43 protein-coding genes and 1 tRNA gene (2 of these 44 running past the window's edge) are annotated in these 57,671 nt (G+C 32.9%); 22 read left to right on the top strand and 22 right to left on the bottom strand.

What is annotated here, in order from left to right; all coding sequences use genetic code 11:
- The 5 genes from ACODSB_RS01200 to ACODSB_RS01180 form a co-directional block, all read right to left on the bottom strand.
- Positions 1 to 1,903, bottom strand: partial view of a glycoside hydrolase family 97 protein gene (locus ACODSB_RS01200; protein WP_488935701.1) — the 5' portion only. Its footprint begins 212 nt before the window's first position; 1,903 of the gene's 2,115 nt are visible here — the first part of the coding sequence; its start codon is at positions 1,901 to 1,903; the stop codon falls past the left edge of the window.
- 28 nt (positions 1,904 to 1,931) lie between these two features.
- On the bottom strand, positions 1,932 to 4,235 hold the full coding sequence (locus tag ACODSB_RS01195; RefSeq protein ID WP_488935700.1) for a glycoside hydrolase family 65 protein: 2,304 nt from the start codon (positions 4,233 to 4,235) through the stop codon (positions 1,932 to 1,934).
- Between the two features lie 43 nt (positions 4,236 to 4,278).
- A complete protein-coding gene (gene pgmB, locus ACODSB_RS01190) occupies positions 4,279 to 4,938 on the bottom strand; it encodes a beta-phosphoglucomutase (protein WP_053469993.1) in 660 nt (219 codons plus the stop codon).
- Positions 4,931 to 6,451: an MFS transporter gene (locus tag ACODSB_RS01185; RefSeq protein ID WP_488935699.1), complete on the bottom strand. Its 1,521-nt coding sequence runs from the start codon at positions 6,449 to 6,451 to the stop codon at positions 4,931 to 4,933. The genes pgmB and ACODSB_RS01185 overlap by 8 nt, the downstream gene beginning before the upstream one ends.
- A 177-nt stretch (positions 6,452 to 6,628) precedes the next feature.
- The gene (locus tag ACODSB_RS01180) at positions 6,629 to 7,660 is read right to left on the bottom strand and encodes a LacI family DNA-binding transcriptional regulator (protein ID WP_053469995.1); all 1,032 of its coding nucleotides are present in this window, start codon (positions 7,658 to 7,660) and stop codon (positions 6,629 to 6,631) included.
- Between the two features lie 235 nt (positions 7,661 to 7,895).
- Here ACODSB_RS01180 and ACODSB_RS01175 point away from each other — a divergent pair, with 235 nt between their 5' ends.
- The 4 genes from ACODSB_RS01175 (at position 7,896) to ACODSB_RS01160 (ending at position 16,296) form a co-directional block, all read left to right on the top strand.
- Positions 7,896 to 10,874: a SusC/RagA family TonB-linked outer membrane protein gene (locus tag ACODSB_RS01175; RefSeq protein WP_488935698.1), complete on the top strand. Its 2,979-nt coding sequence runs from the start codon at positions 7,896 to 7,898 to the stop codon at positions 10,872 to 10,874.
- A 34-nt stretch (positions 10,875 to 10,908) separates the two neighbouring features.
- Positions 10,909 to 12,516 carry a RagB/SusD family nutrient uptake outer membrane protein gene (locus tag ACODSB_RS01170; protein WP_488935697.1) on the top strand — a complete coding sequence of 536 codons (1,608 nt, stop codon included), beginning with the start codon at positions 10,909 to 10,911 and terminating at the stop codon, positions 12,514 to 12,516.
- 24 nt (positions 12,517 to 12,540) lie between these two features.
- The gene (locus tag ACODSB_RS01165; RefSeq protein ID WP_488935696.1) at positions 12,541 to 13,356 is read left to right on the top strand and encodes a SusE domain-containing protein; all 816 of its coding nucleotides are present in this window, start codon (positions 12,541 to 12,543) and stop codon (positions 13,354 to 13,356) included.
- Between the two features lie 72 nt (positions 13,357 to 13,428).
- A complete protein-coding gene (locus ACODSB_RS01160) occupies positions 13,429 to 16,296 on the top strand; it encodes an alpha-amylase family glycosyl hydrolase (protein ID WP_488935695.1) in 2,868 nt (955 codons plus the stop codon).
- A gap of 116 nt (positions 16,297 to 16,412) precedes the next feature.
- On the opposite strand, the gene ACODSB_RS01155 is transcribed toward ACODSB_RS01160, so the two are convergent.
- Positions 16,413 to 16,640: a DUF6814 family protein gene (locus tag ACODSB_RS01155; RefSeq protein WP_053470000.1), complete on the bottom strand. Its 228-nt coding sequence runs from the start codon at positions 16,638 to 16,640 to the stop codon at positions 16,413 to 16,415.
- Positions 16,641 to 16,652: 12 nt separating this feature from the next.
- Positions 16,653 to 18,149 (bottom strand): MFS transporter, encoded by a 1,497-nt coding sequence (locus tag ACODSB_RS01150; RefSeq protein ID WP_488935694.1) that lies wholly within the window; start codon positions 18,147 to 18,149, stop codon positions 16,653 to 16,655.
- A gap of 184 nt (positions 18,150 to 18,333) precedes the next feature.
- On the opposite strand from ACODSB_RS01150, the gene ACODSB_RS01145 reads away from it, so the two are divergent.
- Complete coding sequence (locus ACODSB_RS01145) at positions 18,334 to 18,900, top strand: hypothetical protein (protein WP_053470002.1); 567 nt, start codon at positions 18,334 to 18,336, stop codon at positions 18,898 to 18,900.
- A gap of 57 nt (positions 18,901 to 18,957) precedes the next feature.
- Here ACODSB_RS01145 and ACODSB_RS01140 read toward each other — a convergent pair.
- Positions 18,958 to 19,033, bottom strand: a tRNA-Phe gene (locus ACODSB_RS01140).
- Positions 19,034 to 19,137: 104 nt separating this feature from the next.
- Between ACODSB_RS01140 and ACODSB_RS01135 the strand changes: the two genes are divergently transcribed.
- From ACODSB_RS01135 to ACODSB_RS01105, 7 genes are all read left to right on the top strand, one after another.
- The gene (locus ACODSB_RS01135; protein WP_488935693.1) at positions 19,138 to 19,872 is read left to right on the top strand and encodes a type III pantothenate kinase; all 735 of its coding nucleotides are present in this window, start codon (positions 19,138 to 19,140) and stop codon (positions 19,870 to 19,872) included.
- Entirely contained in the window at positions 19,865 to 21,091 is a 1,227-nt protein-coding gene (bamG, locus tag ACODSB_RS01130; protein WP_053470003.1) for a BamG family beta-barrel-assembly machinery protein, read from the top strand. The genes ACODSB_RS01135 and bamG overlap by 8 nt, the downstream gene beginning before the upstream one ends.
- Positions 21,092 to 21,143: 52 nt before the next feature.
- Positions 21,144 to 21,704 (top strand): LPS export ABC transporter periplasmic protein LptC, encoded by a 561-nt coding sequence (gene lptC / locus ACODSB_RS01125; protein ID WP_180857281.1) that lies wholly within the window; start codon positions 21,144 to 21,146, stop codon positions 21,702 to 21,704.
- Positions 21,705 to 21,707: 3 nt separating this feature from the next.
- A complete protein-coding gene (locus ACODSB_RS01120; protein WP_488935692.1) occupies positions 21,708 to 21,902 on the top strand; it encodes a hypothetical protein in 195 nt (64 codons plus the stop codon).
- Between the two features lie 2 nt (positions 21,903 to 21,904).
- The gene (locus tag ACODSB_RS01115; protein ID WP_256636758.1) at positions 21,905 to 23,164 is read left to right on the top strand and encodes a hemolysin family protein; all 1,260 of its coding nucleotides are present in this window, start codon (positions 21,905 to 21,907) and stop codon (positions 23,162 to 23,164) included.
- A gap of 108 nt (positions 23,165 to 23,272) precedes the next feature.
- Entirely contained in the window at positions 23,273 to 25,381 is a 2,109-nt protein-coding gene (locus ACODSB_RS01110; protein WP_488935691.1) for a peptidylprolyl isomerase, read from the top strand.
- A gap of 290 nt (positions 25,382 to 25,671) precedes the next feature.
- Positions 25,672 to 26,106 carry a hypothetical protein gene (locus tag ACODSB_RS01105; RefSeq protein ID WP_053470008.1) on the top strand — a complete coding sequence of 145 codons (435 nt, stop codon included), beginning with the start codon at positions 25,672 to 25,674 and terminating at the stop codon, positions 26,104 to 26,106.
- Positions 26,107 to 26,127: 21 nt separating this feature from the next.
- Here ACODSB_RS01105 and ACODSB_RS01100 read toward each other — a convergent pair whose 3' ends face one another.
- On the bottom strand, positions 26,128 to 27,042 hold the full coding sequence (locus tag ACODSB_RS01100) for a GYDIA family GHMP kinase (protein WP_488935690.1): 915 nt from the start codon (positions 27,040 to 27,042) through the stop codon (positions 26,128 to 26,130).
- A gap of 101 nt (positions 27,043 to 27,143) precedes the next feature.
- A complete protein-coding gene (locus tag ACODSB_RS01095) occupies positions 27,144 to 28,457 on the bottom strand; it encodes a hydroxymethylglutaryl-CoA reductase, degradative (RefSeq protein ID WP_488935689.1) in 1,314 nt (437 codons plus the stop codon).
- Positions 28,458 to 28,637: 180 nt separating this feature from the next.
- On the opposite strand from ACODSB_RS01095, the gene ACODSB_RS01090 reads away from it, so the two are divergent.
- The 6 genes from ACODSB_RS01090 (at position 28,638) to ACODSB_RS01065 (ending at position 35,922) form a co-directional block, all read left to right on the top strand.
- A complete protein-coding gene (locus ACODSB_RS01090; RefSeq protein ID WP_488935688.1) occupies positions 28,638 to 30,809 on the top strand; it encodes a S9 family peptidase in 2,172 nt (723 codons plus the stop codon).
- 35 nt (positions 30,810 to 30,844) lie between these two features.
- Positions 30,845 to 32,521, top strand: a complete 1,677-nt coding sequence (locus ACODSB_RS01085) for a peptide MFS transporter (protein ID WP_180857286.1) — start codon at positions 30,845 to 30,847, stop codon at positions 32,519 to 32,521.
- Between the two features lies 1 nt (position 32,522).
- A complete protein-coding gene (locus ACODSB_RS01080) occupies positions 32,523 to 34,007 on the top strand; it encodes a peptide MFS transporter (RefSeq protein ID WP_488935687.1) in 1,485 nt (494 codons plus the stop codon).
- A 51-nt stretch (positions 34,008 to 34,058) separates the two neighbouring features.
- On the top strand, positions 34,059 to 34,526 hold the full coding sequence (locus tag ACODSB_RS01075) for a thioredoxin family protein (protein ID WP_053470014.1): 468 nt from the start codon (positions 34,059 to 34,061) through the stop codon (positions 34,524 to 34,526).
- Positions 34,527 to 34,753: 227 nt separating this feature from the next.
- Complete coding sequence (locus ACODSB_RS01070; RefSeq protein ID WP_053470015.1) at positions 34,754 to 35,206, top strand: thioredoxin domain-containing protein; 453 nt, start codon at positions 34,754 to 34,756, stop codon at positions 35,204 to 35,206.
- Between the two features lie 266 nt (positions 35,207 to 35,472).
- The gene (locus tag ACODSB_RS01065; protein ID WP_488935686.1) at positions 35,473 to 35,922 is read left to right on the top strand and encodes a thioredoxin family protein; all 450 of its coding nucleotides are present in this window, start codon (positions 35,473 to 35,475) and stop codon (positions 35,920 to 35,922) included.
- A 6-nt stretch (positions 35,923 to 35,928) separates the two neighbouring features.
- Here the strand turns inward: ACODSB_RS01065 and ACODSB_RS01060 are convergent, their stop codons facing one another.
- The 5 genes from ACODSB_RS01060 to surE are packed head-to-tail and all read right to left on the bottom strand — an operon-like array spanning position 35,929 to position 40,703.
- Positions 35,929 to 37,965: a ComEC/Rec2 family competence protein gene (locus ACODSB_RS01060; RefSeq protein WP_488935685.1), complete on the bottom strand. Its 2,037-nt coding sequence runs from the start codon at positions 37,963 to 37,965 to the stop codon at positions 35,929 to 35,931.
- A 45-nt stretch (positions 37,966 to 38,010) separates the two neighbouring features.
- Positions 38,011 to 38,496 (bottom strand): C40 family peptidase, encoded by a 486-nt coding sequence (locus ACODSB_RS01055; protein ID WP_488935684.1) that lies wholly within the window; start codon positions 38,494 to 38,496, stop codon positions 38,011 to 38,013.
- 11 nt (positions 38,497 to 38,507) lie between these two features.
- Positions 38,508 to 39,623 (bottom strand): lipid-A-disaccharide synthase, encoded by a 1,116-nt coding sequence (gene lpxB, locus ACODSB_RS01050; RefSeq protein WP_053470019.1) that lies wholly within the window; start codon positions 39,621 to 39,623, stop codon positions 38,508 to 38,510.
- Between the two features lie 35 nt (positions 39,624 to 39,658).
- Positions 39,659 to 39,931, bottom strand: coding sequence for a hypothetical protein (locus ACODSB_RS01045; protein ID WP_056207642.1), 273 nt, complete (start codon positions 39,929 to 39,931; stop codon positions 39,659 to 39,661).
- Positions 39,924 to 40,703 (bottom strand): 5'/3'-nucleotidase SurE, encoded by a 780-nt coding sequence (surE, locus tag ACODSB_RS01040; protein ID WP_488935683.1) that lies wholly within the window; start codon positions 40,701 to 40,703, stop codon positions 39,924 to 39,926. The genes ACODSB_RS01045 and surE overlap by 8 nt, the downstream gene beginning before the upstream one ends.
- A 212-nt stretch (positions 40,704 to 40,915) precedes the next feature.
- On the opposite strand from surE, the gene ACODSB_RS01035 reads away from it, so the two are divergent.
- Positions 40,916 to 43,099, top strand: a complete 2,184-nt coding sequence (locus ACODSB_RS01035; protein WP_053470022.1) for a carboxy terminal-processing peptidase — start codon at positions 40,916 to 40,918, stop codon at positions 43,097 to 43,099.
- Positions 43,100 to 43,187: 88 nt separating this feature from the next.
- Positions 43,188 to 43,973, top strand: a complete 786-nt coding sequence (locus tag ACODSB_RS01030; RefSeq protein ID WP_488935682.1) for a DNA/RNA non-specific endonuclease — start codon at positions 43,188 to 43,190, stop codon at positions 43,971 to 43,973.
- On the opposite strand, the gene rpe is transcribed toward ACODSB_RS01030, so the two are convergent.
- Complete coding sequence (rpe, locus tag ACODSB_RS01025; RefSeq protein ID WP_488935681.1) at positions 43,950 to 44,612, bottom strand: ribulose-phosphate 3-epimerase; 663 nt, start codon at positions 44,610 to 44,612, stop codon at positions 43,950 to 43,952. The genes ACODSB_RS01030 and rpe overlap by 24 nt on opposite strands.
- A gap of 250 nt (positions 44,613 to 44,862) precedes the next feature.
- On the opposite strand from rpe, the gene ACODSB_RS01020 reads away from it, so the two are divergent.
- Positions 44,863 to 46,785: a transglutaminase-like domain-containing protein gene (locus ACODSB_RS01020; protein WP_488935680.1), complete on the top strand. Its 1,923-nt coding sequence runs from the start codon at positions 44,863 to 44,865 to the stop codon at positions 46,783 to 46,785.
- A 6-nt stretch (positions 46,786 to 46,791) separates the two neighbouring features.
- Positions 46,792 to 48,945, top strand: a complete 2,154-nt coding sequence (locus tag ACODSB_RS01015) for a DUF3858 domain-containing protein (protein WP_488935679.1) — start codon at positions 46,792 to 46,794, stop codon at positions 48,943 to 48,945.
- A gap of 192 nt (positions 48,946 to 49,137) precedes the next feature.
- Here ACODSB_RS01015 and ACODSB_RS01010 read toward each other — a convergent pair whose 3' ends face one another.
- The 6 genes from ACODSB_RS01010 to ACODSB_RS00985 form a co-directional block, all read right to left on the bottom strand.
- Positions 49,138 to 50,001, bottom strand: a complete 864-nt coding sequence (locus tag ACODSB_RS01010; RefSeq protein WP_007804760.1) for a sigma-70 family RNA polymerase sigma factor — start codon at positions 49,999 to 50,001, stop codon at positions 49,138 to 49,140.
- 170 nt (positions 50,002 to 50,171) lie between these two features.
- Positions 50,172 to 51,872: an MPN domain-containing protein gene (locus tag ACODSB_RS01005; RefSeq protein WP_488935678.1), complete on the bottom strand. Its 1,701-nt coding sequence runs from the start codon at positions 51,870 to 51,872 to the stop codon at positions 50,172 to 50,174.
- Between the two features lie 14 nt (positions 51,873 to 51,886).
- Positions 51,887 to 53,059, bottom strand: a complete 1,173-nt coding sequence (locus tag ACODSB_RS01000) for a DUF4249 domain-containing protein (RefSeq protein ID WP_488935677.1) — start codon at positions 53,057 to 53,059, stop codon at positions 51,887 to 51,889.
- A gap of 73 nt (positions 53,060 to 53,132) precedes the next feature.
- Positions 53,133 to 54,311, bottom strand: coding sequence for a DUF4249 domain-containing protein (locus tag ACODSB_RS00995; RefSeq protein ID WP_488935676.1), 1,179 nt, complete (start codon positions 54,309 to 54,311; stop codon positions 53,133 to 53,135).
- A gap of 2 nt (positions 54,312 to 54,313) precedes the next feature.
- Complete coding sequence (locus ACODSB_RS00990; RefSeq protein ID WP_488935675.1) at positions 54,314 to 57,100, bottom strand: TonB-dependent receptor; 2,787 nt, start codon at positions 57,098 to 57,100, stop codon at positions 54,314 to 54,316.
- A gap of 4 nt (positions 57,101 to 57,104) precedes the next feature.
- On the bottom strand, positions 57,105 to 57,671 hold the 3' portion of the coding sequence (locus tag ACODSB_RS00985) for a hypothetical protein (protein ID WP_488935674.1). Its footprint extends 87 nt past the window's final position; 567 of the gene's 654 nt are visible here — the last part of the coding sequence; its start codon lies off the right edge, out of view; its stop codon occupies positions 57,105 to 57,107.

Below are 57,671 nucleotides of genomic sequence, written 5' to 3'. Positions count from 1 at the left end.
CTCCGTTTACGTTTCCAATAAACCAGTTGTTTGTTCCTTTTGCTTTACGTGCAACAGTAATAAAATCTCCCGGCTCAGCTTCAATATATTTACTTTCTGACCAATCTACAGCCACATCTTTAATGAACTGGAATGCATCTGGAAAACGGTTGTAGTTTTCCGGTGTATCTGCCGCCATTTGTAACGGACTGTACATAGTTACGTATAAAGCTAATTGGTTCGCCAATGTACTATTTACATGCGATTTATTATCAGGATTCATTTTGCTGATATCCATTTCGAAGATTCCCGGAGTGTAATCCATTGGGCCTCCAATTAAACGTGTAAATGGTAAAACCGTTACGTGATTTGGTTTAGAACCTCCAAAAGCTTGGTATTCTGTTCCTCTTGCTGCTTCGTTTCCAATTAAGTTAGGATATGTTCTGCAAATTCCTGTTGGACGAACTGCTTCGTGAGCGTTCACCATAATTTTATAATCTGCAGCTTTTTCAATTGCATATTGATAATGGTTTACAATCCATTGATCGTAGTGATTTTCACCGCGAGGTAAAATATCTCCAACATATCCGCTTTTTACAGCATCATATCCGTTGTCTTTCATGAATTGATATGCTTTGTCCATATGACGCTCGTAGTTACGAACTGAACCTGAAGTTTCATGGTGCATGATAATTTTGATTCCTTTAGATTTTGCGTATTCGTGCAAACCTTTTACATCAAAATCAGGATAAGGCGTTACGAAATCAAAAACATAATCTTTTGAATGTCCAAACCAGTCTTCCCAGCCTTCGTTCCAACCTTCAACTAAAACAGCATCGAAACCATTTGCAGCAGCAAAATCAATGTATTTTTTTACGTTAGCATTGTTTGCACCGTGCGTTCCGCTTGGTTTTGCTTTTGAGAAATCAGAAACTCCCAATTGTACTGTTGGAAAATCGTTTGTATATGACCAAGAGCTTTTTCCTGTAATCATTTCCCACCAAACACCAACGTATTTTACTGGTTTAATCCAAGAAGTATCATCAATTTTTGATGGGTCGTTTAAGTTTAAAGTCATTTTTGAAGCTAAGATTTCTGTCGCATTATCGCTTACCATAATCGTTCTCCAAGGAGAATGACTTGGTGCCTGCATATAACCTTTATCTCCTTTTGCATCTGGCGTTAACCAAGATTCGAAAACTAAGTTTTTATCATCTAAATTCAAGTGCATACAAGAATAGTTGATCAAAGCCGCTTCGTGTAAGTTGATATAGATTCCGTCGTTTGTTTTTAACATCAAAGAAGTCTGAACTCCTGTTGGTGAAAAAGATTTTTGAGAAACGTTTGCTGTATATGCTTTTTCAGATAAACCTCTAATTTCAGATAATTTCGATTTTGTATAATCATATTCCTGAGTATCATAATCTCCCGGAATCCAGAAAGCAGTATGATCTCCAGTCATGGCAAATTGTGATCTTTCTTCTTTAATTACGAAATAAGTAAGATTCTTTTGTGCCGGAAATTCATATCTAAATCCTAAACCGTCATCAAATAAACGGAAACGAATTACGATTTGTCTGTCTGTTCCTTTTTGGTTTAAAGTTACAGCCAATTCATTATAATGATTTCTGATGTTATCTACTTCTCCCCAAACCGGTTTCCAGGTCTCATCAAAAGTTGAAGTTTTGGTATCAACAACTGTAAAGTCATTTAGTAAAGATTTTTTGTCATCTTTAAGTTCTAGACCTAATTTACTGGTTTTTACAACTTCTTTGTTTTTGTATTTTAAATTGTACGTTGGAGTTCCGTCGTTTTGAAGAGAAAATTCCATTACGAACTTGCCTTCGGGTGATTTTAATTGCTGCGCTTTTGCAACGGTGCTAAACGCAAACAAAATTAAACTTGCGAAAAATAAGTTTTTCATGTTTTTTAGTTTTTAAGTGTATTGTAATTTAATTTATTTGTACAAATTTACTTGCAATCACAGGATTTCCGTTAACTACAATTGTTAAATCTTGATCGCCGTCTACAGTAAATGTTGTTTCGTTATGATTTACAGCTACTTTTAAAATTTGGTTTCTAAAATTAATTTTAAAAGAGTAACCTTTCCATTCTTTTGGAATTTTTGGAGAAAAATGCAATTGATCATTTTTCACTCGCATTCCGCCAAAACCTTCTACAATACTCATCCATGTTCCGGCCATTGACGTGATGTGACAGCCTTCTTCCACTTCTTTATTATAATCGTCCAAATCCAGACGAGAAGTTCTTAAATAGAAAGTATAAGCCATATCCATTTTGTCTAAAACAGCAGCCTGAATCGAGTGTACGCAAGGCGAAAGGGAACTTTCATGAACGGTAAATGATTCATAAAATTCGAAATTACGTTGTAATTCTTCTCTTGAAAAATGATCTTCGAAGAAATAGAAACATTGCAAAACATCGGCTTGTTTGATATAAGGCGAACGTAAAACGCGATCCCAAGACCATTTTTGGTTTATCGGACGTTGTGAACGATCTAAATCTTTTACCGGAACTAAATCTTTGTCTAAGAAACCGTCTTGCTGCAAATAGATTCCTAACTCTTGAGAGGTTGGGAAATACATATCGTTAGCTACTTTTTTCCATTCGTGAATTTCATTCGAAGTAAGGTTTACTTTTTCTAAAACACGTTTGTGATCTGCCGGATATTCTAAAGCTACTTTATTGATTTGATCTGCAGCAAAATCAATACACCATTTTGCAATATAATTAGTGTAGAAATTATTGTTGATGTTGTTTTCGTATTCGTTTGGTCCTGTAACTCCAAGAATTACATACTGATTTTTCTCTTTTGAGAAAGAAGCTCTTTGGTGCCAGAAACGTGCAATACCAATCAAAACTTCTAAACCTTTTTCTGGTATATAAGAGTAATCGCCCGTGTAACGGTAATAGTTGTAAATCGCAAAAGCAATCGCACCATTTCTGTGGATTTCTTCGTGTGTGATTTCCCATTCGTTGTGACATTCTTCACCGTTCATGGTAACCATTGGGTATAACGCTGCTCCGTTTTTGAAACCTAAATTATCTTTGGCATTTTCAATCGCTTTGTCTAATTGATTGTAACGATAAGTCAATAAATTTCTCGCAACTTGCTGATCTTTTGTCGCCATGTAAAACGGAATACAATACGCCTCAGTATCCCAATAAGTTGACCCGCCGTATTTTTCTCCGGTGAAACCTTTTGGGCCAATGTTTAATCGGCTGTCTTTTCCTGAATACGTTTGGTTTAATTGAAAGATGTTGAAACGAATTCCCTGCTGTGCTTTTACATCGCCTTCAATTGTAATATCTGACATTTCCCAGATTTTTGCCCAAGCTTCAACTTGATTTTGAAGTAAAGCATCATATCCTGAATTTACTGCCGATTTTATTACTTTTTCAGCTGCGGCCAAAGTGTTTTCGTGGTTTAAAGAAACGGTATACCCACCAATTTTTTGAATTGATGAGGTTTGTCCTTTTGCAATAATAGTTCCGTAAGTATACTGAACTTTATCTGTTGTTGAATCGATTGTAGATGGTGAAACATGAATATCTTCTCCATTTGCCAAAATCGTATTGTGCATGAAAGTCGTAACTTTAAAATGCGTCTTAAACGTTTGAGCGGTTACAAAAGCTTCGTTTGTGCCTTTTTTAACTTCAAGCGGTTCCCAGAATTTTTCTTCCCAGTTGGCATCTTCATTGGTTACGCCAGCGTCAACGTAAGGTTTGTAAACGATTTTTGCATCTTTGTTTAAAGGTGTAATATCGTATTTAATGATTCCGGCTTCGTCTAGATCTAAGGAAAGAAAACGACGAACGTTAACGGCGATTTCGGTTCCGTTTTTTAGAACTGCTTCAAAAGAACGATTGTACCAACCTTCTTTCATGTTCAATTCTCTGCGGAAGTTTCTAACTTCGGTACAATTATTTAAATCAAGATTTTCTTCGTTGATTTCAATGTCAATTCCTATCCAGTTTGGAGCATTTAAAACTTTGGCAAAATATTTCGGATATCCGTTTTTCCACCAGCCTACTTTTGTTTTGTCCGGATAATAAATCCCAGCGATGTAACTTCCCTGAAAAGTTTCTGCTGAATATGTTTCTTCAAAATTGGCGCGTTGTCCCATAGCACCGTTCCCGATACTAAAAAGACTTTCAGACGATTTTACTCTCTCGGCACCAAATCCTTCTTCTATAATTGACCAATTGTCTGGTTTTATATAATCTTGGTTCATTTGTTTTTAAAGTGTTTTTCGTGATTGATTGATTTATGATTGATTATTTTGTGATTAATGATTCGATAAAGTTTTCATCCATTACAGTGAAATCTTTAAAAATGAAATCAGCCTCATGCAAAATTGTTTCCTCACCAATTCCCACACTTACCATTTCTGCAATATTTGCTGCCTGAATTCCGGCAACAGAATCTTCAAATACAATTGAATTTTTTGGATCAATGTTTAATAATTGAGCCGCTTTTAAGAAAACTTCCGGATCTGGTTTTGCATTGGTAACGTCGTTTCCGTCCACAATAACATCGAAGTAAGAGATGATCCCTGTTTTTTCTAAAATTGGTCTTGCATTTTTACTGGCAGAGCCCAATGCAATTCCTTGGTTTTTATCTTTTAATAGTTGCAGCGTTTTAAAAACACCAGGAAGAATCTCGTTTTCGTCCATGTCAACTAAATAAGATAAGTAATCTTCATTTTTTTGAATTAACCATTTGTCTTTGTCTTCCTGAGAAGCCTGAACATTTCCTAATCCAAGTATAATATCCAACGAACGAACTCGGCTCACGCCTTTTAAAAGTTCGTTGTCTTCATGCGTAAAATTTATATTTAGAGATTGTGCAATTTTCTGCCAGGCTAAAAAGTGGTATTTAGCGGTATCAACGATCACTCCGTCAAGATCGAAGATGAATGCTTTTTTATTATTCATGAATTTCAATTTTAGTTCTGCTATTTACTCTAAGTGTAAGTAATCCGGCAAATATCATCGATACACCTCCAATTATTAAGGCGTAAATAGGTTCGTTGTGAAAGAATTGTTTAATTACAAATCCTAAGATTGTAGCGGCTACAATTTGTGGTATTACGACAAAAAAGTTGAAAACTCCCATGTAATAACCCATTTTTGCAGCTGGCAAAGCTCCAGAAAGCATAGCATAAGGCATGGATAAAATACTTGCCCATGCAATACCAACTCCTAACATTGGCAGGATCAGCATTTGTTTATCACCAATAAAATAAATCGAAATTAAACCAACACCTCCAGCGCATAAGGCCAATAAATGTGTTGCTCTAACGCCTACTTTTTTTGCAATAACCGGTAATAAAAAAGCTACGGCCGCAGCGACTCCGTTATAAACCGTAAATAAAACAGAAACCCAGTCAGCAGCATCATTGTATACTTTAGAAGTGGTGTCTGTTGTACCAAATATATGCTGTGTAACGGCTTGTGTGGTGTAAATCCACATGGAGAAAAGCGCAAACCAAGAAAAAAATTGAACCCAGGCTAATTTTTGCATTGTTCTTGGCATATTCAATAAATCGGTCATGATTATGGTAAATCCATTCTGAACTTTTTTAGTTCGTAATTGAGATGCAATTACAAATAAAACGCCCATAAAAATCAATCCGATGAACAAAATATATAGCTCTTTTGCAAGGCTGTTTTCGAAAATTAAAAATGAAACTAATCCTCCAATAGCGGCAAATATTAATCCTAAAAACAATTGTTTTTTAATTGTAACACCTGTTTCTGCTTCTGAATTTAGAGCATCTTTATCTAAATCTTTTTTACTGTTGGCTTCAAATGCATGAAGTTCTTCGGGCGTATATTCGGTTGTTTTAAAAACAGTCCATAGAACAGAAAGCAGGAAAACAATTCCGCCAATGTAGAAAGACCATTTTACGGCATCCGGAATAATTCCCTTAGGAGCAACGTTGCTTACATCAAAAACATTTGTGAAAAGATAGGGCAAAACAGAACCAACAACAGCACCTGTACCAATAAAGAAACTCTGCATTACAAAACCTAATGCACGCTGATGGTCTGGTAAATTATCGCCAACAAAAGCACGGAAAGGTTCCATTGAAACGTTTATCGAAGCATCCATGATCCATAGAGTTCCTGCCGCAATCCACAAAGTAGGAGAGTTTGGCATAACGAATAATGCGATTGAAGACAAAATAGCTCCAATTAAAAAATAAGGGCGACGTCGGCCTAAACGAGTCCAGGTTCTGTCACTGAAATAACCAATAACGGGCTGAATAATTAAACCAGAAACAGGCGCAGCAATCCACAAAATTGGGATTTCATCTATTTTAGCACCAAGGGTTTCAAAAATTCTTGAAGTATTTGCGTTTTGCAGTGCAAAACCAAACTGTATTCCTAAGAAACCGAAACTCATGTTCCAAATTTCCCAGAAACTTAATTTACGCTTTTCCATTATCGTAATTTGTGAAAAATTATACGATAAGCGCTTTGCTTATCAAAACTTACTGTTTTTTCGAAGTAAAAGTAAAAGCTTTGACGGCCGTAAAAGTATAAATTATTTTTAGATATATGCTAACAAAAAAGCCATAAATATTTTTTATGGCTTTAGAAAGTGTTGATTTTAAGAATTTTAGTCAGTAGATTCTCTTTTTATTAAATGTGTTTCTATAACTTCTGTTGTGTAGTTTTCGTTTTCTTCTTCGTCATCATCATGCTCGGCTTCCAGTCTTTCAATTAGCATTTTAGCCGCTTTATTTCCCATTTTTTCTCCACTTTGACTTACGGTTGTGATACTTGGAGTGGAGTATTTTGAGATAATTCCGTCAGTAAAAGCAATCACGGCTAAATCTTCGGGAACTTTTAATCCCATTTTAGATGCCGTTTTGATAATCGTTACTGCAAAAAGTTCATTTACAGCAAAAACAGCGTCGAAAGCCCGATCATGTAAAAGCTGACTAATCGTGATTTCGCAAGTGTCAACGTCTTCAATTTTAATAATTAAATCTTCATTGAAGGGAATTCCGTTGTCTAAAAGTGCTTTTTCGTAACCATCTGTTCTCAATTTTCCAACACTAACGTAATCGACTGTAGTTACTAAAGCAATCTTTTTTCTTCCATTATCAATCAAACTTTGAACGGCTTCATAAGCAGCAGCTTTATCATCAATAATAACTTTATCGCATAAAATATCGTTGGTCACGCGATCGAACATTACAACCGGCATTCCTTGATTGATAACTTCTGTAATGTGGTGAAAATCACCTTTAAACTGGGTTTCTTTAGAAAGAGACATGATAAAACCGTCGATACTTCCGTTGGCTAACATTTCCATATTCAAGACTTCTTTATCAAAAGAATCATCAGATAAACAGATCACAACGCTGTATCCATTTTCGTTAGCAACCTGCTCAATTCCGTTGATTACTGTAGAGAAAAAATAATGTACAATTTCCGGAATGATAATACCAATACTTTTGGTTTTTCGATTTTTTAAACTAAGGGCAATATTGTTCGGTTTATAGTTGTAAAACTTTGCAAAAGCCTGCACTTTTAATCGTGTTTCTTCTCCAATTTCAAGGCTGTTTCTGAGTGATTTTGAGACAGTTGAAATAGAGACATCGAGTTCCTTTGCAATCTGTTTTAAGGTTATTTTGCGTTTCATGGCGTGAATTGAAAAAAATCTAATTAATAATAAAGGTATCTGAAATTTTTATAATTGGCAATTTTTGACTTAAAAGATTACAAAAAATAGAAAGTTTTCAACACTACCACGTTTTCGTAAACCAATTAAAAATGCCTCTCGTCGACCGTGTTAATAAATTCCTAATTTTGAAATTCGAAGTAAAATTAAAAACTTAACTAACAATCACAAACTCAAATTAATTTAAACAAAAAGTATGAAAACAATTTACAAAAAGTTGTTATTTTTATTCCTATTGTTGCCGTTTACAGTGTTAGCTCAAAACACTTTAAGCGGGACTGTTGTCGATAAAGCAACAGGTCAGCCAATACCAGGAGTAAATGTAAATGTACAAGGTGCTCCAAGCGGTGCATCAACAGGATTTGATGGTAATTACCAGCTGTCAAATGTTAAAAGCGGAAACAAAATTGTAGTTTCTTTTATTGGTTACAAAACGCAAACGATTGAGTATGCCGGACAAAAAACTCTAAACGTTTCTTTAGAAGAAGATACAAATCAACTTAAAGAAGTTGTAGTACAAGTAGGTTATGGAACTGTTAAGAAAAAAGACGCAACAGGTTCAGTATCTCAAATTTCGGCTAAAGAGTTTAACAAAGGTATTAACGTAACTCCGGAAAGTTTAATCAGCGGTCGTATCTCTGGTGTAAACGTAGTGGGGGGCGGAGCTCCTGGAGCGAAAGCTGATATCAGAATTCGTGGAGGATCTTCTTTAAGTGCTTCAAATGAGCCTTTAATTGTTTTAGACGGACTTCCTTTAAGTAATGATGTGCCAAGTGGAGCTACAAGTATTTTATCTACTATTGATCCTAATGATATTGAATCATTTACAGTATTAAAAGATGCATCTGCTGCTGCTATTTATGGATCTCGTGCAGCGAGTGGTGTAATCGTTATTACAACTAAAAAAGGAGCAAAAGGTGGTGTAAAAGTTAATTTTAGTTCTCAGGTTGGTATTAATACAGTTGCAAATCAAGTTGATGTTTTAGATGCTGATCAATTTCGTGCGTTAGTCAACGAAAAAGGTTCTGCTGCTCAAAAATCTTTACTTGGAACAGCAAATACAAACTGGCAGGACGAAATTTTCCATACTGCTTTAACAACAAACAACAATATCTCTGTAAGCGGTGCTTTATTTAATAAATTACCTGTACGTTTATCTGTTGGAAATGTTGATAATCCTGGAATCCTGAGAAACACTTCTTTTGAAAGAACTACGACATCGATATCGTTAAATCCTGTTTTATTTGATAATCATTTAAAAATTGACGTTAACGGAAACTTATCTTTTGGTAAAAATCAATTTCAAGATGAAGGAGCTGTAATTGGAAGTGCAATTGGATATGATCCAACACAACCAGTTTATGAAGCAGGTTCTCGTTATGGAGGTTATTTTGAATGGTTAGAGCCTACCGGAAATGTGCCGTTATTACCAGCAAGAAATCCTGTGGCAAGATTAAATCAAGATGATAGAAGAGCTACTTCAACAAGAAAATGGGGAAATGTTAGATTAGACTACAAATTCCATTTCTTTGAAGATTTAAGAGCAGTTGTTGAAGCTGGTATCGATAGATTTGACAGTAACGGAAATACTACAGTAAGTACAGAGAGTATTTTAGGTTATCAGCCAAAACCATTTAATGGTCCTGATTATGTGAATTTAGGAAACTATTCTAAATATACAGATATGCTTCAAAATAAAAACTTGAATGCTTACTTTAACTATACTAAGGATTTAGGAAAAATTAAAATTGATGCGACTGGCGGTTATAACTATCAATTGTTTCAAAGAGAAAAGTATAAATCGGGAGAATTAAGACAGCCAAATCCTAACACAGATATTGAAACACTTCCAGATGTTAATTTACAGTCTTATTTTGGACGTGTTAATTTAGGATATGATAGTAGATATTTAGTAACTGTAAATTACAGAAGAGATGGTAGTTCTCGTTTTTCTGAGAAATACAGATGGGGAGATTTTGGAGGTGTTGCTTTAGCTTGGAATGTAGCTGAAGAATCTTTCCTAAAAGATAATCAAACATTGTCAAGTCTTAAATTAAGATTTGGTTATGGAACAACTGGACAACAAGATGTTACTACAGCAGCATATGATTACCTAAAAAGAGTAACACTGGGTACAATTAACACACAGTACATTTTTGGCGGTAAGGTTTATTCTACTGCAAGACCTGAAGGTTATAATGAAAATATTAAATGGGAGGAATTGACAGAGATGAACGTTGGTGTAGATTTCGGATTCCTAAATGACAGAATTACTGGAACAGTAAACTATTTTGATAAAAAATCAAGTGATTTATTGGCAGATGTTGTGGTTCCAGATGGAGCAAATATTAGAAATTCAGGAATTTATAATATTGGTAGTGTTAGAACTAAAGGTCTTGAGTTCAATATTCAATCGGATATTATTAAAAGTGATAATTTGACTTGGAATGTTGCTTTTAATACAACTTATATTGACCAAAAAATTGATGATTTAGGTACTACAGTTCCTGGTTTTCAAGGATATTTAACGGGAGATGATATTGCAGGAGGAGCAGGAAATAAAATACAAGTTAACTCTGTAGGTTACGCTCCAAGATCATTCTTGGTATATGAGCAATTATATGATTCAAATAAAAAACCAATTGCAGGTGCTTATGTAGATAGAAATGGTGATGGAAAAATTGACGCTTCAGATCGTTACAGATTCCATAAACCAGCTCCAGATTACACTTTTGGTTTGTTCTCTACTTTAAACTACAAAAAGTTTGATTTTACAATGAACTGGAGAGCAAGTTTAGGAAATTATATTTTTGACAACGTAAGTTCTAACTTAGGATACTCCGATGCAGCTTTAAGAAGAGATTCAGATTTATCTAATGTTAGTACTGATTACCTAAACACAGGTTTTAGATATGAAGATAATGGTACACAACGTTATTTATCTAACTATTACATAAAAGATGCTTCTTTTATAAAATTAGATAATATCACACTTGGATATACTTTCGACAAGTCATTAATTAAAACAGCTTCATTAAGATTTACAGCTGGAGTTCAAAATGTTTTTGTACTTACGAAATATAATGGTTTAGATCCTGAAAGATTCAACGGAATCGATAACAATGTGTATCCAAGAGCTAGAACTTTCTTGTTTGGAGTAAATGCAAATTTCTAGTAGAATATTGAAAACAAATTTAAAAACACACAAAATGAAAATATCATTTAAATATATATCTTATTTTTTCCTACTTGTTTTAGGATTAAATATGACGCTTACTTCATGTACGAGCGACTTGGATGTAACGCCGACTGATGATGATGAATTTTTATCAGAAAAATTCTTTCAGGATCCGGCATCATATAAACAAGTTTTAGCGAAATTATATGCTGGTTTGTATGTTGGAGGTAATGATGGTGACGGTCAGCCAGATATCTCTGGAATTGGAGGGGATTTTAGTAGTTACTTACGTTTACTTTTTGTAACACAAGAGTTTACTACAGATGAAGCAATTATTGCTTGGGCTGATGGAACATTGCCAACATTGAATTCTCAAACTTGGTCTCCGGCTAATGAATTTTTAGCAGGAACATATTCAAGAGCATTCTATGAAATTAGTGTTGCTAATGAATTTTTAAGACAAACGACAGATGAAAAACTTACTGCAAGAGGTGTTGATGCTACTTTAAAAGGTGAAATCGCAACATTTAGAGCAGAGGCTCGTTTCTTAAGAGCTTTTTCTTATGTTAATTTAATGGACTTATTTGGTAATGTGCCAATTACTACAGAAAATGACCCAGTTGGATTCTTTTATCCAGTTCAAAAATCAAGAGCAGAAGTTTTTGCTTTTGTAGAATCAGAATTAAAAGATTTAGATAATAGTCTGGCTGCTTCTAAAGCAAATGAGTACGGACGAATTGATAAAACGGCAGCTAAATTTTTATTGGCTCAGATTTATTTAAATTCAAAAGTTTACACTGGAGTTGATAAATTTAATGAAGCGGGTGCATTATCTGCTGATATTATTAATAATTCAGGATATACATTTGCTAATGTTCCTTACAGCTATTTATTCTCTGCAGATAATGATGTAAATGGAGCTCAGTCTGAGTTTATTTTCCCAGTAATCAGCGATGGTAATGCTATTAGAGCTACTGGAGGAGGAATGAGTTTTATTCTTCACGCTTCTATTGGAGGTAGTATGGACGCTTCTTCTAGAGGTATGGATGGTGGATGGCAGGGAATCAGAACTCGTAGAGAGTTTGTAAATCTTTTCCCTGATGAAACTGCAACTGGAGATAAAAGAGGAACGTTTTATACAAACGGACAATCAAAAGATATTAAAAATGTTGGAACTTTTACAGATGGTTATGCTGTAACAAAATACATTAATAAAAAATCTGATGGTTCTGCAGCTCAAAGAAATGATATCCCTGATACAGATTTTCCAATGTTCAGATTATCTGATGTATATTTAATGTATGCTGAAGCTGCTGTAAGAGGAGCGGCATCTGCAAATACAGGAACAGCAGTTGGTTACATTAATCAGCTTCGTACAAGAGCAAACGCTGCAAATATTACTGCTGCTCAATTAACTCTTGATTTTATTTTGGATGAAAGAGGAAGAGAATTGTTTTGGGAATGTCACAGAAGAACCGATTTAATTCGTTTTGGAAAATTTACTGGCGGATCTAAAATCTGGCAATGGAAAGGAGGTTCTATTAATGGAATTGCTACCGAGTCTTATAGAGATTTAATGCCAATTCCTTCTAGAGTTATACAAGCTAACCCAACTTTAAAACAAAATCCAGGATACTAACTAACCTTATAAAAAATATTAAAAATGAAAAATATACATAAAATTTTAATCGCTTTCATCGGTGTTTTAGCAGTTTCGTGTAACGCAGATGATGTTGAAGACAGACCAGTAATTGAAGCAGCAACAGCTCCAGTTTTATTGACTCCTAAATCTGATTTCACTATTGTGCTTTCTAAAGAAACAGAAAATGAAGTGGCAACAACAGTTGTGTGGAATGATGCAGCATACAGCGGATCATCAACAGTTGTGAACTATACAGTAGAAGTTGCAAAAGCAGGAACAAGCTTTGCAGCACCTGTAACAGTTACAAATACAACGGAAAGATTTGTAGCTTTAACGGTATCTGAATTAAATTCAGCATTAGTTAACGGAGGATTTGTTGAAAAAGAAGCAAACAAAGTTGATATTCGTATTAAAGCTGTTGTAGGTGCTTCTGGGCTTCCTCAATATTCTAATGTTTATACTATTACAGCTACTCCATACCACGTACCATTAGCTAGTTCTCACTGGTTAGTTGGAGCTGCAACTCCAGGAGGATGGACATGGGCTGGTGATGCTGAAACTGAATTCCCATTAGTAGTTGGTAAAACAGATGTTTATAAAGTAACTATCGTTCTTAAAAGCGGAGAAGCATTTAGAGAATTCTTAGGAAATAACTTTACAAGCGATGGTAACTGGGATTCTAGTCATAACTACACTTACTATTCAGGTCAAGGATTTACTATTGATCCAGAATTAGTAAATGCAGGAGATGGAGACAGTAACTTTAAATATACTGGACCAACAGGATCAAGAGTTCTAACGATTGATAATGGTGCAAAAACTATAACATTAGACTAATTCCTAATGTAGATAAACAAAAGGGCTATCTGAAGATAGCCCTTTTTTAATCATTTACCTAACCGAATTATTATGAAAAAAACTTTACTCTTATTTTCCCTTTTGTTTTCTGTGCTTTCATTTGCGCAGATACAGCAGGCGACCTATTCTGTTAGCCCTGCAGCTTTTGAAGAAACTACTTCTATAACTATTACAGTTAACGGGGCAAGTATTAATGAAACTACATGGGGAGTTGCAGATCATTCTCTTTATATGTGGGCATGGGCTTTTGACACAAACGATACTACACAAAAAGGTACTCCAAACAATGGTTCTTGGGAAGCTTCAAGTGATGCCAGTAAGTTTACTTATAATGCAGGAACAGATACTTATACAAAAACAATTGTTCCAACAACATATTACAACACTACAGGAATTGGAAAAATTGGTTTTTTAATTAAAGCTAAAAACGGAACAGGCGATAAAAAGTCTCAGGATATTTTAGTTGAGGTAGGATCTTTTCAGGTAAATCTATCTGCACCAGTTGAAAATAGCGCAACAATTATAGCTTCTGGTTCTAACTTTACTATCACAGCGACAAATACAAACGGAAACGCAAGCTATTCTTTAAAAGCAAACGGAACTGTTATCAATACAAATACAAGCACAGCAAGTTACTCGTATTCGCATACTAATATTACAGGTAATCAAAGTTATGAATTAAGCGCAACACAGGGAGCAGTTACAATAGTAAAAAAGTTCTCGGTTGTAGTAAATCCTAATACCGTTTCAGCGGCTATGCCGGCAGGATTGGTTGACGGAATTAATTACAATAGTGCAGATGCTACAAAAGCAACTTTGGTTTTAGATGCACCTTTAAAAGATTTTGTTTATGTAGCCGGAAGTTTCAATAACTGGCAGCCAACTTCGGCGTATGCCATGAAAAAAGATCCGACTTCTGGTAAATTTTGGTTAGAATTGACGGGTTTAGTTTCGGGAGTAAATAATACGTACCAATATTGGGTTGTAGATGCGACGCCGCTTGCAAATTCTCCTGCAATGGTAAAAACTGCCGATCCGTATTCGACTTTGGTTTTATCTCCTTATGATGATCCGGGAATTCCTGCAGCTTCTTATCCAAATATTCCTGCGTACCCAGCAGGGCAACAATTTGAAGTTACAGTACTTAAAACTGGACAAACTCCTTATAATTGGCAAGTAACGAACTTTACAAAACCGGCAAAAGAAAAATTGGTTGTTTATGAAGTTTTAGTTCGTGATTTTGATGCTGCTAAAAATTATCAAAGTTTAATAGATAGGATAGATTATTTTAAAAATCTTAAAATAAATGCAATCGAATTAATGCCGGTAATGGAATTTGAAGGCAATGAAAGCTGGGGTTATAATACTTCATTTCACATGGCTTTGGATAAATTTTACGGATCATCTGATAAATTGAAAGAATTGATAGATGTATTCCACCAAAACGGAATCGCAGTTATTCTTGACGTTGCGCTAAATCACGCTTTTGGAAGAAATCCAATGGTGAGAATGTGGATGAAAGATCCTGATGGAGACGGTTTTGGATCTCCAACGGCCGAAAATCCATATTTTAATATGGTTGCGAAACATACTTATAGTGTTGGAGAAGATTTTAATCATCAATCACTTAAAACACAGTATTATGTTAATCGTGTTATCAAACAATGGATTGAAGAATATAAAATCGATGGTTTCCGTTGGGATTTAACAAAAGGATTTACACAGGCTTGTACAGCTTCAGATGAATCTTGTACGAATGGATATCAGCAGGATAGAGTTGATATTCTAAAAAAATATGCTGATTATTCATGGAGTTTAGATCCAACACATTACACCATTTTTGAGCATTTAGGAACTGATACAGAGGAGCAGCAATGGGCAAATTACAGAATTGCCGAAACACCAAGCAAAGGGATTATGATGTGGGGAAAAATGACAGATCAATATAATGAATTGTCAATGGGATACACAAGTAATATTACAAGAATGTCAAGTGCAAGTCGTGGTTTTACAGCAAACCGTTTAATGGGTTATGCGGAAAGTCATGATGAAGAAAGACTGATGTATAAAAATATACAATATGGAGCTTCAAATGGAACATACAATGTAAAAACATTAAATACAGCTTTATCAAGAATGTCTGCTATTGGAGCAGTTTCTTTACTGGTTCCGGGGCCAAAAATGATTTGGCATTTTGGAGAATTAGGGTGGGAGAAATCTATTTATACCTGTAATGATGGAACTGTAAACGATGCTTCAGCAACAATAGCAGGAGATTGTAAATTAGATACAAAACCACAGCCGCAATGGGTAAACAATTGGTTGGGAGATTCAAATCGTAGTAAAATCTACAACGATTGGGCAAAAATGATTACGTTAAAAACGGTAGAGCCGGTATTTTTAGGAACTTCTACAATTACAAATGCTAATTCATCAACAGTAAACATCAAAATTACAAATGCAAGTTTAGCTTCAACACAATTAAAAGATGTTGTGATTTTAGCCAATTTTGGTACTTCTGCACAAAATGTTGCAACAGGCTTTCCTTACACAGGAACTTGGTACAATTTAATGGATAATACAACAATAAATGTTACCGATGCAAATGCTGCAATAAGTTTACCAGCTGGAGAATACCGAATTTATGGTAATAAAACGGCAAATCTAGCTATCGAAGATTTTGAAAAACGAAATACAGTGAGTTTATATCCAAATCCGGTTTCAAATTACTTTACCTTAAATACTGCTTTTACAAAAGTTCAGGTTTATTCAGTTTCTGGACAATTAGTAAAAAGTTTTGCTTCAAATGGTAATGCTGATTTTCAATTTGGTGTAAGCGAATTACAGACAGGATTATATGTCGTAAAAGCTTCAGATGAAAATAATAAAGTTCAGGTAATGAAGTTTATCAAAAAATAAACGCTGAAAAATATATCTCTAACAGATTAAAAATTTGGTTTGGTTAGTAATGAGAAAGGGCTGTTCTATTGAAAAATAGACAGCCCTTTTCTGGTTTAGTTGTTTATTGTTTTCGTTTATTTCTTTTTATCGTTGTATTCTCCAATCACGGCAAAATAACCAAAAGTTCCTAAGCCCAAAACAATAAGTGGCGTTAGAATAAAAAGAATAATGATGCCAAAAACTAAATCATCTTGCTGGTCTGATAATAATTTAGGTAAGCCAAATTCAAACACGCAGAAATAAGCGGCTGCAACTGCCAAAATAACCCATAAAACGCCTAAAGTTTGTTTGATTTTGTCCATGTTCATAAAATGTTAAAGATGATTAATTTTGTTTTTGTTGTCTATGTAAATCATTCCAATCACAAAGCAGATTGAAGCTATAATAATAGGATACCAAAGTCCGTCAAGATAAAAATCACTTTTTCCGGCCGCTTTTGCATGTGTTACAAAATAAGTGGAAATTGCCGGCAGTAAACCTCCAAAAATTCCATTTCCTACATGATAAGGAAGTGACATTGAAGTATACCTGATTTTAGCTGGAAACATCTCAACCAAAAATGCCGCAATTGGCCCATAAACCATTGTAACAAATATAACCTGAATGAAAACTAAAAAAATTAATGTCCATTCATCGCCAGAATTGATATTAATAATAACACTGCTTTGAGATTTCTTCTTATTAGCAAAATCTGTCTTCTTTTCAATATACGTAGTTCCGTCAGTATAGGTTTTTGAAAATGTGGTAATTACATCATTATTTTTTGCTGTTTCCATATTTTGGGTTGTTCTTTCTACGATTTCGGTTTTGTAATTAACATCAGTAGTATTGTAAATCATCTTATATATAGGTCTGTAAAACAAAATAGCAAGCAGCATTCCAGACATCATAATATACTTTCGGCCTACTTTATCACTCAGCCATCCAAAAACAATAAAAAACGGAGTACCTAATAATAATGCAATTCCCAGTAAGCTATCAACCTGAGAAGATTCTACATTCATAACCGTTTTCATAAAACTCATAGCATAGAATTGACCGGTATACCAAACAACACCTTGCCCCATTGTGGCTCCAAACAAAGCCAGTAAAACAAATTTTAGATTGTATCTATTACCGAAACTTTCCTTTAGCGGATTTGTACTTGTAGTCCCTTCCTTTTTCGCTTTTGCAAAAACAGGCGATTCATCCATATTTTTTCGAATCAAATAAGAAACACCAACCATAACAATAGAAACCCAAAAAGGAACGCGCCATCCCCAGGAATCAAAAGCCTCGCTTGAAAGTATATTTTTAGTAGCCAGAATTACCATTAAAGAAATAAACAACCCAACAGTTGCTGTGGTTTGAATCCACGAAGTCCAATATCCTTTTTGACCAACAGGAGCATGCTCTGCAACATAAGTAGCCGCGCCGCCATATTCTCCGCCAAGTGCTAAACCTTGTAATAAACGTAAAATCAAAACTAATAAAGGAGCAAGGAAACCAATCGTTTCGTAACTCGGAATACATCCTATTAAAAAGGTAGAACCTCCCATTAATAATAACGTAGCCATGAAAGTATATTTTCTGCCAATTATATCGCCTAATCTTCCAAAGAACAAAGCTCCAAAAGGTCTAACAACAAATCCGGCAGCAAAAGTGGCTAAAGTCGATAAAAAAGCAGCGGTGGGATTATCACTGGGAAAAAATTTTGTAGAAATTACAACGGCCAAACTTCCAAAAATATAGAAATCATACCATTCAATCATTGTTCCCATAGAAGAGGCAGAAATTACTTTCCAAATGCCTTTAGTAGAAGTTTTACCCATAAAAAACGCTCTGTGTTTTTAATAATAAATAAAAAGCTATAATACGATTTCACGAATATAACGGATATTTTTTTATTTAGTTAATACTTTTTTAACAAAAACAACTTAAAATTTGACTTATAAGATTTAACTGTTTAATTTACATTTGAAATTAATTAAATGAGAGTAAAAGTTTAAAATTATTATGAAAAAGAAAATAGGGCTGTTAATCGTTTTTTTAATTTTAAGTGCATGTACAACTCGAAAAGAAGCGGTGTATAAAAAAAATGAATGCAGTATTTTAATTGTTCCTCCAGAAGATTTGGCTTCAAATTACAAAGCATTTTATTCTTCTTCATATTTCAACATCAATCAGTTTGAAGATTTTGATAAAATAAAAAATGGAATTCTTATGTGTCGTTGGAATGAAGGTTTTAAGAATTCTACTTTTTTGATAGTTGACTTTGATAAAGAATTCAATGCTATCAAAAAAAGAGAAAATTCAACGGAGGCAGTAATTCTTTCTTTGGAAGAAAAAATGCGCCTAAAAAATATCTTAGAAATTTTGAAGAAAGAGAGCTACTATCAAAATTGTGCACATGATCATGGACATGCATCATTATATATATTAGAAATAAGACATAATGATGAAAAGATAGTTCAGTATTATTCACCTATGAATCATCCCTATGAAATAGTAACATCAAATGCTAACATTAAATTAGTCCAAGACGTATTTGGTATAATGGATCGTTGCTATTATAGAAAATGATTGATGTTTTTCAGGAAAATATGTAAAAACAAAAAACCCACTCGGTTGAGTGGGTTTTGGTGGTACCTCCAGGGATCGAACCAGGGACACATGGATTTTCAGTCCATTGCTCTACCATCTGAGCTAAGGTACCGTGTGGTGCTTATTGCGGGTGCAAAGATAGAATCATTTTTCGTTTATCCAAAACATTTTTTTAAAAAAATCAATTCGTATCTTCGCAAGGGTAAAAAAATAAATATGACTTTAGCGGTTGACGTTGGAAACACTCGAATTAAAGCAGCTGTCTTTGAGGGAAGTACTGTTGTTGAGAATTTTGTTTTTGAGAAAAAGGAACTCGAAAAAAAAATTACAAAAATTTTAGAAAAATTTCAAAACTGCTCTGATTTGGTTGTTGCTTCAGTTGGAAATGTCGAAAAACAATCATTTTTGACTTTCGAAAAACAGCTTAACATTCATTTTTTTACCCATGAAGATATTTTTCCCTTCATAAATAAATATGCAACACCAAAAACTTTAGGAATAGACCGAATGATTTTGGCCGCTGGAGCAACTTTACAATTTCCCAAGCAAAATAGATTAGTAATTGATGCCGGAACTTGCATAACCTACGATTTTATCGACGAAAATGATAATTATCTGGGCGGCGCGATTTCTCCGGGACTTCGTTTACGCTACGAATCTTTACACAATTTCACAGCCAGACTGCCGTTACTGACCTTAGAAGCACCAGATTCCTATATAGGAAACTCGACTGCACAAGCCATTCATTCTGGAGTTGTCAATGGTTTCGTCTATGAAATTGATGGTTTTATCGATGAATATAGGTCGAACTTTTCAAATTTTATAATAATTTTAACGGGAGGTGATGCAGAATTTTTGGCTAAACGATTAAAAAATACCATATTTGCCAATTCAAATTTCCTTCTGGAAAGTTTGAACCAAACATTTCAATATAAAATCGACAATGATTAAAAAAATTATAATAAGCGCTTGTCTGCTTATCTCGTTCGTTTCATTTGCTCAGCAAGGTACTTCGTCGCCATATTCTTTCTACGGAATTGGAGATACAAGATTTAAAGGAACTCTTGAAAACAGAAGCATGGCAGGGGTTGCGGTTGAACAGGATAGTATTCACCTGAATATTGAAAATCCGGCAAGTTATGCCAGTCTGGGTCAAACTACTTTTTCAGTTGGAGGAACTTTTGGAACTAATACTATCAAAAGCAGCACAGAATCCTCAAAAGCACAAAGATCAACTTTTGATTATTTGGCATTAGGAATTCCTATGGGCAAATTTGGAGCTGGTTTTGGTTTGATTCCATTATCATCAGTTGGTTATAAAATTACAGATTTTAATAGCGGAGCAAATGCAGTTAGCAGTCAACTTGAAGGAAAAGGTGGTGTTAATAAAGTATTCTTTGGTTTAGGATATAAAATTACACCAAAGTGGAACATTGGAGCAGATTTGCAATACAACTTTGGTAAGATCACAACAACGACAATTGAAGCTGTGACTGATGTGCAAAATGCAACCAGAGAAACAAATTCATCTGAATTATCGGGTGTGAATTTTAATATTGGTACAATGTATCAAACTAAAATTACAAAAAAGCTAAACGTTTACACGAGTTTAAACTATACTTTCGGAAGTACATTAAATTCAGTTAGTACAAGAGTAATTGAAGTTGATGGAGATCCGGATGCAGTAACTGCAGATCCGGTTGACACAAAATTAAAACTTCCAAATAAATTGACTTTTGGAGCAGGTATCGGAGAGGCAAGAAAATGGTTAGTAGGTACTACACTTGCTTTTCAGGGAACAGGTCAGCTTGCTAATTATTACAACGCAAGCCCAAATGTTAGATATGAAAAGTATACTAAATATGCAGTAGGAGGTTACTATATTCCAAACTATAGTTCGTTTGCTAGTTACTTTAGCAGAATTACCTATAGAGCTGGTTTGAAATATGAAAAATTGGGTTTAATAGTGAACAACGAATCAATCAACGATGTTGGAATGTCATTAGGAGCAGGATTCCCAATCACAGGAACTTTTTCAAATGTAAATTTCGGAATCGAATTTGGAAAAAGAGGAACAACTTCTGCTGGATTGGTTCAGGAAAATTATATGAACTTCAGCGTAGGCTTCTCATTTAACGACAGATGGTTTGTGAAGAGTAAATTTAACTAAACCTAAATTTACGTGGTTTTTTAACCTCGTCACAATTTATTACATTTGGCAGATGAATTTACCAAAGAGATATATCATAAATGTTGTCACAGTTTTTGCTGTGACACTGTTTTTTGGATGCGAAAGTAATTTTAAAGACGTCCAGAAAATTAACTTCTCAGAGTTCGTTCCAGGAAGTGATGCAGATACCGTAAACATTAAATATACAGATTCAGGAAGAATAACAGGCGTTTTGATAAGTCCAAAAATGCTGGATTATTCTAATCTTGACTTTCCTTTTACAGAATTTCCTAAAGGACTCGATGTTACTTTATACGATAAAAAACAAAAGCGTACTTTTATACGATCAAATTATGCCGTTTCATACAAAACGACCGGTATAATTGATTTGCAGGGAAAAGTTAAAATCACATCAGAAGCAGGTCAGGTTCTGGAAACAGAGCAATTGTATTTTGACCAGAAAAATGAATGGTTTTATACCGAAAGAAAATTTAAGCTTACAGATGCAAAAGGAGTTTCTTACGGACAGGGAATTGATTTTAGCAAAGATTTTAAAGTGATCAATTCACAGCGAATAAGCGGTGAAATTGAATCAAATGATGATAAATTATAAATTATGGGTTACTTAAAATATACACAATACGTTTACATAGCATTTGCGGTTTTCTTTATTTACGACGGTGTAATAAAACTAAACGAAGGAAATGTAAATTATCCGTTAAGCTTTCTAATTGCCGGAATGGCGATTTTTATGTTTTTCTTTAGAAGAAGGTTTGCCAAGAGGTTTGATGATCGTAATAAAAAACAGTAAACATGGAGATTAGTATTATAATATTATGTTTAATACTATCAGCTTTTTTCTCAGGAATGGAAATAGCTTTTATTTCCTCAAACAAAATTTATCTTGAAATTGAAAAAAAACAAGATAATTTTCTGTCTCAAATTTTAACCAAACTTACCCAAAACCCTTCAAAATTTATTGCGTCAATGCTTATTGGAAACAATGTAGCACTTGTAGTTTATGGGTTTTATATGGGAGATGTTGTGCTTCAATGGATAATTGGTTTTGGATTTCAATTCTCTTATTTAACAACAATTCTGGTTCAGACTGTGATTTCAACTTTTATAGTTTTAATAACGGCTGAATTTTTTCCGAAGGTATTTTTTCAAATTTATGCCAATTCATTAATTAAGGTTTTTGCAGTTCCGGCTTATCTTTTTTACCGACTCTTTTATTATATCTCAACCTTTTTTATCTGGATTTCAGATTTTGTTTTGAAGAAATTTTTCAAGACAGAAGGCGATCAGGTGCAATTGTATTTCAGTAAAATAGAACTGGGAAATTATATTACAGAACAAATGAATTCTGTTGAAGATGATGAAGAAGTCGATTCAGAAATACAGATTTTTCAAAACGCATTAGAGTTTTCCGGGGTAAAAGCTCGCGATATTATGACCCCGCGCACAGAGATTGTTTCGATAGATTTATTTGAGACCGTTTCAGACCTAAAAGAACTTTTTATTGAAACAGGATATTCTAAGATCGTTGTAAGTCAGAACTCGCTCGATGATATTGTGGGCTATGTACATTCATTTGATTTGTTTAAAAAGCCAAAAACTATAAAATCGGTTTTAATGACCGTTGAATTTGTGCCGCAAACCATTTTAATTAAAGATGCTTTGGATCTTTTAATTAAAAAACGAAAAAATGTTGCTGTAGTTTTAGATGAATACGGAGGAACTTCGGGAATTATAACCATAGAAGATATAGTTGAAGAACTTTTTGGCGAAATCGAAGACGAACATGATTTAGATGAAGAACTAATCGAACAGGAATTAGGAGAAGGTAAGTATTTGTTTTCGACAAGATTAGATGTAGAGTATTTAAACGAAACCTACAAATTGATGATTCCAGAGGAAGATTCTTACGGGACATTAGGAGGTTTTATCGTAAATTCGACTAAAGAAATTCCGCAAAAGGGCGAAAAGATTGTCATTGACAGGTATCATTTCGTTATAGAACAGGCGTCAAACAATAAAATTGAATTGGTCAGATTGACAATAAAAGAGTGAATTTTTAAAGAATTAAAAAAAATTGTGTAAAATAAAACGCTAGTTGTATTGTTATTAACTAGATAATTGTATTTTCGCAAACTGAATATAAAATTAACGATAATTAAAATGGCAGTTTTAGCAAAAATTAGACAGCGTTCAGCTCTATTGATAGGTGTTATTGCACTTGCATTATTTGCATTTATAATACAAGATTTATTTACTAGAGGAACATTTGGTCAAAGTTCAAAAGATGTAGGAAGCATCGATGGAAAAGATATTTCATTTGAAGACTTTAGAGTTAAAGTTAGTGATATGGAAAAAAGTGGTCAAGGAATTACTTCCACTGAAGCTGCAAACAGAGTTTGGGATCGAGAAGTTTCAATCGCTTTATTATCAACTCAGTTTGATAAATTAGGATTGAGAGTTGGTGAAAAACACTTAATTGAAGTTTTAAAAGCAGATCCTAGCATTGGAAAAGAGCCTATGTTTTTAAACGCAGCAGGAATGTTTGATGTTGTAAAATTCAAAGACTATATCAAAGTGAATCCTCAGGCTGCTCAATTTATTTCTGCAAAAGAAAAAGATGCTGAATTAAACGCAAAATATCAAATTTACAATACTTTAATAAAATCTGGACTTTATACAACTGCTAGTGAAGGAAAGCTGAAGTATGAAATGGAAGCTAACAAAGTAAACTTTGCTTATGCCGGAGCTTTATATTCTTCTATTAAAGACAGTGAAGTGAAAATTTCTGATTCAGATATCGTAGATTATATGAAGAAAAACGAGAAAAAATTCAAAGCTGAAGATACTCGTGAAATTCAATACGTTTTAGTTGAAGACAAACCTTCAAAAGAAGATGAAGCTGAAATTAAAGCTAAAATCACTTCTTTATTAAATGGTAGAGTAGAATACAACGCAAAAACAGGTAAAAACGATACATTACCAGGCTTTAAAAGCGCAACAAACATTGCTGAATTTGTAAACGCAAATTCTGATGTTCCTTACGATTCTACATATGTTGCTAAAAATGCTTTGCCTGCAGTAGATGCTGATAAATTATTCAGCTTACCTGCCGGAGCAATTTATGGTCCTTACGTATACGGAAAATATTATGCAATTTCTAAATCTTTAGGATTTAAAGCTGGAGTTAATGCGAAAGCAAGTCAAATTGTAATTGGTTACGAAGGTTCTCAAACCCAAAATCCAAAAGAAAAAAGAACTAAAGAAGAAGCAAAAGCTAAAGCTGAAGAAATTTTAGCTCAAGCTCAATCTAATCCGGATAGTTTCATGATGCTTGCTTTTACAAGTTCTGATGATGCATCTGCACAACAAGGAGGTGATGTTGGTTACTTTAGTCAAAATCAATTGCCGCCAGCATTAAAACCATTTAGTGATTTTGTATTCAGTAATGGAATTGGAAAAGTTGGTTTAGTAGAAACTCCACTAGGTTTCCACATTATCAAAATTACTGACAAACAAGACGGTATTCGTTTAGCTACAATTGCTCAAAAAATTGAGCCTTCTGAAGCTACTTCTGATAAAGTATTTACATTAGCTACTAAATTCGAAATGGAAGCTGCAGACAAAGATTTTGCTGCTACTGCTAAAGAATTAGGTTTAAAAGTTGCTGCTCCAATATCTGCAAGAGCTATGGATGAACAATTTGGACCATTAGGAAACCAAAGAAACATTGTAAGATGGGCATTTGATAAAGAAACAAGTACTGGAGACGTAAAACGTTTTGAAATCGCTAACGTTGGACACGTAATTGCTCAATACAAAAGCGAAAACAAATCAGGTTTAGTTTCTGTTACAATGGCAAGACCTTACGTTGAGCCAATCTTGAAAAACAAGAAAAAAGCTGAAATCTTAAAAGCTAAATTAACAGGTTCAACTATCGAAGTTATTGCAAAAAGCGCTGGTGTAGCAGTACAACAAGCGACAAACGTAACTCTTGAAAATCCGGTTTTACCTGGTGGAGTTGGACAAGAGCCAAAAGTAGTAGGAAATGCATTTGCTTTAGCTGCTAACAAAATTTCTGCTCCAATTGAAGGAAACACTGGAGTTTATGTTGTGAAAAACATTAGCACAGTAAAAGCTCCTGCAATTGCAAATCATGCTGAATATGTTGCTAAAGTAAAAGCTCAAGGCGCATCAGATACAAGCAGAATTTTACCAGCGTTGAAAAACAATGCTAAAATTGAAGACAACAGATTACAATTCAATTACTAGTTTCTAGTAAAACAATTCATACAAGAAACCCGAAACATTCAATTGAATGTTTCGGGTTTTCTTTTTTTAATATTTTTTCATAACTGTTTTGTAGTAAATACTTTATATGTTTTTCTTAACTATATGGGAATAATCGAAATATAACTTAAAAAATTTGTGATATTCAAAATATTACAGTTAATTTGTCGGAATTTTTATTGTAACGAGGTATACTTTATTTGCCAAATTGTAAATAAAAACTGAAAGAGAATGATAAACAAATACTTTAAAAATTGGGGCGTTTAATGTTTATGTTTAATCTACTGAGAAGAAAACCTAAAGTTTATTCCAAAATCGAGAATCATATTTTTGGAATAATTACGGAACTTCTAAAGGTGAGCAGTACTGACATCAATGTTGATGAATTAGGAGGCAAGTATTATTTGAGCAATGAAGAACAGCATTTTAAAGTTACTATATTAAGTAACGATTATGTGATCAGGCTTACTAATACTCGCGATTCTGTGGCTGAAAAGTACGATAAGGTTTTTGTTGAAGATGTTTTAAAAGCTGTAAAAGAAGAAAAACATCGCAGAATGGAATTGGTTTATGATTCTATCACGAATAGTATAGAAAAAATGGCCGAACGTCTGCATAACACGCTTATCGAATCAAACGAACAGGAAAACGAAAAAGTTCGTCGTCTGGAAGCAGAACACGTTAGTGATCAGAAAGTAAATTTTTAATTTATTTCTTTGGTCAAACCATTACTCCTGTAAAATCATTTCGTCATACGTTAATATTGTGTCATAACCTTTTGACGCAAAATATTCTCTTGGATTTTCTTTAGAAATTACCATTACAAAATCGCCGCCCCAAGCACCAAGACTCTTAACGGTACCATTAAAATCAGGAAAAGCAATTTCTTTAATTGTTTTTATCTCCATGATATTACTTAAATGGATTTCATGTTTTTCGACTGCATTTGCAAAATCTTTTAGAGATTTGGCATTTAAAATAGCATGCGTTATTTTATTGTTTTCACTAACACTTTTAGCTAAATTTTGCTGTTTATGCTTGTTGTAAGCATGTATTGCAGTTTTACTGTTTTGTTTTTTATTCAGATAAACAAAGAAAATGTTCGTTGTAAAGTCTGGATTGAAAGTAACAGGTTCAACAAAATTATTTTCTATTCTGTATAAAATAGGAGTGTTATTTTGTGCGCAGGCAATATCATAACCGCTTCCTCCAAAACTGTTTCTAAGAAGCGTAAAAGCATTAATATTCGTCCACTGAGCAATATTGTTAATTAAAGTAGATGACGTTCCTAAACCCCAATTTCTTGGAAAAGTAAGATTCGTTGTTACTTTATATCCTTTTGACTTTTGAATAAATTCGGGATTTAAAACGTATGCTTCGTGAAGTATATTAATTAAGGTTGTTTTTACAGTTTCAATTTCAGAAACAATATTATTTATGACTTCTTCAAATGAAATAGTAGTTTCAAACCAAAGCTTGTTGTCGTAGTCGTAACTTTTCCATTCTATTATTTGGTTCTCGCCATCTTCTACAACTAAATTTTGACCAAATTTTGTTGGTAATGCAAAGGCATCTGCGCCATCTAAAACTAAATATTCTCCAGAGATGAATAATTTTCCGTTACTATAAAAGGTTGTTTTCATACTTCAGTTCTAAAAATCCAATATTTTAAATTCCAAATTCCAAAGATAATTGGAATGGAATTTTATTTTGAGACTATAAATTTTTGGAATTTTTATTTATTCTATTTTCTTAAACTTTCAATAAATTCAACTACAGCACTGTGTGAAACTGTGTTTTTCTTAAAATGTGCTTTAATTAAATGACGTTCTGCATCAGTAGCTTCAAATTGATTGATGATATTATTTAGGTGCATTTTCATGTGTCCTTCCTGAATTCCGGTTGTAGTTAAAGAACGCAGTGCAGCAAAATTTTGTGCTAAACCGGCAACCGCAGTAATTTCCATTAATTCCCTTGCAGAAGGTTTTTCAAGTATTTCTAAACAAAGTTTTACCAAAGGATGTAAAGAAGTTAATCCGCCTACAGTTCCTAAAGCCAATGGAATTTCAAGCCAGAAAGTAAAAATTCCGTTTTCGATTTTAGCATGCGACAAACTTGCGTATTGTCCGTTTTTTGAAGCATAAGCATGAACTCCGGCTTCTACGGCTCTAAAATCATTTCCTGTTGCTAAAACTACTGCGTCAATTCCATTCATGATACCTTTATTGTGTGTTACAGCTCTAAAAGGTTCTACTTCGGCAATTTGCACAGCTTGTACAAAACGTTCTGCAAATTCTTGCGGATTTGTAATGTGTTTTTCGGCTAATTCTTCAATTGGACAGGAAACTTCGGCTCTTACAAGACAATTCGGAACATAATTAGATAAAATACTCATAATTACAGTCAGCGTATCTTCTTCAGAAAACAAATCAGAATGTTGAAAATCCTCTTTTAAAGTCGTTGCAAATTGCTCTAAACACGAATTGATAAAATTAGCGCCCATGCTGTCTTTAGTTTCAAAAGTGGCATGAAGCTGATAGTAATTCTCCAGTAAATTTCGTTTATCCTTTAAGTGGATATCTAAAATTCCGCCGCCGCGTTCCTGCATGTTTTTGGTAATGCTTTGTGTTTCAGAAAAGAATTTAGGTTTTATCTGCTCAAAAAAGGATTGTAGTTTTTCGGCATCGCCATTAAAAGTAAAATGAACCTGGCCAATTTTTTCAGTATCAATTATCGTTGCTTTAAATCCTCCGCGTGTAGCCCAGAATTTTGCGGCTTTTGATGCTGCGGCAACCACAGAACTTTCTTCAATTGCCATTGGAATTGTTTTGTACTTTCCGTTGATTAAAAAATTCGGAGCAACCCCAAGCGGAATATATAAATTGGTGATTGTATTTTCAATAAATTCATCATGAAGCTGTTGGAGCTTTTCATCTGAATTCCAGTAATTTCTTATAATACTCAAGGCTTCATCAGGAGCCGAAAAATATTCATTGGCAATCCAGTTAATTTTTTCTTTTTTGGATAATTTCGAAAATCCGGCAACAGCGTTGTTCATTCTCAATATATTAAATAATAATGTTGCCGCAAAGATACTATTTTAAGAGTTTTGATTGTAATCTATTTCAAACATGGAAGTACGCAATCGTTATTTTTTTTAACATTTAACACTTAAAATGTGTATTATGTTTATTTTTTTCACTAAAATTGGGCTCTTTTTATATTTAAAATAATTCTAATGAATACAAGTAAAATTACTGTAGTACTTTTATTTATAGTTGCATCGGTTTTTGGGCAGCAAAAAATAACGGTCGAAAATATTTATGGTGGTGCATTTCGGGCAAAAGGAATGGACGAATTGCAATCTTTAAAGAATACAAATCAATATACGGTTCTAAATGTTGATCAGGCAAGCCGGACAATGCAGATTGATTTATATGATTTTGCAACACTAAAAAAAGTATCGAACCTTATTGATACTAAAAACCACAAAGAACTTCAGGACGGAATTGACAGCTATACCTTCGATGCCTCAGAAAAAAAGATTTTAATTGCTTGTAATTCAAATCAAATCTTCCGTCACTCTTTTACAGCAGATTATTTTTTATACGATATCGCTTCAAAATCTCTAACAAAACTTGTTGATTTTCAAATTCAGGAGCCAACTTTTTCTCCAGATGGAACTAAGATTGCTTATGCTAGAGAAAACAATTTATATGTTTACGATGTAGCTTCAAAAAAATCAACAGCGGTTACTACTGACGGAAAGAAAAATGCAGTCATTAATGGTATTACGGACTGGGTTTACGAAGAAGAATTTGCTTTTGTTCGTGCATTCGACTGGAGTAAAGACAGTAAAAAACTAGCTTACATTCGTTTTGACGAAAGCCAGGTTCCTGAGTTTTCAATGTCAATCTTCAAAAAAGATTTATATCCAACAATCGAAACGTTTAAATATCCTAAAGCCGGAGAGAAAAATTCTGTAGTTTCATTACACATTTATGATGCAGCAGGAAATGCTTCTAAAAAAGTAGATTTAGGAAATTATAATGATTTCTACATTGCAAGAATGCAATGGACAAATGATAACAATACATTGTCTGCACAGGTTTTAAACCGTCACCAGGATAATCTTGATTTATTGTTTATTGACGGAACTACAGCTGCTGCAAAAGTGGTTTTGAATGAAAAAGACAAAGCTTATGTAGATGTTACAGATAATTTGACTTTTTTAAAAGATAACAGTTTTATCTGGACAAGCGAAAAAGACGGTTTCAATCATATTTATGTGTATGATAAAACCGGAAAACTTAAAAATCAGGTTACAAAAGGAAACTGGGAAGTGGTGTCTTACTACGGTTTCGACGAAAAAACAAAAACTATTTTCTACCAGTCTACAGAAAATGGTTCTATCAACAGAGATATTTACAGAATTGGTTTAGACGGAAAAAACAAAACCCGTTTAACTACAAAAGTGGGAACAAGCGCGGCAACTTTCAGCCCGAATTTCCAATATTTTATTACTACTTTCTCAAGTAATTTAGTGCCTACAACATATACTTTAAACGAGGCAAAAACCGGAAAAGAAATTCAGGTTATCGAAAACAATCAGGCTCTTGCTGATAAATTAAAAGCATATAATCTTCCTGCAAAAGAATTCTTTGTTTTAAAAACTGCAAAAGGAAACGAATTAAACGCATGGATTTTAAAACCAAAAGATTTCGATCCTTCAAAAAAATATCCTGTTTTTATGTACCAATATTCTGGTCCGGGATCTCAGCAGGTAAACAACGATTGGAATAACGGCGATGATTACTGGTTTTTATCTCTTACACAGCAAGGTTATATTGTAGCTTGTGTTGACGGAAGAGGAACTGGTTTTAAAGGTGCTGATTTCAAAAAAGTAACACAAAAAGAATTAGGGAAATACGAAGTTGAAGATCAAATTGATGCTGCAAAAGTAATTGGAGCATATCCTTATGTTGATGCTTCAAGAATTGGAATTTTCGGATGGAGTTATGGAGGTTTTATGTCTTCTAACTGTATTTTTCAAGGAAATGATGTATTTAAAATGGCAATCGCTGTTGCGCCGGTTACAAACTGGAGATTTTATGACAGCGTTTATACAGAAAGATACATGCAGACGCCTGAGGAAAATGCAAGCGGATACGATCAAAACTCTCCTATAAACCATGTTGATAAATTAAAAGGTAAGTTTTTATTGATTCACGGTTCTGGTGATGACAACGTTCATGTGCAAAACTCAATGCAAATGATGGAAGCATTAATTCAGGCTAATAAGCAATTTGAATCTCAAATATATCCAGATAAAAACCACGGTATTTATGGCGGAAAAACGAGAATTCAGCTTTACAATAAGATGACTAATTTCATCAAAGAAAATTTATAATTTAAAAAATATTAACCTTAAATATAGTGAATAATATGGGAGAAACTCAAGTAAAAACTGCGCATCCAAAAGGACTTTGGGTATTGTTTGGGACGGAGATGTGGGAGAGATTCAATTTTTATGGAATGCGAGCTTTATTAACTTTATTTCTTGTGAATTCATTATTAATGAAGGAAGAAGAAGCGTCTTTAATTTATGGAGGTTTCCTTGGACTTTGTTACTTAACTCCAATGTTAGGAGGTTTTATTGCCGATCGTTTTTTAGGAAACAGAAATTGTATCCTTTTAGGCGGATTATTAATGGCAATTGGTCAAATGTTATTGTTTACCAGCGGTAGTGTTTTTGAATCTAATCTGGAAATGGCAAAAGCTATTATGTACTGCGGATTAGGTGTAATTGTTTTTGGTAACGGATTCTTCAAACCAAATATTTCCAGTATGGTGGGAAGTTTGTATCCAAAACAAGAAAAAACTAAACTGGATACAGCTTTTACTATTTTCTACATGGGAATTAATATTGGTGCTTTCTTAGGCCAGTCTATTTGTCCTTTATTAGGAGACGTAAAAGATGCTGGAGGAATTAGAGATATTCATGCTTTTAGATGGGGATTCATGGCGGCTTCTGGCGCAATGCTTATCGGAACTATTCTTTTCTATTTCTTAAAAAATAAATATGTTGTTTCTCCGGAAGGAAGACCATTAGGAGGTTTGCCTTCTAAAAATGTTGCAGAAGATTTTGAAGAAGGAGAATCGCAAAAAGCTAATTTTTCTACTAAAGCATTGATATTGGCAGGTGTTGCATTTATTGGTTTAGGATTCTTTTTTCATTATGCTGTAGGTCAGAATTTAATTTACACTTTGATTTATTCAAGTGGATTGGCTTTAGCAGGACTAATTATTTCTGACACATCTTTAACTAAAATTGAAAGAGACAGGATTATTGTAATTTATATCGTTTCGTTCTTTATTATTTTCTTCTGGGCAGCGTTTGAGCAGGCAGGTTCTTCGTTAACTTTTATTGCAGATAATCAAACCGACAGACATTTCTTTGGTTACTTAATGCCGCCGTCAATGGTTCAAATCTTTAATGGACTTTTTGTAGTTGTAATGGCAGTTCCTTTTAGTATTCTTTGGGATACTTTAAGAGCAAAAGACAAAGAACCAATTTCGCCAGTAAAATTAGCAGCCGGATTAGTAATTATTTCAATTAGTTTCTTCATGATTGCAACTCAGGTTTCATTCATTGGAACTTCAGGATTATTACTGGTAAAATGGTTAATCTTATTATATTTCTTAAACACGTGTGCAGAGTTATGTTTATCTCCAATTGGTTTGTCATTAGTTGGTAAATTGTCTCCAAAACGTTTTGCATCATTATTATACGGAGTGTTTTTCTTATCAAACGCATCAGGTTATGCATTAGGAGGAACTTTAGGTTCAATCCTTCCTGCAACTGGTGATAAATTTGCAAAAGCAAAAGAATTAGGAATTGATCTTCAGGCTGTCCTTGATAAAAAAATAACGCCAACTGCAGAGCAATTAGCTTTATTAGATAAACATCAAATTAGCGATCACAATCCTATTTTCGCCGGATTTGAAATTCATAATTTATATGAGTTCTTTATGGTGTTTGTTGTTCTTACGGGTATCGCTGCAATTATATTATTTGCCTTGACTCCATTGTTGAAAAAAATGATGCACGGAGTAAGATAATATGGAACATAATATAGCTTTAGAGGAAATTCAGAATTTTAAAGGCAAGTATCCAAAACAATTATGGTATTTGTTTTTAGTTGAAATGTGGGAACGTTTTTGTTTCTACGGAATGCGCGGTGTTTTAGCTTTTTTTATGGTAGACCAATTAGGTTTGCTTGAAGGGAAAGCAAATTTACAATACGGAGCCATTCAGGCTTTTGTTTATGCATTTACTTTTATTGGAGGTATTTTTGCAGATAAAATTCTAGGATTTAAAAAATCACTTCTTTTTGGAGGAATCGTAATGATTTTGGGGAATTTGCTGATTGCAGCTTCTCCGCATGATTTCTTTTATTACGGAATAACACTTTCTATTATCGGAACAGGTTTTTTTAAGCCAAACGTTTCTTCAATGGTTGGTGAATTATACCATGAAAATGACGGACGTCGTGACGCAGGTTACGGGTTGTTTTACGCCGGAATTAATATTGGCGGAATGCTTGGTGGTGCAATTCCTATTTACTTAGGAAAAAACTATTCATGGAGCCTTTGTTTTCTTTCGGCAGCAATCGTTATGATTATTGGTGTAATTACTTTTCTTTTAACAAAAAAGCATTTAGCACCAATTGGAAATTCTCCATTAGAAAATCAACCGCAAAAAAAACGTAATTTATATGAAATTGCAGTTTATGTAGGTTCTTTTGTTGTTATTCCATTAGTATATATAATGGTTATCAACTCTGACTTTACAGAGTATTTTATGTATACTATGGGAATAGTTGCATTAGGATATTTTGTATATGAGCTGATAATGTTAAAGGATGGAAAGCAGCAGCGAAAACTTTTAGCAGCATTTGTATTTATTTTTGGATATTTTATGTTTATGGCAATTTCAGAGCAATCTGGAGGCTCATTGTCTTTGTTTGCAAAGGATAATCTATCTAACAAGATGTTGTTTTTTCATATTGATCCAAATGTGGTAAATAACAGTATCAACTCATTGTATGTTGTTATTTTTAGTCCATTAGTAGGATTGTTATGGATATTTATGGCCAAGCGAAAAATTGAACCAAATACCGTTATTAAGTTTGGTTTGTCATTTGTTTTGCTTGCTGCAGGGTTCTTTATTTTTTACACTGCCAGATTTTTTGTAAATCAAGATGGATTAAGTTCTTTAGACGTTTTTGCTTTAGGATACCTTGTATATACGCTTGGAGAATTGTGTATTGGCCCGATCGGAATGTCGGTAATTACAAAATTATCGCCTAAACGTTTGTTTGGAATGATGATGGGATTATGGTTCCTTTCTAGTGCTTTCGGACAATTTGCTGCCGGAAAATTAGGAGCCGAAATATCTGATGCCAATACAGGAACAACCTTAATGTCTAAACTTATCGCTTATACAGATGGGTATTATCAATTAGCATTATATTCTCTTATTGCGGGTATTGCATTAATTGTTTTGACTCGGTTAATTAGAAGGTTAATGCAAGAAGTAAAATAAATCGATTTTTCAATTCATTTTTTATTTAAATTTGCAAAAAAATCACATGTTATGAAAAGAATATTACTAATAGCCTTTTTTATAGTTGGAGCATTTGCAACTCAGGCTCAGGAACTAAAATGGTATACTGATGTAAAAGAAGCAATCACAGTAAGTAATAAAGAACAAAAACCTATGTTGTTGTTCTTTACAGGAAGCGACTGGTGCGGATGGTGTATTCGTTTGCAAAACGAAGTTTTAAAAACTCCGGAATTTAAAAAATGGGCTGCTGATAATGTTGTTTTAGTAGAATTGGATTATCCAAGAGCTGTACCTCAAACGCCTGAGCTTAAAAGCCAAAATAATGAGCTGCAGCAGGCTTTTGGTATCCAGGGATTTCCAACTGTATTTTTTACAAGCGCACAAACAAAAGATGGAAAAGTTAATTTTACAGGCCTTGGCAGAACAGGATATGTTGCCGGAGGTCCATCGGCTTGGTTAACAGTTGCAGATGGAATTGTTCATCCTAAGAAATCGTAAAGAATTTAATTTTTAAATCAAGATTATATATAAAACTCCTTACAGTAATGTAAGGAGTTTTTTTGTTTAGTAGGAAAAGATTTTCATTTGTTAAGCCTAAATTATTATTTCAATATTTATTTATAAATAAAAAAACATATAATGTAATTTTTGATGTAATTAAATTTGGATAATTAAAATATTGTGTTAATTTCGTCATGCTATACTAACCAAAACCAATATATAATATGACTAAAAAATTACTTATCCTACTGTTTTTTTTAGGTTCATTTTTCATGCACGCACAAACGCTTGCATGGCGAACAAACATGACTGATGCAATTGCAATTAGTAATGAAGAAAGAAAACCCATGTTAATTTTATTCACTGCCTCAGGTGTACCAGAAAATCTTCAGAACGAAGTATTTAAAACCCCAGACTTTGCCGTTTGGTCGCGTGACAATGTAATTCTTGTAAAATTAGATTTATCAGACGCTACAGCTTCAGACGGAGATAAAGAACAAAACATTAAATTAAAAAATGCCTTTGGAGTTGATGATCTTCCGCAAGTATGTTATGCGATGGCTTCGATAAGAAAAAACAAAACAACTTTTAGCGCTCTTGGTAAAATTGCATACAAACCAGGAGGTGCAAAAGCATGGATTGCAGAATCAAACAATATTCTGCATCCGAGTGAGTAATAATTTAAATTAAGTTTCTTAGTTTAATTTGTAGAATCCCTTTTCAATTATGTTGAAAAGGGATATTTTTTTTAAACAAGCTAAAATGTAAATTGTACATTTAATATTTTAAGACCGTAAATTTTTCGTTTTTTTCAAATAAAGAATCTTAAATAATTAAATTCATTTTAATGCGTTTTTTTTGTAACTATTTGTTTTAATGGAGATTGTTGGCAACAGGTTTTGTGTTAATTTAGTTTTATTAACCAGCCAAAAACCAATAAACTATGACCCGAAAACTACTTATCATGCTATTCTTTTTAGTAACATGTTTTGCCGAATCGCAAAATTTAGAATGGAAAACGAGTGTGGTTGATGCCATTACCTTAAGTAATGAAGAAAGAAAACCACTATTGATTTTTTTTACCGCTGCTAATGCCCCGGAAAATTTACAAAATGAAGTTTTTAAAACACTAGAATTTGAAAAATGGTCCCGCAGAAACGTTATTTTATTAAAACTCGATTTGTCTGATGCCGCAGTGTCGAGTGAAATTAAAGAGCAGAACATTAAATTAAAAAATGCATTTGGCGTTGCCAATCTTCCGGAGGTTTGTTATACAACCGGTTCCATTAGAAATGGCAAAACTGCTTTTAATTTATTAGGGAGACTTCCGTATAATTCAAATGGAGTAAAAGCTTTTATTTCAGACTCTAATTTGATATTAAATCCAGAATAAAAAGGATTAATTTAAGCTATAAAATCCCTTTTCGGCGGTAGCATGAAAAGGGATATTTTTTTTCTCGCAGCTCAATTTCCACATTTTTTGAATTGCATACGCATTTGTTCCATCTGCAATAATAATTTCAGGATGTAATTCGGTTAAAACTCTATCCATATTTATTTTGGGAGACTGCGTTAAGATCACAATATCAGGCTGGCTTTTATTTTCAAAAACTCCCGTGCTGTCAATTATGGAGATTTTCTTTCCATTAAAAAACAAGACATTCCCAATTCGCTGCGATTTATTTAAAACACTAAAATTGCCCACTAAATAAGAATTGAAAGCATTGTTTTTTGAGCTTTTGTCTCTAGTCGTATCGCTCGTAAAAAGTGTGATATTATTGCCGAACCTTTTTGAGATTAAGGTATTCTTCTTGATATTATAAACAATTAACTCTTTTTGATCTGCGGTTTCTTTTTTAGTGTAAATGAAAGAAAGCTGTAATAGAATTATTGATACAAATACAACAACGAGTTTAGTGTAACTAGGTTTCTTTGAACAGATTATTGCACTGATTATTACGAAGTAAAGCGTTACCAAGTAATAAAAATTAAAACTGATATCCTGAATAACAAAAGATTCAAACGATGCAACATAATGAATCATTTGGTTTAAAATGAAAACGCTTTTTTCAAAAATGTAAACCAAAATTTCGGGCGGACTTTTGAACATTGCAAAAAGCATCACAATGATCCCGGCAATCATGATGAAAGATAAAACAGGAAGAATTATAATATTGGTAACAAAAAACAATCCCGGAAATTGATGAAAATAATAAAGGCATAAAGGTAAAGTTCCAATTTGTGCAGCAAATGAAACCGTTAAAGAATCCCAGATATAAATTGCGATTTTGTTTTTTGGCGACCAGATTTTCTTTAATATCGGCTGAAGCCAAACTATAAAATATAATGCTAAATAACTTAATTGAAAGCCAACATCAAATAAGAAATAAGGCTCAAAAAGTAAGATCAATAAAATGGAAACTAATAACGTATGATAAATGTTTCCGCTTCTGCGAAGATGATTTCCAATGGCCACAAAAGAAAACATGACAACCGAACGCAGAACGGATGGAGATAAACCAGATATAACAGCAAAACCCGCAAGCGAAATTAAAATCGAAACCAATTTAATTGCCGAACCTTTTCGGGTATTGGGAACTGGTTTTAAAATAAACATGATAAAAAGCATTATAAAGCCAACATGCAGGCCTGAAACTGAAAGAACATGCGTTGCTCCAGAATATTGATAATCTTTTATAATATCGGCTGAAATTTCCTGCTGCTGTCCCAAGATAAGAGCTAATGCCACATTCATTTCATCTTTACTAAAATGAGCGCTTTCCAGATTTTTTAAAATAGTAGCGTGGAGTCGGCCAGAGTAATACCAAATATCTTTTTTGATGGTTTGGCTGATTTTGATTTCTGATTTTTTGCAATAAACCTGTGCATAAATCTGTTTATCGGCTAAGTATTTAGCATAGTCAAATTGATTCGGATTTTTACTCGAAGCTGTTTTTTGTAAAGTAGTTTTGACTTTGATTGTATTTCCAATTATTAAGGAATTTTGGGTGCTGTCTTTTTGAATATTGACAATAATTTTTCCTGAATAAGTTTTGTTTTCAATCATATTTACAAGCCCGATATATCGATCATTGTAATCGTTGCTTTTGAGTTTTTCCCGTAATATAAAAGTTATAAATTGAGGCTTTTCAAAAGCTGTTTTCGAATGTGTATAATTCGATTTATCAAAAGTATCCGTATGGATAAGCAAAACGCAGATTCCTGTGGAAAATGAAATAAGAGAACTGCTTATTCCGAAGAATAGATTTGTCTTTTTGTTTTTCTTCGAAAGAAAAAAACTAATGCAAAATAATGAGGAACAAATTCCAAGTGAAATAAATGAAACTTGAATGGAAGGCAGGCAATAATAAGAAACTAAAATGCCAAAAAGAAAGCTAATTGTAATTTTAGCTAAAGGAAAATCTAATACTTTCATGGCTTAAAAGTATTAAAAATTTGTAAGAAAATAAATATATTTTATTTATTCGATTACCCGATTAACTTGTTCGAACGAATTTTTATAATAAGCTTCTTTTGTAGAAGAAATAATTACACCTTTTGAAGTAGAAGAATGTATAAACTTAATTTCATCTGAATTTACTTCGGTAATAAGACCAACATGATTGATCTGCTTGCTTTTATTTGTTTTAAAGAAAATCAAATCGCCTTTTTTGGCGTCATTCAGCGGAATTACTTTTCCAATTTTTGCCTGTTCAAAAGAACTTCTCGGCAGTTTTATATTTTCAGATTCGAAAGTCGTATACACTAATCCAGAACAGTCAAAACCACTTTTTGTAGTTCCGCCCGCTTTGTATTTAACGCCAATATTATCTGTCGCAGTTTCGATTAAATTTTTTACAACAGATCTGTTTTCTTTTTTCGATTCGTTTTTGCTCACAGCAGTCGAAGTCGATTTACAAGAAACCAATACGATTGATAAAAGAAAGAAAACGAGTATTTTTTTCAAAACAGAAATAATTAAGATTTTAAATCGGCAACAATAAGTTTAGCTGTTTTTTTGCTTGCGCCAACGCCGCCTAGTTTTTGTTCTAAAATATCATAGTTTTTAAGCAGTTTTTCGCGGTGAGAAGGTTCAAGTAATTTGTTCAGTTCTTCTTTGATTCGTTTTGTATTGCATTCACTTTGAATCAGTTCCGTTACAACTTCCTGATCCATAATTAAATTGACAAGCGAAATATATTTTAAAGTAATAATTCGTTTGGCAATTTGATAAGAGATCGCGCTTCCTTTATAACAAACCACTTCGGGAACTTTAAAAAGAGCCGTTTCTAAAGTTGCGGTTCCGGAGGTAACCAATGCCGCAGTTGAAGAACGCAATAAATCATACGTTTTATTTGAAACAAAGGCAATATTTTTATTTTTAATAAATTGCTGATAGAATTCATAATCCTGACTTGGCGCACCGGCAATAACAAATTCATAATCCTGAAAATCATCAACAACACTTAGCATAACACTCAGCATTTTAGTAATTTCCTGTTTACGGCTTCCTGGTAAAACAGCAATAATTGGTTTTTCTCCCAATTTATATTCTTCTCTAAAAGCGGTTTCATTAAAAGCAGGCTGATTTTGAATAGCATCAATTAAAGGGTGTCCAACAAAATCTACCGGAAAATGATGTTTGTCTTCGTAAAAACTTTTTTCAAAAGGCAAAATCACAAACATTCTGTCAACGTCTTGTTTAATAGCGTTGATTCGGTTTTCTTTCCAAGCCCAAATTTGAGGAGAAATATAGTAATGTGTTTTGTAATTCAGTTCTTTAGCCCATTTTGCAATACGCATATTAAAGCCCGGATAATCAATAAAAATTAAAACATCCGGTTTAAATTCAGAGATATCTTTTTTGCAGAATTTGATGTTGTTTAAAATAGTTTTTAAGTTAAAAATTACTTCAACAAATCCCATAAAAGCCAATTCGCGATAATGTTTTACCAATGTTCCGCCGGCTTTTTGCATTAAATCACCGCCCCAAAATCTGATGTCGGCCTGAGGATCTTCTTCGTATAATGCTTTCATTAAATTAGAACCGTGTAAATCTCCAGAAGCTTCGCCAGCTATTATGTAATATTTCATATCAACGAATTTTTATTGCAGCACAAAGATAGGATTTAAATAATTATGGTCGAAATTGCTAAAACAATCACGGCTAAAATCACGCCGCGCGCCATCATTTCTTTGTTTCTTTTTAAGAGAATTAAAAAAACAGGAAGATCTAAAACAGCCCCAATTGTAATCACTTTTCCTAAATATCCCATTTCTCTAATAGTTTGAATTCCGGCTGGAAGATCAAACTTTGTAAAAAATTTGATAAACAAATAACTTCCAAGAAGTGAAGTAAAAATTCCAACAATAAATCCGATTACGAGTTCTTTTTTATCCATTTAATTTCCAAGTATTAAGTTGCTGCATTGTATGATGTGCCGTTAAGTCAAACTGAACAGGAACTACCGAAATATATCCGTTTTCAAGCGCCCATTCGTCTGTATCTTCGCCATTGTCTTCATTAGTAAATTTGCCCGTTAGCCAATAATAATCTTTACCGTAAGGCGTTTGCCTTTTGTCAAATTTCTGCGCATAATAGGCTTTCGCCTGACGGCAGATTTTTATTCCTTTGATTTCTTTTTCGCTCAATTTCGGAAAGTTAACATTTAAAACAACTCCGGCCGGAAGTTTATTTTTTAATGTTTCCAACGCTATTTTTTTCACGAATGCTTTAGCAGGTTCAAAATCGGCATTCCAGTCAAAGTCCAAAAGAGAAAAACCAATCGCCTGAATCCCTTCAATTCCGGCTTCGACAGCGGCGCTCATCGTTCCCGAATAAATCACATTTATAGAAGAATTTGATCCGTGATTAATTCCCGAAACACACAAGTCCGGTTTTCGTTTTAAAATTTCATTAACAGCAAGTTTTACACAGTCAACAGGCGTTCCGGAGCAGCTGTATTCTGTAATCGAATCGCCATCTTTAGAAATTTTATCCAGAAATAAAGTATTGTTTATCGTAATTGCGTGTCCCATTGCGCTCTGAGGCTTGTCTGGAGCGACCACAATTACATCGCCAATAGTTTCCATAACGTTTATTAAAGCTCTGATTCCGGGAGCCAGAATTCCGTCGTCATTCGTAACTAATATTAAAGGTTTTTCGTCTTTCATACTTCATTTTCCATTTTTGATTTATCAAAATAAAAGCTTGTTAGAGCAAATGTAGTAACAGATTTTGGTAGAATACTAACAAATAAATAAAAATTGTAAACTAAATTCCAGAAGACTTTTAAGCATCAAACATTTTTATATCTTTAACAAAAAATTATACTGATCTTGGCATGTTGGCATAGTTTTTACCGTAACTTAGATTAAAAAATTTGATGAATGCTATTATTAAGTTTATGAAAAGAAATTATAAAATACTTATAGCCGTATTATGCTTGTCTTTAACCCTGTTTGCTTTTAAAATAAATGCTGACAAGAATGATGATCCGGACCCAAATAAAGACAAGACATTATTAGAATTACTGGCTTTTGTTATTGAAAAAGGACACTACAGCCCGGCTGAAATAAATGACGAATTTTCGAAAGGTATTTTTAAAGATTATATCGAGGCATTAGACCCTTCGAAGCGATTTTTCCTGCAGTCTGATATTGATGAATTTAAACAATATGAGTTAATGCTGGACGATCAGTTTTTGAATAAAGATTTGACATTTTTCAACTTGACTTATACAAGGCTGATGAAGAGAATGGAAGAAAGCAAAAAACGTTACAAAACGATTTTAGCGCAGCCATTTAACTACACAACAGATGAGACTTTTAATGCAGATTATGAGAAACTTCCGTATGCAAAAAACTTAACGGAAATCAATGAAAGATGGAGGAAACAAATTAAATTATCTACACTTTCATCTCTTGTAACAAAGCAAAAAATTGAAGAAGAGAAAAAGAAAAAAGATCCTTCTTATCAGGAAAAATCTTTTGATGCTTTGGAGAAAGATACACGCGAAAGTTCATTAAAATCTTTAGATGATAATTTTAGTGTAATTAAAGATTTGAATAAAGATTACTGGTTTTCAGTGTATTTGAATTCAATCATGGCTCGTTTTGACCCGCATACAAGTTATTTTGCTCCAGAAGAAAAAGATCGTTTTGATGTAAACATCAGCGGAAAATTAGAAGGAATCGGAGCAAGATTAACCAAGAAAAATGACTTTACTCAAATTGATGAGTTAATTTCTGGCGGACCAGCTTGGAAAGGAAAACAACTTGAGGCGGGAGATTTAATCCTGAAAGTAGCTCAAGGAAACGAAGAACCTGTTGATGTGGTTGGAATGCGTCTAGATGATGTTGTGAAAAAAATCAAAGGTCATAAAGGAACTGAAGTTAAACTTACCGTTAAAAAAGTGGACGGAAGTATCAAAGTAATTTCAATTATCAGAGATGTTGTTGAAATTGAAGAAACGTATGCAAAATCAAGTATTGTTGAGAAAAACGGATTGAAATACGGCGTTATTTACCTGCCTAAATTTTATATCGATTTTGAAAACAAAGACGGTCGTGATGCCGGAAAAGATATTGCTCTTGAAGTTGAAAGACTGAAAAAAGAAAACATAAACGGAATCGTTCTTGACGTTCGTGATGACGGCGGAGGATCTCTTTCTACAGTGGTTGATATTGCAGGTTTATTTATTGAAGAAGGACCAATTGTTCAGGTAAAATCTGCTGGTAAAAAGAAAGAAGTTTTATACGATAAAGATAAAAAAATAGAGTGGGACGGGCCATTAGTAATTATGGTGAACAGTTTCTCTGCTTCGGCTTCTGAAATTTTAGCAGCTGCAATTCAGGATTACAAACGTGGTGTTATCATTGGTAGTAAACAAACTTACGGTAAAGGAACGGTACAAAATGTACTTGATTTGAACCAATTTGTTCGTAATGCAAATTATGGAGATTTAGGAGCTTTGAAAATTACAGGTCAAAAATTCTATAGGATTAACGGAGGTTCAACTCAGTTAGAAGGTGTTCATAGTGACGTGGTTATGCCAGATCGTTATGCTTACTTAAAAATGGGAGAGCGCGATATTGACAATGCAATGCCATGGGATAAAATTGACCCGGCAGATTACAGTACCTGGACTTCTAACGAAAACTTTACAAAAGCAATCGAAAAAAGTAGAAATAGAATTTTACAAAATCCTCAATTTAAATTAATTGAAGATAATGCAAAATGGATTGATGTTAAGAATAAAGAAAACATATACAGCTTGAACATTAACAGTTTTAAACAAACTCAGGAACAAGTTGAAAATGAAGGAAAAAAATACAAACCAATTTCTGATTATAAAAACAGTTTAGTGTTTAAATCATTGCCTTATGAAGAGGTTGAAATGAATAATGATGCTACATTGAAAGAAAAAAGAGAAGCTTGGCACCAGGCATTATCTAAAGATGTTTATGTTGAAGAAGCATTAAATGTTTTAGATGACTTACAATCTAAATCTTTAGTAAAAGCTGGCGTTTCTCCTAAAATGAAAAAAGATAAATTGGTAAAATCTTAAAGATTTTAAATGTTTAATTTGTTATTAAAAAACGCTTCTTAAAGTAATTTATGAAGCGTTTTTTAGTTTAAAAGAAAAAGTAATATTTATGAAAAGTATTTTAGTCTGCGGATTGATTGGTTTAGCATTACTTTCCTGTAAAAAGGAAAATGAAACTGTTGTTGAAACAGAAATAGCAAAAACAGAAAATTCATTTGTTTCTGACCAAAGTAATACGGGTTCTTTATATTCGATTGCTTATCAGCCAACTTCAACTACAAATCAAATCGTACAACATAAATATTATACACTTTCTTATAATGAAAAGTTTGAGCAGGCCGAATGGGTAGCGTATGAATTAAAGAAAGAATATCTAAAAAACGGAAATTACAAACGTCCGTATTTTATTGAAGACCCAAAAGTAACAACAGGTTCTGCAGACTGGAGAAATTATAAAAAATCTGGTTATGATAAAGGGCATCTTTGTCCTGCGGGCGATATGGAATTTAGCGAAGATGCTTATAATGACACTTTTTATACTTCGAATATTTCGCCGCAAAGACATGATTTTAACAGCGGAATCTGGAATAGAATTGAACAGAAAACACGTTATTGGGCAGGAAAATACAATGACATTTATGTAGTTACTTGCGGAATCCTGAAAGATTCAGATAAAAAAATAGGAACAGAGAAAGTTTCTGTTCCTAAATATTTTTATAAAATTGTTTTAGCCAAATCAGGAAAGGAACATAAAGCCATCGCTTTTTTGGTTCCGAATGAAGACAGCGATAAACCAATTTATGATTTCGTAGTTCCTATCGAGACTTTGGAAAAAATGACTGGAATTGATTTCTTCCCCAATTTAAAAAACTTAAAAAGTAGTAAGGACTTTTAAATCAGCAATTGTTTCAGTTGGGTTTTCTGCTTTAAAAACAAAGCTTCCGGCTACTAAAACATCGGCTCCGGCTTCTACTAATTGTTTGGCATTTTTGTTGGTTACGCCACCATCAATTTCGATAAGCGTTGATGCGTTTTTGCGTGTAATTAAAGCTTTTAGTTTTTTTACTTTATCATAAGTGTTTTCAATAAACGACTGTCCGCCAAAGCCTGGATTAACACTCATTACACAAACCAAGTCAATATCATTAATAACATCTTCTAACAAGTCAACATTAGTATGCGGATTGATGGCAACTCCCGCTTTCATTCCTTCGGCTTTAATAGCTTGTAATGTTCTGTGTAAATGTGTACAAGCTTCGTAATGCACGGTTAAACCATTAGCGCCTAAATCAGCGAAGGTTTTAATATAACGATCCGGATCAATGATCATTAAATGTACATCAATATATTTTTTTGCATGTTTAGAAATGGCTTCTAAAACAGGCATCCCAAAAGAAATATTCGGAACAAAAACTCCATCCATAATATCAATATGAAACCAATCGGCCTCGCTGATGTTAATCATTTCGATATCACGCTGCAGGTTCGCAAAATCGGCAGCAAGAACAGAAGGAGCAATAAGAGTATTTTTCATTTTGTAGTGGTGTGTTTTTTTACAAAGATAAAATTTTTTAGCCGTAATCCAGACAGCTGTCAAGAGCAAGGATTCAGGTAAAGTTTTTATAAGTTTAAGCGGTTTATGTTTTGCTAAATTTATTTTTAATAGATTAAGATTTTCTTATTATTTTAATTAAAAAAATAAGAAAGAAATATAGTAAATCTAAAAAAGGAAATAAATAATTCGTATGTGTTTTTTTGTAAATTGCGGCAAATAATCCTACTTGATGAAAATAACTCTACTTTCAATTATTACCTTTTTTTTGTCTGCAAATATGCTCTTTAGTCAAAAGGCATTAGACCCTACAGCAGAAGATATTCAATTAGCAAAATCACTTAGAGAAAAATATTCTAAAGATGATGTCGCCGTTTTAGAAAGCAAAGAAAACATTACGTTTGAACTTAACAAAAGCGATGCTAAAGTTGTGGTTAAAAATTCTGTGAGGGAAGTTTTAATGAACATTAATCATAGAGCTGATATTAATAAATATGAGTTTTATGACAGCGAATCTTCAATTGAAAGTTTTATTCTGAAATACAGAAATCAAAAAAATACCAGTTTTACAATAAAAGATCAGTTTTACAAAGACAACGATTTGTTCTACAATGATGCTCGTGTAAAGTATATGGACGTAGATTTTCCGGTTCAGGGTTACAGTTATATTTATGAGCTTGAAAAAAAATACAATGATATTAAGTATTTTACCTCTTTGTATTTTAATGATGAGTTTCCGGTTATCAAAAAAGAGATTACAGTTACGGTTCCGGACTGGTTAAATTTAGAATTGAAGGAATTTAATTTTGATGGAAATACTATTTCTAAAACTAAAACACGTGACGATCGAAACGGCACTACAATTTATACGTATGTAATGGAAAATGTTGATGCTTTTTATAAAGAGAAAAAAGCACCGGGAAGAAGTTATATCTATCCGCATGTTCTGGTTATAGCAAAATCATTTAAACATAGAGATAAAGAGACGATGCTTTTTAATTCGACGGCAGATCTGTATAAATGGTATAAATCATTGGTAGATTCTATGAAGGACGATACAAGTCTGCTTGCCGCTAAAGTTAAAGAGTTGACAGCTACGGCAAAAACGGATGAAGAAAAAATCAAGAATATTTATTACTGGGTTCAGGATAATATTAGATACATAGCATTTGAAGACGGAATTGCGGGTTTTAAACCAGATGAAGCACAAAACGTTTTTGAAAAAAGATATGGAGATTGTAAAGGAATGGCAAACCTTAGTAAACAAATGCTAAAATTGGCAGGATTTGATGCCAGACTTACCTGGATAGGAACCAAGCATATTTTGTATGATTATACGACGCCTTCTCTGGCAGTTGACAACCATATGATTTGTACGTTGTTTTATAAAGGAAAAACCTATTTTATTGACGGTACAGAGAAGTATAATTCTTTTGGCGAAGATGCGGAAAGAATTCAAAATAAAGAAGTAATGATTGAAGACGGAGATAAATTCATCATTAAAAAAGTTCCTGCTTCGGGCAGTGAATTAAATAAAGAAATTTACAATGCCAAATTAATTGTTGACAATGATAAATTGAGCGGAAGCTGCTCTAAAACCTATTCGGGCGAAAGTAAAACGGAGTTTTTAAATATTTTTAATTCTTTTGAGAATAATAAAAAAGGTGAAACTTTGGAGAAATACCTTTCTGGAAATGATAAAAATATTACAGCTAAAAATATTAAAACCTCAGATTTAAAAAACAGAGATTTAAAACTTTCTCTGAATTATGATTTAGACGTTCAAAATAAAGTTTCAAAATTTGATAATGATATTTTTATAGATTTAGCCTATATGGATGAATATAAAAATTTTGAGTTTAAAGACAGAAAAACAAATTACGAACTAAATTATAAAACAAATTACGAGTCGAATGTAGTTTTGGCGATTCCTGATGGATATAAACTGAGTAAATTACCTGAAAGCCTAAATGTAAATGAAGAAGATTTCAGTGTTCTGATTTCGTTTAAACAAGTTGGTAAAGAGATTGTTTACAAAAAGCAATTTGTGTTTAAAAATGCCGTGGTTAAAAAAACCGATATGGCAAAATGGAATGACTTCAATAAAAACCTTAAAACAATTTATAACCAACAAATAATTTTTACAAAATCATAAAACAGTATGAATAAAACATTACTCATTTTCTTTATTACAATTTGTTTCTCTTCTTATTCACAGGATAAAACCGAAGTAAAAGATTTCTTTTGGGGAAAATCAGATACTTTTAAAACGGTAACCAAAACTCCAGACAAATGGAAGAATGAGTCGGCAGTTATTATTTATAAATATGAACATTATGACTATCATAATTCTGGTGTGAAAGTAGTGTTTACAAGTGCTTATAGACAAAGACTAAAGCTTCAGGATGAGAATTCGGTTAAAGAATTTTCGGAATTCTCGTTTAAAAACAAGTTTTATTCTTCAAGAGGATATAGCTATAAACAAGGAACAACATTTTTAGGAGTTAAAATTGTTAAGCCAGACGGAAAAGAAATTGAGGTTGATGTAGATAAAGATGCAAAGAAGGTTGACGACCAGAAAAAAATAGCTATAAATGGTCTTGAAATAGGAGATATTATAGATTATTATTACTACTCTTATGAGCCATTTGCCAGTCTGACTCAGAATTTTGAACCTGTTGAAAATACATTAGGAGATGTATATCCTATTATGAGCAGGAAAATGAAATTTTTAGTTGAAGAAGATTTCTATGTTAACTTTAATACTTACCATGGTGCACCTGAATTAAAAGAAGTTGAATCTGGAAAAAAACATACTAAAGCATACGAATTAACGGCTCAAAATGTTGAAAAAGAAGAGTTCCCAAGATGGTTTTATCCGTTAGTTGAGCTGCCTTGTTATAAATTTCAGGTATTTTTTGCAAAAAAATCAGGTGATGCTGTTCCGTATAATTCCCAGATATTTTTACCTAAAAAGAATGAATCTTTTAGAAAAACAGTCGATAAAGATGATATTTTCGATTATTATGAAAAGAAATTTCATGCTGTTTTTGATTTAGGAGAAACACTAAAGTTTTTGAAAGGAAAAACTTTTGAAAGTGAAGAAGAAAAAATAAAAGCAGTTTACTTATTTGCCAGACATCAGTATTACACACAATTTATTGAATCGGCAGTAATTAAAGAGGCAGATATTTTTAATTCGTATGCAATGTACAAGAATCCTGATTTCTTTTCAAACGAATGGTCTTTTATATCCTATTTTATGGCTTACATGAAAGAGTTTAAAATTGATTACAATATTGTATTGGCGACAGCCAGAAATAATGGTTCTCTGGATGAATTGCTGATTCAAAAAAACCTGACACCGTTATTACGAATCAATACACCAACTCCGTTATATCTTGAATATTGTAACCCATTTACCACACCCGGAACGATTGATTACAATTTAGAAAATACCAAAGGTTACATAATGGATTTTGTCAGCAACAGGACTATTGCAAATGTAAAGGAAGTGAATTTGCCATCGACTACCGTTAAAGATAATATTACAAAAGTCGTTACGAATGTTTCTATGGATGCTGATTTGTCTAGTTTGAATGTTAAAAGAGCTTCAGAATTTTACGGACATTTTAAAAGCGATGAACAAAAAGACAAATTGAAGTTTTATGATTACGTAGAAGAAGATTATCAAAAATACGGAACTGAAAGAGTTATAGATAAAGTAGGGAGTAAAAGCAAGCGCGAACAATATAACAAAGAGTTTGATGCTTTGAAAAACAAACTAAAAGATATTCAAAAAGAAGACGAGAAAAAATCTCTTTCGGGAGAGTTTGATTTTGAAATCGAAAATCCAACAATTAAAATTACAAATACCGGAAGATATGGCGATAATTCTCCAGTTTCATATGAAGAAGAATTTGTTATAAAAAATAATTTCATCAAAAAAGCAGGTGAAAATTATATTGTTGAAATTGGAAAAATGCTGACGAACCAGCTTGAAATTGATAAAAAAGAAGCTGATAGAAAGAATAATGTATATATGCCATTTCCAAGAGCTTTTGAAAATGAAATTGTATTTGAAATTCCTGCAGGATATAAAATTTCTGGAATTGAAAAATTAAATAAAAAAGTTCAAAATTCAACGGGAGAATTTAGTAGTACAGCTGTTTTAAAAGATAATAAACTAATAATTAAAACAGTTAAGAAATATAATAATTACTACGAGCCTAATGCAAATTGGAACAAAATAGTAGACTTTTTAGAAGCAGCTTATCAATTTACTCAGGAAAAAGTTTTGCTTAAAAAACAATAAGATTAACTTCTAAATCTTAAAATATTTGATGTTATAAATAAAAAACTCCGGTAATCAGCCGGAGTTTCAATCATCAATCAAAAAACGAACAGTCAATCAAACTGTTGTTTGCTTTAAAATTCCAAATCTAAAATTCCAAATTCCAATTGTTGGTTGGGATTTGGAATTTAAAAATATTGAAATTTAATATTGTTATCCTAGGTATGTTTTAAGGATTTTACTTCTTGAAGTATGTTTTAATCTACGGATTGCTTTTTCTTTAATCTGACGAACACGCTCACGAGTTAAGTCGAAAGTTTCTCCAATTTCTTCTAAAGTCATTGGGTGCTGATCGCCAAGACCAAAATACAAACGTACAACATCTGCCTCTCTAGGAGTCAATGTTTCTAACGAACGCTCGATTTCAGTACGTAATGATTCGTGAATTAACTCTCTGTCCGGGTTTGGAGATTCTCCAGAACGTAAAACGTCATAAAGGTTAGAATCTTCACCTTCAACAAGAGGTGCATCCATTGATAAGTGACGACCAGAGTTTTTCATAGACTCTTTTACGTCATTTACAGTCATGTCAAGTTCTTTTGCAATTTCTTCAGCAGAAGGCGGACGCTCATTAGACTGCTCTAATAACGCATACATTTTGTTGATTTTATTGATAGAACCAATTTTGTTTAATGGTAAACGAACAATACGTGATTGTTCTGCAAGAGCCTGAAGGATCGATTGACGAATCCACCATACGGCATAAGAAATGAATTTAAAACCACGAGTTTCATCAAAACGCTGTGCAGCTTTAATAAGACCTAAGTTTCCTTCATTAATTAAATCAGGAAGAGTTAATCCTTGATTTTGATATTGTTTAGCAACCGATACAACGAAACGTAGGTTGGCTTTTGTTAATTTTTCTAAAGCTCTTTGATCACCAGCCTTTATTCTTTGTGCTAATTCTACCTCTTCATCAGCGGTAATCAGGTCAACTTTTCCGATTTCTTGTAGATATTTATCTAACGATGCAGTTTCACGATTGGTTACCTGCTTGGTGATTTTAAGTTGTCTCATGTTATTTGTCTCCTCAATTTTTAAGTGTACAAGTGGTTATACGTAAGAAGTTTCAAAAAAGTTACAAATTGTATCAAAAATAATTTGTTTTTTTTTCAAAAATCAAAAACCTGTCTGGAAATAGACAGGTTTTCAGTATGTTATGATGTTTTTTAAATTAAAAAAATCAATTAATTTGCTGTGGTATTTTGAACTTCAATAGTTTCTTTTACAGAAACCGGGATTCCGCTTTTAGTAAAACCTTCAAGTCTTATTTCAAAAGTGCCCGAAAGATCAGAAGTGTAAAATGAAGTTTCAGAATCTTTATTTAACTGAACATCAGGGTTCCAGAATAATTGATTTCTAAAATCAGGAATTCTTTGGTTGTCAGCAGTATTTTCGTATTTTACTTTGTTGTATATCTTTTTTGGCTGTGGTCTTAAAATAGTTGGTTTTATGATTGAAGAACCTGTTTGTGTGCTTTTGAAATCTCTGTCAAAAGTTGTAAAACTGATCAAACCATTAAATGATTTTGAACCAACATAATATCTTCCCACAATAACTTCAATCTTGTATACATTTTTCATATTATAGGTTACAAGATCAGTTTGGTTTTCTAAATATTGTCCGTCAACCAAAACAAGTGCTGATTCAGGAAACTGCGGAAAAACACTTGGGTCATTAACATGCAGATAAAGTTTGTCGTCTTTTTGTTTAGAATAAATTTCGACTGCAACTTCGGTTATAGTTTCTTTTAAAGTTTTAAATCTTGTATAATCATCCAGAATATATTCTTTTGCTATTGGATAAAAGAAAGATTCTGATGTTGGTGCTTTCTCGATATTGTCTACTTTTTTATGATAATAAGCATTTTCAACCTGACTCGAAATAGATCTTTCTAAAAGACTTTCTTTAAATGTGTAAGATAATTTCGAATCCTTCTCAAAAGATACCTGAGCATAATCAATTTCAGGGGCATTGTTTACAGCGACATCATAATTACCTGCTTTTTCATCAATAATTTGAATAACAATATTAGAGGTATAGAATGTTTTATTTACGTTAAAAATAAAGTTTCCGTTTTGGTCCGTTTTTACCACTTCAAAAGCAAATGATTTTCCCGGAATAGATAATCCTACTGAAATGTTATCGACTTTGTCACTATTATTTTTTGCTGAGATTTTTCCTGAAATAATTTCACCTCTAAGCTCAGGTAAAATTACTTTTTGATTCTGTTTTTGCAAGTCTAACACAACGGGATAAGATGGATTTGCTGCAAATTTTACAGCCGAAACCTGATTTTGAGTTGGAATATTATCTAATTTTCGAACTGAAAGAGAATACGTTCCATCTTCAAAATTTTTATTTAAAGACTGAATCTTCAAATCAACAAATTCGCGGTTTGTAAATGTTTTTTTATTCAGTTTAATTAAAACATTTTCATTCGTTAAATTTTCGTCAGAAGTATTTGAACCATTAGCTAAAATATTTGCGGCAACAGTTTTCTCGTCAACTTTATACGGATTTACGATATTAATGTTTAACTGAAATAACTCCGAAAACGGTTTGTTCAGCATCCAGTTTGTGTAGCCAATTAGTTTATAACTTCCTGTTTTTAAAGTTGTCGGAATGAAATAATCGCCTTGACCGCTTGCGTTTTCTAAAGAAATTTTTGTTTTAAAAACGGATTTTTTACTATCGTCAACCAATTCTACATAAGCAACTTTGCTAATATTGGCTGGTGTTTTATCAGATGATTTTAAACAGTAGATTTTGTACAACAAAGTTTCACCAGAAACAAGTGTTGTTGCATTTGTATGAATGAAAACAGTTTCATCTACTGCGATAGTTTGTTGTGCGCTGCTTAATTGTGTATTAATTAATACAAACAATAAAAATATGTGTTTTAGTCTATCCAAAATGAAGGTTTTACGTTAGATGAAAATGATGTACAGTCTCCGCACACGACGTCTACTAAGATGTAGTTTGTTCCGGTATTAAAAAAATAGCTCATTAGATTTTGTTCAACATTAAAAATCATATCTTCTCCGTTGCAGCCTTCTCCACCAAAACAAAACTTAAAAGGAATGTCTTCGCAGGGATTAAAATAGGGAGCCGGTTTTCCCGGGAACATATCATTATAATTAAAAAAGATTCTTTGTTCTGAAACAGAAGTTACATCAAAAAAACCAATAACTTTTGTGTTAGAATCGCTGATGCATTTTATGTTTCCAGAAAGTACTCCAGGTTGTTTAGGAGATAAAACGCTGCCTGAACCAGCAATATCCCTCATTGTTCTATGAAAATTGTAGGCTGCTAAATTTTCGACGTATTGTTTAACTAAAATACTGTATCGATGTCCGATGATATAGTTTTCTTCCTCAATAAAACGTATTGGTAAGTTTACGCGATCTTCGGTAAGGTCATTTGTGCTTAATAAAATAATATCGGTAGATTTTTTTGTTGAGTAACAAGTTTTGGTATTAGCCGAATTAGGAATAAGTGCTACAGATTCTGGACCGGTTACTGTTAATTTGGATAATGACCATCTTGGTGCGATAATTTTATAGCTTTCCTCATATTCAAAACGATAATATTTTGAAGTTCTGGCAGGATCATAACTATTAACGTTGATTTGAACACCAACTTGATTGTCTTTGTTTGTTATAACCGACGGAACTATACTTTCAATTTGATTTACTGCAGGAAGTATTTCAGGACTTGATTCATATACTTTTCCATCTGTGGTTTTAATTTCTAAAGTATATTGTCTGTTTGGTAAAACCTGAAATGGTGTTTGCGAAACATAAACTCCAGCGTTTTCTTCAAATAAATAAGAATTGTTTTGATTGTCTTTAACGATTACTTCGGCACCTTTTTCTACCTGAATCGATTTGTCTTCAAATTTAGAAGTTTTTGTTATTTTAATTTCCTGATTTTTAAGTTCGTTGGTCAATGCAGCTTCTACCACAATAGCTTCTTCGTAAGTGTTTGTAAGTAACGGATAAGTTTCAGTACAGCCATTTGCGAAAAAGCAAATAAGTAATAGGATTAATATTTTATTAAAAGGTATATTCATGGCTTTGTTTAAAATAGTTTTTTCTTGTTTTGATTTTGAAGAATCTATTTTTATTTTTTAAAATTTATATTTTTTAATCTACCCAAAACGTTGGTTTTATATTTGATGCAATTGTGGTACAATCTCCGCATGGTGAATATACCCAATAATAAAATCTACCGTTTAAGTAATAAGTGATGTTGTTCATCTCTAAGTCGTCAAAATAACCGCCAGAATGTGTACATGGATCTGGACTAAAAGGATAATTGGCATAGCAAAATTCCTGACAATCGGTATAAAATGGAGGCGGTGGTTCACCAGGAAATAAATCATTATAATTAAAATAAATTCTTTCAATTGATACTGATGCCACATCAAAATATCCAACAATTTTATCGTTTGGATTTTTTGCAGATTTTAAATTGCCTAATACAATTCCGGGTTGTGTTGGAGATAAAAGGCTCGCACTTCCGGATATTTTTTTTAGTGTGCTGTAATAGTTAAATGCTGCTAAACTTTCGACATATTGTTTTACCAGTACACTGTATCGGGTTGTGATTATATAATCCTGATCGCTTATAAAACGGAGAAGGTAATCAACACGATCTTCTTTTAAATCAGTGGTATTTAATAAAAGCAGATTGGTACTTTTTTTATTTCCGTAACAAGTTTTTGTATTAGGATCATTTTGACCAAAAGTAAGTCCTCCGTTTTGATTGATAAAAGCCTTAGTAGGAACCCATTTTGGTGCTACAACTTTATATGTTTCTTCATATTCATATCTGTAATAATGTGATTTACTGGTAGGATCAAAACTGTTAACTCTAATACCGACTCCTCTTTTATCGTCTTTATCTTTTTCTACAGCCGCTTGAACGCTTTGCATAGGAGTTACTGTCGAAAGTGTTTCCGGAGATGACTCAAAAGATCTGCCGTCTTTTGTATTAATGTGCAATTGATACTGCGTTCCGGGTACGGCCTGAAATGCAACTGTTGATACATATTTATCAGATTGATCTTCAAAATCATATCTGTTTCCTGAGTTGTCTGTTATGTAAACCTCCGCGCCGCTCTCTGTCAGATAGTTTTCATCTTCAAATTTGGCACTTTTAGTAAGTTTAATTTCCTGATTTTTCAATTCATTTGTTATCGTTGCTTCTACCACTAAAGCTTCTTCATAAGTATTCGTTAATAACGGATACGTTTCTGTACAGCTATTCAAAATAAAAGCTGAACAGAGAAAAAGAACACTATATAGTTTATAATTTTTCATTATTAAAATTTAAAATTATAAGTAATACTAGGAACAGGAATTGAGAAAATAGACGTTTTATATCCTTTTACTTTTCCATTTTGATCTGTTACAAAATAAATTGAATATGGATTATTTCTTCCTAAAACATTATAAACTGAAATGTTCCAGAAACTATGAGCTAACTTTTTAATTTTATGATTTCCTTCAATATTAAGACCGATGTCTAAACGAATATAATCCGGAATTCTGTAAGCATTTCTGTCGCTATACAGCGTATATTGTGAATTTCCATATTGAAATGTTCCAATTGGGTATGTAATTGGTCTTCCGGTTTGATATAAGAAATTAGAAGATATACTATAACGCTTTGTAAATCTATAATTTAAAATCGCACTTAAATCATGAGGTTTGTCAAAATTTGCAGGGAAAAAGTTGCCGTTGTTTACAATTTCTGAACTAAACTGACTGTCAAGCTTTATTAAAGTACGAGAATAAGTATAACCAATCCATCCGTTTAATCTTCCGGTTGATTTCTTCAATAATAATTCAACTCCGTAAGCTTTTCCTTCACCCTGTAATAATTCAGTTTCAACATTTTGATTCAATAAAAGCTGCGCTCCAACTTTATAATCTAAAATATTTTTAGATTTTTTGTAGTATCCTTCAAGACTTACTTCGTATTCTTCGTCATTTAATGTTTTAAAAAGACCTAACGAAACTTGTTGTGCCGTTTGAGGTTTTACATTAGAATCAGATAATTTCCAGGTATCTGTTGGAGATTGTGTAACGTTACTTGATAAAAGGTGAATGTACTGGCGCGTAACATCATAACCTGCCTTTATAGATAAATCTTCAGTAATAAAATAACGTGCGGCTAAACGAGGTTCAAATCCGCCATAGGTTTTTATCACTTCATTTTTTTTATAATGAGTTGTTCCCGTTACTGTTTCGTCACTCAAGGGCAAACCAGGCTGATAGCTATTCACATTAGCTTCCCCTAAAGAAGCATAATAAGAATATCTTAATCCTAAATCAACTAATAATTTATCATTAACCTTATAACTATCGGCTAAATAAAGAGCAGATTCCAGTGCCCTTTCTTTCTCGATATCTGTCGAAATTAAAGTAGCTTCAGGCTTTTTCGGATGCTGATACCCTGGCGAAATATTGTATAATTTGCTGGCGATACCGTAAGATAAAGTATGTTTTGGATTAAGCTGGTAATTCAATTTTAACTGCAATTGAGATTCGTTCACTTTATATCCAAAATCAAATGCATTAATATCACTTGAATCGTAGTCAATATTGAATTTATATTCACTGTTTGTAAAAATTAAAGCCCCTTTGCTCTTTTTACTGAAAGTGTGATCCCATTTTAAAGAAGCAAGTCTGTTGCTGTATTTATAAATAGAATCTGAACTTAAACTAAAGCGGTCATGGCTGTAATAAGCAGTTGCTTCAATGTTATTATTAGCATTGATTTGATTGTTGTATTTAAGAATTCCATCATAAAATCCGGCCTGACTATTCTTTAAATTTTCATCATCAAGAGATTTTAAAATCCAGTCTGAATAAGTTGCTCTACCTCCAAAAATGATACTTGATTTATTTTTCTCGATAGGCATACTTAGCGTAAGATTCGAAGTAATTGGACCAATGGCTCCTTCACCTGAAAATTTCTCAGGGTTTCCATTTTTTGTTGTGATATCAAATACTGATGATAATCTTCCTCCAAAATCTGCCGGAATACTTCCTTTATAAATATCTGCTTTCTTTGCTGTATAAGGGTTTATGGCCGAGAAAAAACCTAAAAAGTGCTGCGGATTATATAAAACAGCGTTGTCTAAAAGAATAAGGTTTTGGTCGTCTTTTCCGCCTCGAACATTAAATCCTGCAGATCCTTCTCCGGTAGTTTTAATACCAGGAAATGTTGTAGCAACTTTTAATATATCTCTTTCTCCAAGAATCAAGGGAACGTTTTTAATTCCTTCAATGTCAATAGAAACTAATCCTGAAACAGTTGTTTCTGTTTGTTTTTGACCTTTCTTTTTAATTACAACTTCGTCTAATTGATTTGATCTTTCATTGATTCCAATATCAAATTTTCCGTCATCATAAACCATTAAAGTTCTCACAACCTCTTTATGGCTAAGAGATTTTACTTCAATAACGTTTATTCCGCGTGGAAGGATTAAACTATAATTTCCGTCAAGATCAGTAGAAGTATTGATGTTTTTTCCTCTTACTTTAATGTAAATATTAGGTTCAGCTTTTCCGGTTTCGTCATTTCTTACGGTACCAGAAACGGTAAAATTTCTTTTAACAGAATCTTTATTTTCTTTTCCGATGAAAACTATTGAAGCTTTTTTAGTTACGCTGTAACTGTTTAAAGAATCATACTGCTGATGAAATACTGGATTGTCTGAATTATCATTTCCATTATTTTGATTCGTTTCGACTGGAGCATCGCTAAAATAATTAGACGGTAAGGTATCGTGAATTGTACTGTTAAGTGTTAGAATTACTTTGTTTTTAAGAACAATATAATTCAAATCAGTTTTGCTTAAAATTGAATTAAGTACATCGTCGATTTTTGCATCAGTATAAACTCCGGAAATTAATTCTTTGTTAGCATTAACCCATGTTGGATCAAAATAGAATTTATAAGATGTTGCTGCTTCAATACGTTTGATTGCATTTTCTAAAGTTTCATCTTTAAAAGTAATCGAGAATTTCTCATTAGAATTTTGTGCAACAGACAACTGAAATGAGAATAAAATAATAAAGGCGAGTAAAATTTTTTTCATTGTCTTATTTGGTTTGAATTGAAAGAGAATTAGAAATGTATTTCATCAAATTTTTCATGAATTGATTTAAATCAGATTTTTGAAGTTCTCTATTCATTAAATAAAACCCATTAATTTGTTTTTTTTGATCTGGAAACAGCTTTATAATATCGCTCTTTCCCTTTATTGAATAAATATTGTTTTTAAGATCAATAAAAAATAAATTATTTTCTTTAAAACTATAGGATATTCCATTCTCAGAAACTGTTTTTTGAATGTCTTTATGATGTTTGATATATAATGTAAAAGTTTCGGCAACTTTACTTTCTTCATAATAACCAGAAGTAAATTCTGGAACAGTCTGGACTTTTTTGTCTATTTTCACAAAATTTTTATCCAAAATTGAAAAAGCTTCAACTTTACTTTGGTTAAGGTTTATTCCAATGTTTTCAGATTCTCCATATGGATTTAAAACTAAAATATCTCTGTAAATGTCATATTTAAGTTTTACTTCAAAGTATTTTTGACCATCATAGTCAATTTTTCCAATTTCATATTTGTTGATTAAATATAAATGGTTGTCTCCAATAGA

This window comes from Flavobacterium sp. FG68, from assembly GCF_057808895.1.
This window is presented reverse-complemented; position numbering and strand designations above follow the sequence as displayed.

Excerpts from the sequence above, each read along its gene's own strand:
- ACODSB_RS01165 (WP_488935696.1), top strand. The coding sequence starts at position 12,541 with ATGAAAAATATACATAAAATTTTAATCGCTTTCATCGGTGTTTTAGCA.
- ACODSB_RS01030 (WP_488935682.1), top strand. The coding sequence starts at position 43,188 with ATGAAAAGTATTTTAGTCTGCGGATTGATTGGTTTAGCATTACTTTCC.
- ACODSB_RS01065 (WP_488935686.1), top strand. The coding sequence starts at position 35,473 with ATGACCCGAAAACTACTTATCATGCTATTCTTTTTAGTAACATGTTTT.
- ACODSB_RS01080 (WP_488935687.1), top strand. The coding sequence starts at position 32,523 with ATGGAACATAATATAGCTTTAGAGGAAATTCAGAATTTTAAAGGCAAG.
- ACODSB_RS01015 (WP_488935679.1), top strand. The coding sequence starts at position 46,792 with ATGAATAAAACATTACTCATTTTCTTTATTACAATTTGTTTCTCTTCT.
- ACODSB_RS01045 (WP_056207642.1), bottom strand. The coding sequence starts at position 39,931 with ATGGATAAAAAAGAACTCGTAATCGGATTTATTGTTGGAATTTTTACT.
- ACODSB_RS01115 (WP_256636758.1), top strand. The coding sequence starts at position 21,905 with ATGGAGATTAGTATTATAATATTATGTTTAATACTATCAGCTTTTTTC.
- ACODSB_RS01020 (WP_488935680.1), top strand. The coding sequence starts at position 44,863 with ATGAAAATAACTCTACTTTCAATTATTACCTTTTTTTTGTCTGCAAAT.
- ACODSB_RS01100 (WP_488935690.1), bottom strand. The coding sequence starts at position 27,042 with ATGAAAACAACCTTTTATAGTAACGGAAAATTATTCATCTCTGGAGAA.
- ACODSB_RS01085 (WP_180857286.1), top strand. The coding sequence starts at position 30,845 with ATGGGAGAAACTCAAGTAAAAACTGCGCATCCAAAAGGACTTTGGGTA.
- ACODSB_RS01010 (WP_007804760.1), bottom strand. The coding sequence starts at position 50,001 with ATGAGACAACTTAAAATCACCAAGCAGGTAACCAATCGTGAAACTGCA.
- lptC (WP_180857281.1), top strand. The coding sequence starts at position 21,144 with ATGAATTTACCAAAGAGATATATCATAAATGTTGTCACAGTTTTTGCT.
- ACODSB_RS01135 (WP_488935693.1), top strand. The coding sequence starts at position 19,138 with ATGACTTTAGCGGTTGACGTTGGAAACACTCGAATTAAAGCAGCTGTC.
- pgmB (WP_053469993.1), bottom strand. The coding sequence starts at position 4,938 with ATGAATAATAAAAAAGCATTCATCTTCGATCTTGACGGAGTGATCGTT.
- ACODSB_RS01185 (WP_488935699.1), bottom strand. The coding sequence starts at position 6,451 with ATGGAAAAGCGTAAATTAAGTTTCTGGGAAATTTGGAACATGAGTTTC.
- ACODSB_RS01035 (WP_053470022.1), top strand. The coding sequence starts at position 40,916 with ATGAATGCTATTATTAAGTTTATGAAAAGAAATTATAAAATACTTATA.
- ACODSB_RS01105 (WP_053470008.1), top strand. The coding sequence starts at position 25,672 with ATGTTTAATCTACTGAGAAGAAAACCTAAAGTTTATTCCAAAATCGAG.
- ACODSB_RS01195 (WP_488935700.1), bottom strand. The coding sequence starts at position 4,235 with ATGAACCAAGATTATATAAAACCAGACAATTGGTCAATTATAGAAGAA.
- ACODSB_RS01170 (WP_488935697.1), top strand. The coding sequence starts at position 10,909 with ATGAAAATATCATTTAAATATATATCTTATTTTTTCCTACTTGTTTTA.
- ACODSB_RS01150 (WP_488935694.1), bottom strand. The coding sequence starts at position 18,149 with ATGGGTAAAACTTCTACTAAAGGCATTTGGAAAGTAATTTCTGCCTCT.
- ACODSB_RS01090 (WP_488935688.1), top strand. The coding sequence starts at position 28,638 with ATGAATACAAGTAAAATTACTGTAGTACTTTTATTTATAGTTGCATCG.
- ACODSB_RS01180 (WP_053469995.1), bottom strand. The coding sequence starts at position 7,660 with ATGAAACGCAAAATAACCTTAAAACAGATTGCAAAGGAACTCGATGTC.
- ACODSB_RS01070 (WP_053470015.1), top strand. The coding sequence starts at position 34,754 with ATGACTAAAAAATTACTTATCCTACTGTTTTTTTTAGGTTCATTTTTC.
- ACODSB_RS01060 (WP_488935685.1), bottom strand. The coding sequence starts at position 37,965 with ATGAAAGTATTAGATTTTCCTTTAGCTAAAATTACAATTAGCTTTCTT.
- ACODSB_RS00995 (WP_488935676.1), bottom strand. The coding sequence starts at position 54,311 with ATGAAAAATTATAAACTATATAGTGTTCTTTTTCTCTGTTCAGCTTTT.
- ACODSB_RS01075 (WP_053470014.1), top strand. The coding sequence starts at position 34,059 with ATGAAAAGAATATTACTAATAGCCTTTTTTATAGTTGGAGCATTTGCA.
- ACODSB_RS01095 (WP_488935689.1), bottom strand. The coding sequence starts at position 28,457 with ATGAACAACGCTGTTGCCGGATTTTCGAAATTATCCAAAAAAGAAAAA.
- surE (WP_488935683.1), bottom strand. The coding sequence starts at position 40,703 with ATGAAAGACGAAAAACCTTTAATATTAGTTACGAATGACGACGGAATT.
- lpxB (WP_053470019.1), bottom strand. The coding sequence starts at position 39,623 with ATGAAATATTACATAATAGCTGGCGAAGCTTCTGGAGATTTACACGGT.
- ACODSB_RS01155 (WP_053470000.1), bottom strand. The coding sequence starts at position 16,640 with ATGGACAAAATCAAACAAACTTTAGGCGTTTTATGGGTTATTTTGGCA.
- ACODSB_RS01175 (WP_488935698.1), top strand. The coding sequence starts at position 7,896 with ATGAAAACAATTTACAAAAAGTTGTTATTTTTATTCCTATTGTTGCCG.
- rpe (WP_488935681.1), bottom strand. The coding sequence starts at position 44,612 with ATGAAAAATACTCTTATTGCTCCTTCTGTTCTTGCTGCCGATTTTGCG.
- ACODSB_RS00990 (WP_488935675.1), bottom strand. The coding sequence starts at position 57,100 with ATGAAAAAAATTTTACTCGCCTTTATTATTTTATTCTCATTTCAGTTG.
- bamG (WP_053470003.1), top strand. The coding sequence starts at position 19,865 with ATGATTAAAAAAATTATAATAAGCGCTTGTCTGCTTATCTCGTTCGTT.
- ACODSB_RS01000 (WP_488935677.1), bottom strand. The coding sequence starts at position 53,059 with ATGAATATACCTTTTAATAAAATATTAATCCTATTACTTATTTGCTTT.
- ACODSB_RS01145 (WP_053470002.1), top strand. The coding sequence starts at position 18,334 with ATGAAAAAGAAAATAGGGCTGTTAATCGTTTTTTTAATTTTAAGTGCA.
- ACODSB_RS01160 (WP_488935695.1), top strand. The coding sequence starts at position 13,429 with ATGAAAAAAACTTTACTCTTATTTTCCCTTTTGTTTTCTGTGCTTTCA.
- ACODSB_RS01110 (WP_488935691.1), top strand. The coding sequence starts at position 23,273 with ATGGCAGTTTTAGCAAAAATTAGACAGCGTTCAGCTCTATTGATAGGT.
- ACODSB_RS01120 (WP_488935692.1), top strand. The coding sequence starts at position 21,708 with ATGGGTTACTTAAAATATACACAATACGTTTACATAGCATTTGCGGTT.